This is a genomic window from Hydrogenispora ethanolica, assembly GCF_004340685.1.
In the GTDB taxonomy this organism is placed as follows: domain Bacteria; phylum Bacillota; class UBA4882; order UBA8346; family UBA8346; genus Hydrogenispora; species Hydrogenispora ethanolica.
The window spans coordinates 1-57,671 of record NZ_SLUN01000016.1 but is presented as its reverse complement, the minus strand read 5'-3'; the positions used below and the strand labels follow the sequence as shown (position 1 = coordinate 57,671).

Here is a 57,671-nt window from a genome sequence, read left to right as displayed (position 1 = left end):
TCCCGACGCCCAATGCTTACGGACAATGGAGTTTAACTACGCTTTCTATCCGCATCCGGGGGATTGGCGGACCGGTAAGGTGCTCGAGGCCGCCGATCAGTTCAATCATGAGCTATGTATCGTCCGGACCGACCGGCACCCGGGAACTTGGCCCGCCAGGCTCGGCTGGCTGAATGTCGAATCTCCGGACGGCGCCGTGAAAGCGACCGCCCTGAAACGTTCGGAAGATGGCACGGCGCTGATCGTGCGGTTGCACAATCCGGCGGAGCAGCCGCTGGAGGCCACACTGACCAGCTTTTTGAAGATAAAGAAAGCTGCTTATGCCGGTCTCAATGAAAAAGAAGAGGCCGCGATTGCGGTTTTGGAAGGCCGGACCCTCCGTCTGAAGATCGATCCGAAACAGATTGTGACGCTGAAGTTGGAAATGGCGCCGGCCCCCTTGGCGGTGTTGAAGCGGGAAGCCCCGATCCAAGTGTTGCCGGCAGAAATCGGGGAAAAAACGGCTTTTGACGAATCCCCGGTCCCCGCGGTAACCGAGGCGGAAGTGGCCCGGGAGGAAGCGAGGGCGGCCGAGCTGGAAAGGGCCTTCGCGGCATTGCAAGCGCGGCCGGCCGCCCAAACGGGCAATCCGGGGGGAGACGGCGCCGCGGCGCGCTTGGATTGCGGTGAATGGCAGCTGGAAGTGGAGACTTACCGGCGGGCTTCCCTTGAGGCCAGATTGTCGGCGATTTTCTTGAAAGGGAAATATCTGGCGCTGCATCATTGCGGGGACCGATCGGACCGTCAGCATTCGGAGCAGATGGAACCGCTGATCCGGGAGATCGGGTTGAAGCTGAATAAAGCCCGGGTCAGCAAACGGCTGCTCGAATATATCGTGGACTACTATCGCCATCAGTTGCCGGACGGCCGTTCCACGTCCCAAACTTTGGGAATGGATGGCTGATCCGAATTGGGAGATCACCCTCGCAAAACCAAAGGGACTGCCGCCTCGGCAGTCCCTGCTTTTATGAGAAATGGAAATGCTATTTGGCAACAGCCGCTATTCCGGTTGTTCCCGTTCCCGGCAGTCGCGGCAGATGCCCCGGATGATGATCTGATATTCGAGAATCCTGTGGCCCGCCAAACTTTGTTGCGTGGGGAAAGCCTCCGGGATATCGATATCAAACAAACGGCCGCACTGAACGCACTGAAAATGGCCGTGCGGGATCAGGTTGGCTTCATAGCGCACCTGATCCTCGGCGGTGGCCAGCGCCGCCAGCAGGCCCTTCTCCTGCAGCAGTTTCAAGGTGTTATAGACTGTCGTCTTGGAGAAGGTCGGCAAACGCTCTTTCAGTTCGGCATAGATCATCTCGGCGGTGGGGTGGACCCGGTGTTCAAAGAGATACCGCATGATCTCCAGCCGCTGATAAGTCGGGCGGATATCCTTCTCGGACAGCAACCGGCTGATCTCGCGGTCCAGCATGTTTTCCATGGTTCATTCCCCGTTCTTTCCTCAGACATCAGTTTGCCGGGCCGCGCACCTTTTATACGATCGCTCAGTGCGCTATGCTTCAAAGGAAGCGGCGGGCGACATTCTTACCAGTTTTCGCCCAGCAATTCAAAGTGGGCTTGCGGATGGGCGCAAGCGGGGCAGGCTCCCGGCGCTTCCGTGCCTTCATGCAGGTAACCGCAGTTCCGACAGCGCCAAACCACCGGCTGATCCTTCTTGAAGACTTTGCCGTTCTGGACATTGGCCTGCAATTCCAGGAAACGCTTCTCGTGTTGTTTCTCAGCCACCGCGATCGCCTCGAAGATTTTGGCGATGACCTCAAAGCCTTCCTCGCGGGCGATTTTGGCGAAATCGGGATACATGGCGGTGTGTTCGTGATTCTCCCCGGCGGCGCTGGCTCCCAGGTTAGCGGCGGTATCGGCGATGACTCCGGCCGGGAAAGCAGCGGTGATCTCGACTTCGCCGCCTTCCAACAATTTGAACAACCGTTTGGCGTGTTCGCGTTCTTGATTGGCGGTCTCCTCAAAAATATCGGCGATCTGGACGAAACCTTCCTGGCGGGCTTTGCCGGCGTAGTAAGTATAGCGGTTTCTGGCTTGGGATTCACCGGCGAAAGCGGTCAAAATGTTTTTTTCCGTGCGACTACCTTTTAAATTCATGATGAATGCCTCCTGTTCTGAATTTGTAATAATTACATTTTTAATATTAATATAAATTGGAATGATTGTAAAGAGTCTTTTTAAGAATTTTTGGGAGAAGTAATTCGAGAGAACCATTGGGTAAGGAGAGGAGCATTATCGACTTGATGAAGAAAGGCTGCCCTGTGGGAGAATCCTCCTTGATAGGTGATTTTCCCGCTGAGTTGCAATGGTCGCCGACCGGCCTTTCCGCTGCAACATTTGATGATTGTTATCGCCGGTGTTATATGCGGGGCGTATAACGAGTTTTTCAACATCAACGATAATAGTCGTTTCGAGGCGGAAGTAGCCGTATTCCAGAAGCCATGTGATAAAGTCCTCAAATTCGGAAATCACTCTTTCAAAGGATTAAAAATCGACTTTATCCCTCGCTTCTCTGAGCTTTTGTGTTCACCCCGACCTTCGGACGGGGTTTATCACAACGCTTCTAGACGGCGGCCACCTGCTTTGCAGCTGGGTTTTAAAAAATTTTCTGTAATAAATAGCCCATAGTTGAAAAGACTAATGGTAATAAGAGGCAAATTTGGGATAAAAATTATCGATGAGGTTCAAGCGATGAAGGATCGGTTTATGAATGGCTATGTGGCCGGAGTGGTGGCGGATATCCCCATTGTCATCCTTGATATGCTGTCCGGGCTCTTTCACCTGGACAAGTTCGATTATATTCATTTTGTCACCATCTTTGCATTCAGCGAGCGCAATCCGAATATTTGGGAAACCCTTTTTGCACTGATGATTCAGCTCTTTTTCGCGGGAGTATTGGGCGTGGCCTTCAGTTATCTGCTGCCCCATATTTCGGAACGTTATTTTTATAGCAAAGGGCTGATTTGGGGTGTGTTAGTCTGGTTTATGATCTATGCCGTCGATATCATCTTTAAGATCGAGGACGGCCTGAAAATGGATTTTCGCACTGCGGTCACTCACTTCATTCTTTCCGTGATTTGGGGGTGGCTCATGGCTTGGATGCTGAAACGGCTGAGGAGGATGGAGCAACGGTAAAACGATAGGGGCGGGACTTCGGAGCGGCTCTCCGGAGGATGGTTCGGCGCAATGGACTATGGCGATGGTTGCCATAGTTTTTTGTTAATCCATATTGAGTTGAATCGGAAAAATTGCCGGCATTGAGCAGCCGGAAGACGAGGCCGGCCGAGCCGGGGAAAACGCCGGAAAGTAGCAGCGGGAGGCGGGAATCCTTTGAGAATCAACGCCCGGGCGGGAACCAACGAAGCTTCATTCCGTTACTTTTACATAATTGTGATCCAATAAAAGGTTATCAATCCATAAGGAGGTAACTCTTTTGGAAGCTTGTAAACGGTTCCGATGGATCGGCGTTTTCTTGGTTCTTTGGGGGCTGGAAGCGGCGGGTGCCGCCTGGCGGGGGCCGAGGCCGGACCGGTCCTCGTGACGCTGGATGTGCAAGGCAATACCCGGATTGCCTCCGAAACGATTCTGGGCGCGGTCTCCAACTCGCGGATCGGATTCCCGCTGGATTCCCGGGAGATTCAGCGGGATCTGCAGGCGATCATGGCCCTGGGGTATTTCCGGAATGTCCGGTTTCACACGGAAGAGATGCTGGACGGGGTCAAATTGGTCTTTGAGGTCACTGAAAACCCGCCCTTTCGGGAGGTCCGGCTGACTGGGTTGACCGAGGCCGAACCGGGGGAACTGCTGCCTTATTTTTCTCAAAAGCCGGGGGCGATCTTCAATGCGGCCGCCTTCCAAGAGGATCTGGCCAAAGCGCTGAAAGCCTGCAGGGAGAAAAAAGGCTTATTAATCGAGCCCAGGTCCGGGGGCGGTCCGGTGCTATCCGAAGACGGCGTGGTCCGGGTCGAACTGCGGGAGTTACGGTACGGCAAAGTAACGATCGCGGGGTTGGCGAAGACCAAGGAGGTCGTCATCCGCCGGGAGTTGTCGGCCCGGGAAGGCGCGCTGATCGATCTGAACCGCCTGAAGGAAGATATCTCCAACCTTTACCGGCTGCGCTTGTTCGAGGAAGTCGTTCCCGATCTGCGGCAGAGCGCCGTCCCCGACGCGCTGGACCTGGCGCTGGCGGTCAAAGAAGTGAGCGGCACGGCGGCTTTTACGCCGGGTATCTCGGTGAACGACTCCACCCACCAGCTCACCGGTCTGGTGAGCTTCTCGGAATCCAATCTGATGGGGCTGGGCCAGAGCATCGCTCTGGACGCCGATTTCAGCTCCGACGGCCGCAATGTGCAATTCAACTTCTATGAGCCCTGGCTTACGGATAAGCATGCCTCATTCGGGCTGGCGCTGTGGAATACCAGGGACAGCATGACCTCGACCATGCGGCGCTGGGGTCTCGGCGCCGACGATCGCTATGATCTGGACCGGCAACGCCTGGGAATCTCGCTCTCCTTCGGCCATCCGATTTCGCGTTATGTGAGCGGCCGGATCAAGTTCAATTTCGAAAGGAATGAGATCCATTCGTATTGGCCGGCGGGCAGCGATCATAGCCAACCTTCCCTGCCCTTGGCCGCGCTGGCTTCTCCCGGCGCCTACCGGGACCATTCCATCGAGTTCGGTTTGGCGAAAGACCGCTTAATCTATCAGGATCCGTACTTTGTGGGCGGCGGTTACCGGCTCTCCGCCGACTGGACGGTGGCCGGCCAGTATCTGGGCGGGGCCTATGATTATCAGAAAACCGTGCTCGAAGGAAAGTGGTTCCATCCGTTCCGCGAAAACCTGGTGTTGGCCACCCGGTTGCAAGGAGCTTACCTGGCGGGGGAATATCCGGATGATGAGGCGCTATACCTCGGCGGAATGTACAAGCTGCGCGGCTATGAGGATGACCGTTTCGAGAATGCCGCCACCCGCCAGTTGATCGGGGAGGGGTATCTGCTGGCCAATGCCGAACTGCGGTACCGTTTCCCGGCCGATAAACAGCTGAAGCTGGTGCTGTTCTATGATGTCGGGCAACTGTTGAATGGCGGCGATACCGTCCTGAAATCCGACTATGGGATCGGTTTTCGTTATAACGTGCCGATCCTGGGGCAAATCCGGCTGGATCAGGCCAGGAATTCCGATCACGATGTCTGCTGGGTCTTCAGTATGAACGAGCAGTTTTGAGGTATTCGGGCGCTGATGCTCATTCCACCTTTCGCCATATCCCGCCCCGGATGCTCGCGCTGAAGCCTTCCCGCTCCCAGCAAGGTCATCAAGCGGTCGTGGAAAAATTTAGCTGACGAAATTGAACGCCGACCGGGCGATAAATCACCCGGCTACAAGGTGAAAGGACCTTGAAAGGCCCTAAAAAATGGGATGAAATATTTTGCTGAAAATTAGCCTCGGAAGGGGCTGCGCGTATTGCCATCCCTGGCCGTTTGCCTTTAGCCGTCCTGGCTCGGACTTCCATCTTGTAGCCGGGGCGGTCCCGGAGGCCCGGGGAGCGCGACCACTCCGGCTTGGGACAGGGCCGTTCTTTCATCCGGCACCTACTGCGTCAATTCCCTCATCTCAATCCGTTTGCCCAAGCCGTTCGACCGGCCGGATCAGGCTTCCCCCGGCTGGGACGGACCCCGGGGAAGCTTCCCGGAATCTCGGGGAAGCTTCCCGAAGAGTCGTGGATGTTTCCCGAAGAATTCGTCCTCTTTCCCGGAGGTTCGGGGAAGCATCCCGAAGGTTTGGTCCTTTATCCCGGAACCTCCGGGATGGTTCCCGAAGGCTCCGGGATGCTAGGATGAACCTTCGGGAAGAAAGGATCACAGGATCCTATGAAAGGATCATGGGATCCCTTACAAGGATGAAAACCATCCCTAACACGGATCATGGCATCCCTTACAAGGATCGTAAGATCCTTTGAAAGGATCGAAGGATCCCTTACAAGGATGGCTTTCATCCTAACAAGGATGAAGAATATCCTAGTTGGACGGAAGACCATACCTGACATGAGAGGAGATCGACTGATATATTAGGGGGGCCGAGATGGGGAACGGAGGGTTCGGGAAAGAGGACGGAGGCGGCGGGCGGTGAGACGGAGGGGCAATTCTCGACGCTGACGGCCGGACAATTCGGTGATATTGTTTGTACGGAAATCATGTATACTGGCTGCTTGCCCGGGAGTGAACCGGGGCGACATAAAATATCGCAAAACACAAGTCCGGACAAAAAATGAATAGTAGGGTCTAAAAAGGGGAGTGAAACGAGTTGCAATTTCAAGTGCGGGAAAAAACCGATGCGGACGGGGAATGGCTTTTATTGTGTCTGAAAGAAAACTGGGGTTCTGAGAAAATCGTAACCAGGGGCCGGGTTCATCAGGCCCTTGAACTTCCGGGCTTTATTGCGGAACAGAACGGCAAACCCGCGGGTGTCGCCTTATATCATATTGGAGATAAAGCGTGTGAATTGGTTCTTTTACAAAGCTTGATCGAGCGGATCGGGATTGGCTCGGCTTTACTCGATGCTATCAAACGGCTCGCCGCCGACCGGGGCTGTCGCCGGGTGTGGTTGATAACGACCAATGATAATTTAGCGGCGATCCGCTTTTATCAATTGCGAAACTTTTCGTTGGTTGCGATCTATCGCCAGGCCATCGAAGATTCGCGGAAATTGAAACCGGAAATCCCGCTTCGGGGGAGCGACGGGATCCCGATACAAGATGAAAATGAACTGGAATTGATATTGTAATATTCATGAAAAGCCGCTGCCGCGTTTGGCTGTTGCCGCGGTGCGCCGGGTTCTTCCATGGGCCGCCGGCCGTCGTGCCGGAGACGAGAGTGCTTCCAAGGAAGATCCCGTTACGAAACGGGTTTTTTAGCCAAAATCAATATCAATTCCATACTTTCAATTCGAGATCTCGTGATACAATGATATCATTGATATCATTAGAAAAAACCGGTTCATAGCCATGTCTCCCAAGTGTTTGTACCGCCACCCGGCCGAAGGCCGGGTTTTTCAATCAAGGGAGGAATGGAGATGTAGCGGCTGGATGCATTCCAAACTTGGGAACAAGCATCCTTTTCATGGAAGAAATGACCGGAAAGGGCTTGAAGCCGCTGATTAACGTCGAATTTTCCGCTAGAAATTGCCGCCGTTCCATCCCCAATGGGTATTTTCCGAATATTTCACATAGATCCGGTTTTGCGGAATCTGCAGTTCCGAATTGAAAAGCCTGCAAATTTCCTTGGTTAACGCATTGTACTCCTGATCGGACGCCTTGCCGAAGATATCCACCTGCACCATGGCGGCGGGAGCGTCCGTGCCTTGAAACCACATTTTTTGATTGGGCTCAAAGCACAGCATCAGCCAGGTCTCGCTTTTGCCCTTCAAGCATTCGATGGCCCGCCCCAATTCCTTTTTGAGCTTTTGCTCCGTTTCCGGCGCGATGTTTTGATTGGTTTTGGCATGGATGAACGGCATGGAAGATTCCTCCTTTTATTTTAGTTGTCTTTATTATTATACCAAACCGCCGTGGGGGCGAATAGACCAGAAGTAGGTTGATGTCTTCTTATCAACTTGCTACATTAACTGGTTTCACAAATAATCTTGCGGGAGAGGAAGCTTTGGAGAAAGGTAGGGGATGGAGAACGATGATCCGTTAAATTTCGTTTTTTCCACGAGGCTGTTTTCCAAAAAATAACACAGGATAAAGAAGTTCTTTTACCAACCTTGAAGATTATCTGATAGGATGCGATTCAGAAGTAAAGAATCTTTAATTTTTCTTCTTGCTGCGAACGGTATCGATATAATGGCTGATCATTTCCATCAAGAATTGTTTTTCTTCCTTGCTTAACATGCCTTCAGCTTGTCTAAGCATTGTCATAATTTGTACCGGGAAACTATCCGACTCTCTTCCTAACAATTCATCTGCGGTAATATTAAAAAACTTCGCTATTTCCACGAGAATGCTGATATCCGGAAAAGCACGATCCGTTTCCCACTTCGCCAAAGCGTCACGGTTGACGGCGAGCTGATCCGCTAATTCTTTTTGAGTAAGATCTTTGTTTTTTCGCAATAGCTTTAAGCGTTCTCCGAATGTGCTCATTTTTCACACTCCAATATCCTTAGCATATATCAGCGAAAAATTAAACGCTATACTTGTGAAATTTAATCCCAAAATAGTTGTTTTATTATTTTGTTTATAATATAATGTGAATATAAATCACATAATTGATTCGTCTTCATCCGTTTTGGAGGTTTTTGCCATGTTGAGCAGCAAAAGCAAAGGAATACAAGCGTTTATTTTCAACCGTCTCTATCAGATCCATGAGGAGATTCTGTCCGAAGATCCGGAATACCGGGAATTGGGTCGACAACAGCGAGTACTACTGGATCGGGTCTTTGCACGCTTGCCTCCTGAAGAACGGCAGATGCTGGACGAATATGACGCCGGCCGGACGGCGCAAATGAACCGCCAGGACGAACTGGTTTATGGTCAGGGATTATTGGACGGAATACTGTTGGGCCTGTGGGTTGAGCGGGTGGGACGGGGCGAAGCAACGCTTGCCGCCGTGCTGGAAGAATAAATGGTTGATTCTTATAATGGTATCGATAGAAAAAATCAGCTCGATCCGCTGCCTTTCAAGCCTCTGCGAGATTCTTACACTGTGGAAAGTTGGGAAAGTGGAAGGGTACGGAAGCATTGTAAATTTAGTAAGAATTATCCGTTTTATAGGAGGAAAAACCGGAATGGCCTGGAAATAACATAAATATTATCCATGGAATGAAGGTGTAGCGTCATGCCCAAAGGTGATCGGCTACCCCGCCTATTGAAACTGATTCACACCATTCAAAACCATCCGGGACTGTCGTCCGAGGAGTTGGCCCGGGAATGCGGGATCGGCTCCCGGCAGATCTTCCGGGATTTGAGGGTGCTGGATTACGCGGGGGTGCCGCTGTATAACGATAACGGCTATCGTTTGGCCGAAAATTTTTTATTGCAGGATATTTCTTTTTCCTTGGATGAAGCGCTTTCTTTGCTCTACGGTTTGAAACTGGTGGAGCGGCAGAAGGCGCTTTTTCCTGTAAAACGGGTTAAAGAAAGAATAATGGCCCTCTTGCCGAGAGGACTGCGAGATGAAATTGAAAATCTCGATGGCCGGGTGGATGTGGTCGCGGGTTTTTCCGCGGACTATTCGATGAAAGGGGATTTGTTTCGCAATCTCAATCTGGCGATGCGGGAATCGAAGCGAATCGAATTGGAATATTACTGTTTTTCAAGGGATGATAGTAATGTGCGGACGATCGATCCGTATCATTTAATTTTTAAAGACGGATTTTGGTATTTGGTCGGTTTATGTCACTGGCGCAAGGAACAACGGCAGTTCCGGGTGGATCGCATCCGGAAGCTGCGGGTGTTGCCGGAGAAATTTGTTCCGCCACCGGAAATATTGGCTGCTTCGCCTTTAGGAGCGGCTTGGGGTATTGAACTTGGTGAGGTTTTTCAATTTACGATCCGTTTTTGGGGCGAATCGGCCCGTTTTGTGAGGGAGACTCAATTTCATCCTGAGCAACAATTGTGGGAGGAAGCAGGTGGAACATTGCGGTTTACGGCGAAGGGATGTAACCTTGCCCAGGTGGCCCGGTGGGTTTTAACCTTTGGCGGTGAAGCGGAAGTCTTGAAACCGCAAAGCTTGCGCCAGATGGTGGTCAGACAGTTGGCTGCGGGGTTGGAACGATATTCGCGAGAAGCAAACGGTTGTTCACTGACCAGCGTTGGTCAGGGGGGGATGGTAGAATGAAACTGAGAAAGGAATTGCAAGCCTTGTATGCGACCTATAGACCCCTTGCCCTACCATCCTTCGTTGTCAAAAAACAGATGATTTGCACGTTTGAAAGTGATTATACGGATACAAGATGGAGCTCAAAAGAATAGGATGAGTAACCTTTTTAATATGGATGGAACTATTCAGCCATACCATTTAAAGCCATCAACCCATGAAAACGATCGTTTTACCGTTGAAAGCTGCCCTAATGGCATCGATAACTGGAATTTAAGAATAAGGAGAACTTCGAATGTATATTTCCCGAATTGCAGAGGATGGAAGAGAACAGCCAACAAGGCAGCATTTACAAGAGTGTGCCGAGTACGCTTGTAATATCGGCAAGAAGTTTGCAGCATCAGAGATATGCCGAACGACTGCGTTGTTCCATGATATGGGGAAATTATCATCAGAATTTGTCGAGTATCTTAAGCGCAGCTACATGAATGAAAAGCTCGGTAATAAACCCAATGGAAAAGGTTCTATAATCCATTCAACCCAAGGTGCTAAGTTTTTATTTGAATCGCAATCAAGCGATAACGATTTGATTATGGCTCTGGCACGCGAAATCTCTGCTATCTGTATTGCAAATCATCATGGTGGTTTGATGGACGGCATATCTCCGTGTGGAAACACGCCATTCCGTGATAGACTCGTAAGAGAAAATGACGGTCTCCATTATGCTGAAGTAATTAAGGCAGCAGAAGAGGAACATATTTCTATAAGCAGCGTGTCAGATACTCTCAAGCAATGCGGGAATGAGCTGAGAAAATTTATCGAAACATGCAAGGCTAATAATCTTAATGTCGCATTTATGCTCCATCTTCTGACAAAGAGCGTTTTTTCGTGTTTGGTGGACTCTGACCGGTATAATGCCTATTGTTTCGAAATAAATAAAGTGTCGGAAATCAAGATACAGTTACCCCCGTGGGAAGAATATGCGCAACGGCTGGAGCAGAAAATATCAACTTTTTCGGCGACATCAGGCATTAACATAATCCGCCGTGAAATCTCCGAAAAGTGTCTTTGTGCAGCCAATCGACCCAAGGGCATTTATCGGTTGGATGTTCCAACCGGCGGTGGGAAGACTCTGTCAAGCCTTCGATTTGCGTTGAATCATGCAAGAATTCATGAAGCTGAACATGTAATCTATGTAATACCTTACCTTTCGGTTCTAGAGCAAACAGCAAAAGATATCAAAAAGGCATTGCAGTTCAAGCCTGCCGATAGTTTTATTTTGGAGCATCATTCAAACCTTATCATCAGTGACGATCCGGAGGAAGCGCAGGCATACCGCCTTCTAACTGATCGATGGGATAGCCCAATTATCATCACAACGATGGTACAGTTTTTGGAAAGTATCTATTCAAGCAAAAGCAGCGATTTGCGGAAATTTCACAATATGGGCAACGCTGTATTTATCTTTGATGAAGTCCAGTCGTTGCCGCTGAAGTGCACGTATCTTTTTAACGAAGCGGTCAATTATTTATATTACTGCGCAGGCTGTTCGATTTTGTTGTGTACGGCTACACAACCTCCGCTTAACGAGACCGAAAAACCTATTCTATCAAAGCCATCTTCTTTGATTGCGGATATGAGTGAGAGTTTTCGTAAACTAAAAAGGACATACATTAAAGATCACACGATTCCTGGAGGCTATTCGACGGACGTGCTTCAGCAGTTTGTACTGGATAGATTCAGAGAAGAGGGAAATTGTCTTGTCATCCTGAATACAAAGAAAGACGCTGCCATAATTTACAAATCGCTCGAAAGCTATGCACAAACAAATCCACAGGAACAGATTGAGTTGATTCACCTGAGTACTACAATGTGTCCGGCGCATCGTCTAAATATAATAAACAAAATAAAAGATAAAAAACAGAAAAATATCCTTTGTATCAGTACGCAATTGATCGAGGCGGGCGTCGATATTTCGTTCAGTTGCGTCATTCGCGCAATCGCCGGTATGGACAGCATAGCACAGGCTGCGGGACGTTGTAATCGTAACGGAGAAAATCCAAGCGGGAAAAACGTTTATATAATCAACCTTTCTAAAGAAGATTTATCTATGCTTCCGGATATAAAATGCGGAGCGGATATCACTTACCGAATACTTGCGGAAAACCCATCAGACCTGCTGTCGCCCGCTGTCATCGAACGTTATTATAAAGAATACTTTGAAAAGCAAAAATCTCAGATGTGTTATCCCGTAAAAGAACTGGGAAATCTATACGACTTGCTGTCGAACAATAAAAAGGGAATCGGTGCATATCAAAACAGAGGCGGAACCAATCCGCCGGCATTGTGGCAGGCTTTTCAAACAGCAGGAGAGCAGTTCTCTGTGATTGATCAGCGTACCACCGGCGTTCTTGTTCCATATGCAGATGGCGCTAAACTTGCCGAAAAGTATAAACGCGCAGATATAAAGGGGAAAAATGCTCTGCTTCGTCAAATTGGGCGATATTCTGTCTCTTTATACCCCTATCAAATAAAAAGGTTGGACGAATTGGGAGCCTTGACTTTGATAGACGATGAAATTTTGACACTGAATTCACTTTATTACAGTAATAAACTTGGTGTTATCTTTGATATAAGCGCTGAAATTTTGATTGTTGAGGAGGGATCGTAATGCGATATCGCAACACAGTTGAATTTGTTGTCTTTGGAAAATATGCGCTGTTTTCCGACCCGATTACAAGAGTTGGCGGCGAGAAGTTTTCCTATCAGGTTCCGACCTATCAGGCATTGAAAGGAATTCTTGAGAGCGTTTACTGGAAGCCGACGTTGATTTGGTATGTTGATGAAATTCGTGTTATAAACAAAATTCAGACGCAGTCCAAAGGCATACGTCCAATCAAGTATTCATCAGAGGGAAACGATCTTGCGTATTATACATATTTAAAGGATGTTTGCTATCAAGTGCGCGCTCACTTCGATTGGAATATGAACAGACCTGAGTTTGCCGATGACCGCAATGAAAATAAGCACCATAATATAGCCAAGCGTATGATTGAGCGCGGTGGACGTAGAGACATTTTCCTGGGTACGAGAGAGTGTCAGGGATATGTTAAGCCATGCGTTTTTGGCGAAGGCGCCAGCTTTTACGATAATTACGGCGAGATCGACTTTGGGCTGATGGTGCATGGATTCGATTATCCTGATGAGACGGGAAAAGACGAAATGTTTGTGCGCTTGTGGAGAAATGCTGTGATGAAAGACGGCAGAATCGTTTTTCCGCTTCCCTTTGAAGACTCGCCGGAAATCGTGAGAAGATTCATTAAGCCCATGAAAAAGAAAGAGTTTATTATCGGAGAAAACTTTCTCGGACTTGACGAACCAGGAATTGATGAGCTTTTATCGAGGGAGGTGAGAATACATGAGTTGGATGCAGAATCTCTGTGATACATACGATGCCTGCGCCGATGCTGTTGGAATATGTGGCGAAAATCAAACAACAATGTTGCTACCTCTCGGGCATTTGCTTACTGAACTCGATGTGATCGTGCATCTTAAAAAAGATGGAACATTCCAAAGAGCCGAAAATATAAAGTCCTCAGCAAAAAATAAAACTCTGATTTGCGTTCCCTGTACAGATGAGTCTGAAGCAAGATCCGGAACCAAAGCAATTGACTTCCCTCATCCGCTTTTTGACCAAATAAAATACTTGTTCACCCAAAAATACGTAGATAACCTGGAAAAATGGATGGTATATCTGAAAAATAATTCGAAATACTCGTATGCTTATCAAGCAATTGCCGCTGTGTATCACTACGTAGTGAAAGGTACGATATCAGACGATTTACTATCTTTTCAGATGACCGTCAAAGATGACATGTTCGTAGGTTTTTGCGTGAACTTTGATAATTCATTTGAAGACAGACTATGGATGATGCCGGAGTTATGGAAGGCGTGGATCGACTTCTATCTGAGCGAAGATATCGCAAAGAGACAATCGAAAGACGTCTGTTATATTACCGGTGATAAATCCGCCTTTACGGAAAAACATCCCAAAAGTATCAACCGTTCTTCGGGAAATGCAAAGTTGATTACAGGAAACGACGGCACCAATTTTACATTTCGAGGACGGTTCAAACAACCGTCACAAGCCGTTACCGTTAGTTTTGAGGCTTCACAAAAGGCACATCAAGCACTGCGGTGGCTGATATCAAAACCGAGCTGCTATCGATGCGATTCGCAAGCAATCGTTGCATGGGCAATTGATAGTATACCGGATGTGCCGGGCTTTTATGATGATAGCTATGATGTTTACAACGCGGTGGCACAGACCGACGAAGAAAGACTGACGCTTGCCGAAAATGCTATTTATGTCGATTATGCGAACGCATTGAAAAAAGCATTGTCCGGCTACAGTACATCCAGCAAGCTCAAAACACACATACGTCGCATTTCTATAATGTCTACTGACGCTGCCACAACAGGTAGGCTATCGGTAACTTACTATCGTGAGCTGTCTGAAAACGAATATGAAGAACGTATTGAAAATTGGCACAACACCTGCAAATGGTATCAGCCGTTCGGAAAAGATGCGGACGGAACATACAAGACAGGCTATTTCATTGGAGCGCCCGCAGTAGACCGTATCGCGTTGGCGGTTTTGGGCAAGCGCAGAAAGCAAAAAGACGAATCTTATGATAAGCTTGTCAAAAATCTTCGTGAACAACTGGTACACTGTATATTTGACGGGGAAAGAATACCCGCTTCAATGGTAAATGCCGCATTAAACCGGGCATCAAATCCTCTTGCGTTTGAGAACACGGGCGCGAAGAGCAATAGTGACCGCTGGCGGGATTGGGAATATGTACTTGGCGCGGCTTGCGCACTGATTAAGCGATATTATTACGATTATAAAAAGGAGGAAATTGCTGTGGAACTTGAAACAGAAAGGCGCGACCGGGATTATCTATACGGAAGATTGCTGGCGGTCGCGGATAAAATTGAATCTTCTGCGAGATATAAGCAAGGAAAAGCAAAGGAAGACGAACGCGCTACAAACGCAGTACGCTATATGACGGTATTTTCACAGCACCCGTTTCGTACATGGAATATGTTGTTTACGCAGCAGCTCAATCCATACATACAGCAGCTCAACGGAGCCGGTTGGTATTTGAACCTAATTGGGGACATTAAGCAATTGTTTGAACCAGGGGCATTTGAAAGAGACGCATCGCTTGACGGAAAATATTTGCTAGGCTTCTTTGCCCAAAGACAAGAGCTTCGTAAAAACCAAAAAAACAATAATAACAATGGAGGGGAAGACAATGAGCTTAACAAAGAAAATTGATTTTGCAGTCGTTTTTACCGTAAAAAAAGCCAATCCGAACGGTGACCCGCTCAATGGCAATCGCCCGCGCATCGATTATGAGGGATTGGGAGAAGTATCAGACGTCTGCCTGAAACGTAAATTGCGCAATCGCCTGCAGGACATGGGCGAGGATATTTTTGTCCAGTCGGACGCCAATCGTAAAGAGGGAGATACCTTTAGGAGTCTCAAAGATCGCTTTGATGCAAATAAGGAAATTCAAACAATAGTTGTGAATGCAGCCGAAGAAAAGAAAAAAACAAAGAAAAAACCAAGCATTTCTGATCAGGTAGCTAAAATAGCATGTAAGACTTGGTATGATGTTCGTGCATTTGGACAAGTATTTGCATTTGATAATGGAGAAGACAGCGATTCCGTTTCCATTGGCGTACGTGGTCCTGTATCAATCCAGAGTGCTGTTAGCATAGCTCCGGTTGATATCTATTCGCAGCAAATTACAAAGGGCGTCAATCTGGAAACTGATGAAAAAGACCCGGATAAAAAAGGCCGCGATACTATGGGGATGAAGCACCGCGTGGAATATGGCGTCTATGTCACATATGGAAGCATTAACTGCCAGCTTGCCGAAAAAACCGGTTTCAGCGACGAAGATGCGGATAAGTTGCTTGCCGCATTGAGAACGTTGTTTGTAAACGACGAGTCGTCTGCGCGTCCATCCGGCAGTATGAAAGTGGAAAGTGTAATTTGGTGGAAACACAATTGCAAAAATGGACAGTATGCATCAGCGGATGTCCATGATAGTATCGAAATTCAGGTGGATGAAGACAGCAAGAAGCCTGTCGTGGTAATCAAAACATTGTTGGATGGTTTGAAGCCCGGCATTTATATTGGAGAAAACAAATAACCACCTAAAGCGTGAAAATTGTTCGAAAGGCTATAAAATGAGCATATCTTACCCCGACTCCGATCTCCTCATGCTCTCCGGCATCCAGCACTTCGCCTTCTGCCGCCGGCAGTGGGCCTTGATCCACATTGAGCAGCAGTGGCAGGAGAATGTGTTGACCTTCAGCGGCCGGGAGATGCATGAACGGGCGGACGACCCCTTTTTCACCGAAGCGCGGGGAGCGGTGCTGGTCACCCGTTCCCTGCCGTTGGTCTCCCGGACTTTAGGTCTGTATGGCGTAGCGGATGTGGTGGAGTTTCACCGCGATGAAACCGGAATTGTCCTAAAAGATCGCCCGGGCCGCTGGCGGTCGTATCCGGTGGAGTATAAGTACGGCCAGCCTAAAATCGACGACCGCGATATCGTCCAGCTCTGCGCGCAAGGGATTTGCCTGGCGGAGATGTTTGGAACGCCGGTTGCAACGGGCGATCTGTTTTACGGCCGGACGCGCCGCCGCCAACCGGTGGAGTTCGACGATTCCCTGAGAAATCGAGTACGGGAATTGACAGCCGGGATGCATGAGCTGTTCGAAAAAGGCGTTACTCCGTCTGCCGAATACAGCGCGGCCTGCAAAAGCTGTTCTTTGGTCGAGATCTGCCTGCCCAAGACCGGCTCCCGGCGTTCGGTCCGGCGTTATCTGGACGAGGCATTACGTTGACGCTGATTCAGGATGCCGATCAGGTTCTTGGTTGCTGATGCTAATTTTGAATGCGGATTCAAGTTCTTGGTTCCTGGTTTTCGCGACTAACAACCAACAACGTCGAACGGTAAACGACGAATTAAATGATGGAGGTTTGGATAACGTTTTGCGAAAACTGCTGAATGTGTTGTATGTTACATCCCCCGAAGCCTACCTCGGCAAGGAAGGCGAAACGGTTTTGATTTTGCTGAATGACGAGGTTAAGCTCAGGATCCCCATTCACAACCTGGAAGGGATCGTCTGTTTCGGGTATACGGGCGCCAGCCCGGCCTTGATGCATCTCTGCGCCGAACGGGGCGTGGCCCTGTCGTTTCTCGCGGAGAGCGGCAAGTTTTTGGCACGGGTCAGCGGGCGGGTGAATGGCAACGTCTTGTTGCGGCGCAGACAGTACCGTCAGGCCGATAGTCCGGAGGAAGCTTTGCAACTGGCCAAAGGGTTTATTTTGGGAAAGATCTTCAACTGCCGCTGCGTTTTGCAGCGGTTCCTGCGTGATCACGAGCAACGGGGCGATCCGCCGATGGTGCAGGAAGGGGTTAAAGCCTTAACCATTCAGCTGCAAAAGACGGCCAATAGTCGCCACTTGGATATGCTACGTGGCGTGGAGGGCGAAGGCGCGCGGGTCTACTATGGGGTATTTGATCACTTAATATTGGAAGTTAAAGACATTTTTACTTTTACCGGCCGCAGCCGGCGACCGCCGCTCGATGCGGTCAATGCCCTGTTATCTTTCTTATATACTTTGCTGGCCCATGATTGCACGGCGGCATTGGAAACCGTCGGACTCGATCCGCAGGTAGGGTTCTTGCATCGCGAGCGCCCTGGCCGGCCCAGCCTCGCCTTGGATCTGATGGAAGAGTTGCGGCCCTATTTGGTGGATCGCTTCGTAGTATCGCTCATCAACACCCGGCAGATCGGCGCTACCGGGTTTGTGACCAAGGAATCCGGCGGAGTGCTGATGACCGATGAGGTCCGCAAAAATGTAATTACCGCCTGGCAAAAGCGAAAACAGGAAGAGGTCATGCATCCTTTTTTGGGAGAAAAAATCCCCGTGGGCCTCATCCCGTATGCTCAAGCCTTGCTGCTGGCCCGCCATTTACGGGGCGACCTGGAAGCGTATCCGCCATTTCTAATGAAATAGGGGTGAAGCGGGATGATGGTTTTAGTAACCTATGATGTGAATACGGAGAAGGAAGCGGGTAAGAAACGCTTGCGCAAAGTAGCCAAATTATGTAAAGATTACGGACAAAGGGTGCAAAACTCCGTTTTCGAATGTCTGGTGGACCCGGTTCAATTCGCCAAACTTCGCAAAAGACTGGAAGAGATCATCGATGCTGAAAATGATAGCTTGCGGTATTATTTTTTGGGAGACAATTGGAAATCACGAGTCGAACATGTAGGAGCCAAAGGAACCTACGATCCCGAAGGCGTATTAATGGTGTAGCGCGAACCCCAAGCGAACGTGATTTTCCTAGGAGATTCGCGGAGCTTGATACGACTGGGTTTAGAGCATTTTTTACGGATTTTGGGGCAAAAACCGGATGATTCGAACCCCGGTTCGCGGAATCAAGGATGAAAAGTCAAGCGGGATAAGCTTTTTTAGGCAGTACTGTCGCTCCTTGCACGGGAGCGTGGATTGAAACCAAAGCAAGCATAACGGCAAAATACTTGAGTGCGTCGCTCCTTGCACGGGAGCGTGGATTGAAACATAATATATTGAATATCAATTTTGGTTCCATCTGGGTCGCTCCTTGCACGGGAGCGTGGATTGAAACAATCTTGCTGCTAATGCAATTTCTGCTGCTGTTCCGTCGCTCCTTGCACGGGAGCGTGGATTGAAACGTTGCAAAACGGTCGGTTTGTCGAGGCTGGTGAGGTCGCTCCTTGCACGGGAGCGTGGATTGAAACATATCTCTTTTTTATTGTAAATTATTAACAACCTGTCGCTCCTTGCACGGGAGCGTGGATTGAAACGCCATTGCTCCGCTTTATTCAGCCAGTTTCGTATGTCGCTCCTTGCACGGGAGCGTGGATTGAAACATCGAGAATGCGCTGAAACATTTGCAAAAAATCAAGGTCGCTCCTTGCACGGGAGCGTGGATTGAAACTTGCATTAAAAAATACAACATACAAGGAAGTTTGTCGCTCCTTGCACGGGAGCGTGGATTGAAACTAATATTCTTTTTTTTATTTGCTGTTGACTATGACGTCGCTCCTTGCACGGGAGCGTGGATTGAAACATAGGAGGACACGATGGTAATTATTAATTATACAAGTCGCTCCTTGCACGGGAGCGTGGATTGAAACAAGCTTGACATGCCTGGTTGGGAAAAGGGCCTTGAGTCGCTCCTTGCACGGGAGCGTGGATTGAAACAGCTAGTTGAGGTGAAGAGATGACTTACCTGGAAGTCGCTCCTTGCACGGGAGCGTGGATTGAAACTTGGATCATCCAGATTTATAGCCGCATCCGTATGTCGCTCCTTGCACGGGAGCGTGGATTGAAACTTTTATCGTAAGGCAATTATATCCATCCTCGCTAGTCGCTCCTTGCACGGGAGCGTGGATTGAAACTTTTGTCCGCCTATCATCTGGATTGATAAGCAAATGTCGCTCCTTGCACGGGAGCGTGGATTGAAACTTGTTCTATTGTCTCAAAAGTACATCTATCACGTCGCTCCTTGCACGGGAGCGTGGATTGAAACTTATGTTGGAAACCATGTCGGAGTATACCTTGGGCGTCGCTCCTTGCACGGGAGCGTGGATTGAAACAAAATCACAATTATATAAATACATATAAGTTAATGGTCGCTCCTTGCACGGGAGCGTGGATTGAAACTTCATCTTGTCCCTCTTCAATTTCAATGATAGAAAGTCGCTCCTTGCACGGGAGCGTGGATTGAAACTTAATAATTAATTCTGTCGTCTCTCTAGTTGCTCGTCGCTCCTTGCACGGGAGCGTGGATTGAAACAATGTTATCATTTTAGGGTGTTAATAAAATAGAATGTCGCTCCTTGCACGGGAACATGGATTGAAACTAAGGAATTTAAAGCCGTTTTATAGTGAGGTATGTCGCTCCTTGCAGTTCAAGGAGTGAAGCAATGCTTGCCGCCATGCTGAAGGAATGAAATGGATACTAACGCATCGGCCCCGATAATTGTTTGGTTCCCGGATAGTATAAATATCACATATTTATGATAATTTATGGTAAAATTAGGATAATGGTATACGGATGAAAGGGGGAATCGTTTTGAGTAAAGGCAATTCCTACAATGGCGTGATCATTTTCATCCTTTGCTTTATTGCCGTTTCCGGTATTCTCGCCTGGATCACCCGATGATGTGACCGAAAAAATTCTTCCTCATTATTATAGAAAATGATTGGTTTCATTTGAAAGAGTCCGGCACCGGTTGCGCCGAACTCTTTTTATTTTACCCGCTTGTTTTCCAGGGTCGTACCTCAAACCGGAGGAACATTCCTCAGGCTAATGGTCGATATGACCTCCGGGATCAGGGGGGACGAAAGGCGTCGGGGGCTGAACCGGAGACTCCGGATAGTCGCGGTCCACCACCTGGAGTGGCCGCATCATGTCGTAATCCTCGTGCTCCAGGATGTGGCAGTGCCAGACGTACCGGCCGGTGTAGGGCTCGAAACGGACCAGGAAACGAGTGACCATGCCCGGATTGGCGCGGGCCATATCCTTCAAGCCCTGTTCATTGAGATCGGGCGGGACCGCCGGGCCGGTATATTTGAGCTGGCCGGTCTGATTGTAGATTGCGATATCGAAAGGCTGACGTTCCAGGATCTGAAACTCGATCAAGTGAAGGTGAATCGGATGCGCGCCCAGTCCGGGGTTGATAATGTTCCAGATCTCATACTCGCCCAGCCGCGGCTTTTCGGTCACCGGGTCGTGCCACATCTTGCCATCCAGCTCGAAAAGGAGCCGGCCGTATTGATCCCGGGTCACCACCAAGGGGAGATACCGTTGCACTTTAGCCCGTTTTGGCTGGGGATAGGGGAGCGGATAGAGATAGTCCGGTATTACGCTGTGATCCTTGCAGGATAAGGGCTTGGTCACCTTGAACATCATGACCTGGCCGGTGGTCTCGGGATCGACGGGAGCCCCGTTCGGGAAAGGATTGGCGGCGTCATTCAGCATCACGATCTCTTTTCCCTGATGTTTTGAGAAATCGATAATCAGGTCGACCCGTTCCGCCGGGGCCATAATCAACTGGTAGACATCGACGGGGTATTCCAGCAGGCCGCCGTCGGTGCCGATCTGGTGCATCGGCTGGCCGGAACTCAGGCTCAGCCGGTAAAACCGGTCATTGGAACCGTTCAGGACGCGGAAACGGTATTTGCGCGGTTCCACTTCCAGATAGGGCCAGACTTTGCCGTTCACCACGATGGTATCGCCCAGGAACCCCGGGGTGATCGAGGGATTGACCCCGGGAACCGGGCCGAGCGGCGGCGCCGGCTGGCTGGGATAAAAGAGCGACCCGTCGGGATTGAACGAACGGTCCTGGATCAGCAGCGGAATCTCATAGGGGCCTTCCGGCAAACCCAACACGCATTCGGACTTATCCCGGATCAGATAGAAGCCGGCCAGTCCGGCATAGACATTTAGTCTGGTGATGCCCAGGGCGTGGTCGTGATACCAGAGCGTGCACGCCCGCTGTTGATTGGGGTAAAAGTAGGTCCGGCGGGTGAAGAAAGGCCCCCGCTGGGCGAAGCCCCGGGTATACCAGGCCTCGGGATAACCGTCGCTGTCATCCTCCACCCGGGCGCCGTGCAGGTGCACCACGGTGCGGACTTCCGGCGCGTCCCCGACGCCGTGCAGCGTTTTATCCACCGGTAGAAAATGTTTCTCCGGGAGCTCGTTCAGCCATTTGATCCAGACCGGCTCGTTCTTTTGGACCTCGATGACCGGACCGGGATAGATTCCTTCATAACCCCAGACGGTCGCCTCTTTCAGCTCCGAATGAAACTGGTGCAGCACTTGCCGCATGCGGACATCGTAATGGGTTCCGTCTTCATCCTTGTATTTCGGCTTGAGGGTTGGAACCAGTGGAAGCGGGTCAATGAATTTTCGAAGCGCTGTCATTTAAACCCCTCCATTTTTGGATTGAATTATACCATTTGCAACAGTTGGGCAAGGATTTCATCATCGGAGTCAAAGTTACAAAAAGGAGCGGGATTATTCAATCCGCTATATCGTATGAAAGATTGGGATCCGTTGGAAATAAAACTGCTCAAAAAATGCTCATGGGCGGCTCCGTTCATTCCAAAGCATTGCTGGTACCTGGCGTCCGGCACCGGCACGTCGCCTTTTTACGGTAATTCGTAAACATTAAATTTATTGCCAAAAGCGCCGTATTTTGGCGGCAGCCGCCCCGTTCCCGCTGAACGGGCTTCGGAGATCCGGCGGTTTTTCTAACTTTTTGAGGATATATCGGATGAAATAAATTCCTTCATGTTTCCATCATGGAAGGCTTACGGGACATGACGCTTAATAGAAATTTAATTCACTTATCGATTTGGTATAAAATTATTAAACCTAAGCAGGTGTTTCAGTTAAAATCAGGCAAAAGTCTCAAATTACGTATATAAAGTTGGGCTATTTTGTGATAAGGTAAAGTCAACGGCAAACTTATCGCGATGGATTACAGCCCGCCATTTCGATATCAGTTGAAATCAATTTCAAATAAGCTTGATGTCTGACGAGCATACTCCGGCCTTCCCTTGATGAAGAGGGTAAAGGCTTTTTGGCTGTCCGGTCCCGCGGCTTGTGCTGCGCCGTTTGAGAGATTTGGAGATGCGGCTGAATCGTAAGGGGGAGTCCTTGTGAAAGCACCATCTGCATTGGCAGGCTTGATCCTCGTGACCGTGGCTGTGCTCGGGTTGGCGGCTGACGCCGCGGCGGAGCCCGCGGTCTTTGAGGAAGAAGAGGTCGTGGTCACCGCGAAAAGCGTCAAGACGCCGGTCCCGCAAACCTTGGGATTCACGGAGATCATTACCCAGCAGGATATTCAGGAAGCCGGCGCCACCCAGGACAGTCTGGCCGGAGCGCTCGCCGCCAACGGCCAGCCGGTGGACGAAAATGGCGCCAACGGCCCGGCGGCGCTGCAGTTGGACGGCGCTCCCGCCGGCCAGACCCAGGTGATGGTGAACGGAGTCGCCGCCCAGGGCGGTTTCTCCGGCCAAGCCGATCTGAGCGCGTTTCCCGCCATCGGGGTGGAACGGATCGAGATCGCCCATGGACCGCTGTCCGCTATGAACGGCGCTAACGCGCTGGGCGGAGTGGTCAATGTCGTCACCGATCTGACCGGCGCGACCCGGAATCGGGTGGCGCTGACCGAAGGGGCTTTTCAGACGGGCCGGTTCAATCTGGCAATGACCCGGGATGATTGGGGCATTGCCGCCGGCGTGTCTCACTCCGATGGCGACCGGAGCCGCTCCGGCGCGACCGGCCGTTATTTGCTGGGCCAATACGACTTCCTCCAGGAGGACGACCAGTACCTCCGCCTCTATCTCCAGGCTTTCAATAAAACAGCCGAGGATCCGGGCCCCGAATCGGCCCCCAAGGCCCGCGCCGAGCAGTCCGACGCCAATTACGCGCTGCAATTGAACGGCAAGCGCCCGTGGGCCGGCGGAGACTGGGAGTACAAGCTCTACAGCCAACGTTGGGAAACCGAGTATGACGACCCCGACGCCTTCCGCCACGATCGCTACCATTCCACCGTTTTCGGCGCTGACGCGGCCGGCGGTTACGCCTGGGGCGGCCATGAAGTCCAGAGCGGCGTCTCGCTGAAACGGACGCTCTTCGACATTGCCAACACGGTCTACGACGGCGAGCGTACTCAAGAGGACTGGGCGCTCTTTGCCCAGGACACTTATAGCCTGAACGATCGGCTTTGGCTGGTGGGCGGGTTGCGCCAGGAGTGGAGCAGCGACTTTGACTCACCGCTGCTGCCGCGGCTCGGATTGGTCCAAACGGTGAATCCCGACCTGACCGTCAAATACGGTTACGGCAAAGCCTTCCGCGCGCCCGCGCCCCGCGAACTCTATGGCGAGGGCTCCTGGGCGGTCGGCAATCCGGCGCTCCGGCCGGAGGACGGCGAACGTTTCGACCTCAGCGCCGAATACCGTCAGGGGGGTTCGGAGTGGCAGATCAATCTGTTCCGGACCCGGCTGAAGGATGGCATTTCGTGGGTCCCGGTCAATCCGGCGGATCTCTCGGCCGGCTATACCTGGCGGAATTTTGCCAAGGGCCGCGCCGACGGCGTCACCGTCGGCTGGAAGCGTACCTGGCGCCAGTGGATCACCGGCCGGGTCGACTATCACTGGCTGGACCGTCAGGACCAGGGAACGGACGGCGTTTACCGCAGCAATAATTTCTTCGGCCGGCATCAGCTGGTCCTGGATCTGACCTTGAGCCAGCCGCGCTATGACTACGGCTTTTCCTGGCGCTTCGTGGCCGACCGGACTTCGGACGGAGTCGAACTGCCGGACTACGACTTGATCGATCTGAATTTCCGGTACCGGTTCAATCCCCGCTTGACGCTGGGAGTAGGTTGCACCAATCTGACCGACCGGCGCTATGCGATTCAAAAAGATTACCCCATGCCGGGGCGGTCGATCCAGGTGACCATGGAATATTTCTTTTAAATAAAGCAGAGGCTCAGCAAATGTTTGGAAGATGTCTGACAGGTTCATTGGTTTTACATCTGGCCCTACTGGCGGGACTGATCTACTGGCTGCCCCGGGAATTGCCGGCGGTGATCGAACCCCATTATTTTGAGTTGAGCGCTGACCCCGGTCCGGCGGAAGTCACGGCGGGGCCGCCGCCCCGGCTCGGTTCCGGGGGTGCGCGAGGCAGAGGGGATGCCGCTCCGGGCGGCGGTCATGGACCGGCCGGTTCGCAACGCGGTCCGCAACCGGAAGGATCCCGCCCCGGCCGACCCAAGGCCGCGGCAGCCGCCGCGCCGGCGAAACCGGCTGGAACCTTCCGGCCGGTGACGAACGCTCCGCAGGCGGCAGCGGCAACCGTCCCGGAAAAACCCGCGGGCGAGACGGCGATGGCTCAGGCCGTTCCGGAGCAGCCGGTAGCGACCCCGCTCCCGTCCAAACCGAAGGCGCCCGCTCATCCGGCAGCCGAACCACCGGCCGCTTCGCCGGAGGCAAAGCCGAAGCCGGCTCCGAAAAACGCTGCGGCCTTGATGGAAGCGGCAGCACCCGCCGCTGCTCCTGCGGCCGCCATTCATGAACCGGCACAGCCTCTTTCGGTCCCGCAGGCTCCGGAAGCCGTCGGACCGGCGGTAGCCGCGGCACCGTCCTCGAGCGCTCCAACCAAATCCGGCCTTGCCGCGCCTCCGCAAGCTGTGGGGGGCGGAACGCCGGCAGCCCATATCGCTCCCGGAGCGCAGGGCGGAACAACCGCCAAAAACGGATCCGGTCCGTCCGGGGCTGCGGACGGTCATTCCCAGGGCGGGGCGGGGACAGCCGGCGGCTTGGGACGAGGCGCCGGGACGGGTAACGGTACCGGAAGCGGTTTAGGAGGTTCCGGTTCGGGCAGCGGCTCCGGTTCCGGAGGAGGCGGAGGTGCGTCCGGAAGTCCGGGAGGAGTGCCGGGTGGATCGGGGACGGGAACCGGCGCCGCCGGGACGCCGGACCGTCCCCCGGCGCAACGCAGCGGGCCGGTGACGCCGCTCTATCCCGAGGCAGCCCGGCGGCGGGGCTGGCATGGACTGGTGATCATCAAAGCCATGATCCTGCGGAATGGTTCCGTCGGCGAGACCGCGGTCGTCCAATCCACCGGCCATGATCTGCTGGACAAGGCCGCTATCCAGGCGGTCCGCCAGCGCAAGTATCACCCGGCGCTCAAAGACGGCCGGCCGGTTGACTGTTATGTGATGATAAAAATCCGATTCGAGCTGGAGGAGTAAGTATGCGACTCTTGGAACTGGGCGGTTTTTTCATGATCCCGCTCCTGATCTGTTCGGTCCTGACCCTGGCCATCATTGGCGAACGGATTTATGTGTATGCCACGACCCTGAAAGAACGGCTGATTGATTGGGAGGAGCCGGAGGAAGTGATCAAGGACCTCCGCCGTCACCTGATGACCCTGTATACCATCATCGTCATCGCGCCGATGCTGGGGCTGATCGGGACGGTGATCGGCCTGATGAAGAGCTTTCATCTGCTCGGGCAGCAAGTCGGGAATTACAACCCCAAATTATTGAGCAGCGGGATCAGCGAGGCCCTGATCACCACCGCCACCGGCCTCGTCATCGCGGTGGTGGCCACGATCTTCTATAATTATTTCCACTCCCGGCTGGAGGAGTATGTTGCCGATTACAATAACGATGTCAAAAAAGAGCAAGAGTACGGCCATGAGTAAGCCGAGGTCGATCGAGCTAAAGCCGTTGCCCCCGCCGCGGCTGGAGATTCTGAATTTTATCGACATTCTGATCACCCTGATCGCCTTTTTCATGATGACCTCGATCTTCGTGGAGAACAACCGCCAGTTCGGGGTGAATCTGCCGCAGGTCCGCCAAGGCGATCCGGCCAGCGCGGTTTCGTCGCGGTTGGTCCTGGAGATCGGCCGCAACGGGCGGATCTACTGGAACGGCCGCCCGGTCAACCGGGGCGGGCTCCGGACGCTGTTGGGGTCGCAGCCCGGGGCGACCGTGGTGGTGGTCAAAGCCGACCGCGACTGCCGCTACCAACTAGTGGTTGACCTATTGGACCTGGCCAGGTCGGCCGGTCTCAGCCGGATCGCGCTGGAGGCCCGGGCCGCCGAATAGAGTCCTTATCGCAAAAAAAGAGCCGGGCGCACAGCCCGGCTCTCGGTTTTTCGGCAATCGCGGCGCTCAGCCCAGGATGGCCTGGAGATCCGCTTCGGGAGTGGAGATCGGCTTGATGCCGAACTGTTCCACCAGGATATTCAGGACGTTGGATGAGATGAAAGCCGGCAGCGTCGGCCCGAGGTAGATGTTCTTGACCCCCAGGGCCAGCAGGGTCAGCAGGATGCAGACCGCTTTCTGCTCATACCAGGAGAGCACCAGGGTCAGCGGCAGATCGTTCACGCCGCACTGGAAGGCGTCGGCCAGGGCCAGCGCCACCTGGATCGCGGAATAGGCGTCGTTGCATTGGCCCATATCCATCAGCCGGGGCAGGCCGCCGATGGTGCCGAGGTCCAGGTCGTTGAAACGGTATTTGCCGCAGGCCAGGGTGAGAATGATCGTGTCTTGCGGGGCCTTTTGGACGAATTCGGTATAGTAGTTCCGGCCCGGACGCGCGCCGTCGCAACCGCCGACCAGGAAGAAATGCTTGATGGCTCCGGCCTTGACCGCGTCGATCACCTGGCCGGCCGCGCCGAGCACGGTCTGGCGGGCGAATCCGGTCAGCAGCCGCGAACCGCCGTTAATGCCGGTGAAGTGCCGGGTCTCGGTCCAGCCGCCCAGCTCCAAAGCTTTCTCAATCACCGGGCTGAAATCTTTCCGGCCATCCTCATCGGGAATGTGTTGCAGTTCCGGATAGCCAACCACCGCCGTGGTGAAGACCCGGTCGGCATAGGAGGCTTTCGGCGGCATCAGGCAGTTGGTGGTGAAAAGGAACGCCGCCGGAACGCCGTCGAACTCTTTTTGCTGGTTCTGCCAGGCGGTGCCGAAGTTGCCTTTGAGATGGGCGTATTTCCGCAGTTCCGGATAGGCGTGGGCCGGCAGCATCTCGCCGTGGGTGTAAATATTGACGCCCCGGCCTTCGGTCTGCTCCAACAGTTGTTTCAGATCATACAGGTCATGGCCGGAGATGACGATGAACGGTCCCGGCGCCACGTTCGTCGGAACCTCGGCGGGAGTCGGATGGCCATAGGCCGAAGTGTTGGCCTCATCCAGCAAAGCCATGCATTTGAGGTTGACCCGGCCGAATTCCAGCAGCAGTTCCAGCCATTCGCCGGCGGAATGATCGGCGCCGACGGCGTTCAATCCTTTATAGAACCAGGCGGTCACCTCGTCGTCTGTCTTGCCCAGCGTATAGGCGTGCCAGGCGTAGGCCGCCATGCCCCGCAGCCCCAACAGCAAGGTGGAACGGAGCGAAACGGTATCGGGATCGCCCTGCCAAAGCGCGGCCGCGTCAAAAGGCGCCGCCCCGCCGAAAGCAATGATTTCAGTCCTGATCTTTTGGATCCACTCGTTAATCCGCGCGCCGTCGAAGTTGACATTGGTGACGGTGGCGAATAAGCCCTGCAGCACCAGTTCATCGACTCGGGGGCTAGACTTTTTGCCTTGCGCGGCCCGGGCCAGTTCCACCAGGGCGGCGGTCAATTCATCCTGCTGCAACGCCACATCGGCCGACTTGCCGCAGACTCCCGCCTTGGTGCAGCCTTTGCCGCCGGCGGTCTGTTCACACTGGAAACAAAACATCGTACTCATTGGATTCCCTCCTGGATGATTTTTTCGAATTTACCTTGAAAAGGATTGCTGGTTTTTCGGGCAACGACCTCCTTTTGCATCGCAGGATGCGGACGGCCCTTGTTTCTCATAAATCCGATGCACCACGGATCATGTCGTTGCATTCACAAGAGTATTGTATTATAATCAGGCTGATAAAATCGGTAACTACGGTTACCAAAATGCGAGGGATCATGTTGCAAAAATGGCTACTTTCATTGCGGAGTTGCGCTATCTTTCGCGATATTTCCGATTCGGAACTCCAAACGATGCTGGAATGTTTGAAACCGTTAGTCAGCCGCTACGCCGCGGCTGAGACCGTCGCGCTGGCGGGCGCGCCTTTCACCGGCCTGGGGATCGTGCTTTCGGGCGAGGTGGCGGTGACGAAAGAGAATGCCGCCGGCAACCGGGTGATCATCGCCATCTTCGGCCCCGGCGAGCTATTTGGGGAGATCATCGCTTTCGCGGGGGATGGTCGCTGGCCGGTGACCGTGGTGGCTCAGAGCGACTCGGAAGTGATGTTTCTGCCGCCGGAGCGGATCGTGGGCAGTTGCCCCCGGCAATGCCAGAGCCATCACACGCTGATCATGAATATGTTGCGGGTCTTCGCCGGCCGGGCGTTGATCCTCAATCAAAAGCTGGAATACCTCACCATGAAGAGCGTCCGCCAAAAAGTGTCCGCTTACCTGTGGGAGTTGCACCATAAGACGGGCCAGACCACATTCATGCTGCCGCTGGGCCGGGACGATCTGGCCGATTTCCTGAATCTGACCCGGCCCTCGCTCTCCCGGGAGCTGAGCCGGATGCGGGATGACGGCGTCATCGATTTTCACCGGGCGTCGGTCAAGATCAAGGATCTGCGGCGGCTGCAGACGGAGGCGACGGGCGGTGGCCCCGTCATCAAGGAGGAGCGAGCGCAATGATTCGTTTTGGCGTCATCGGCAGCAGCTGGATTACGACGGAGTTTATCCGGGCGGCCGCGTTGAGCGGCGAGTTGGCCTGCAACGCAGTGTATTCCCGGACCGCCGAACGGGCCGCCGCCTTCGCCGCCCAGCACGGAGTGGCCCATACCTTTACCGATCTGGAGGAAATGGCGCGGAGCAATACCATCGACGCGGTCTATATCGCCAGTCCCAATGCCAGCCATGCCGGGCAGGCCATCCTGATGATGGACCACGGCAAACACGTCTTGTGCGAAAAACCGCTCGCCGCCAACGGAGACGAGGTCCGGGCCATGATCGCGGCGGCCCGCCGCAACCGGGTCGTGCTGATGGAGGCGCTCAAAACCACGCTGCTGCCGAACTTTGCCGCGATCCGCGACAACTTGCCGAAGATCGGCCGGATCCGGCGGTTCCTGGCCATCAAGTGCCAGTATTCCTCCAGCTATGACCGCTACCAGCGGGGCGAGGCCACCAATACCTTCAATCCGCTGCTGGCCAATGGCTCCTTGATGGATATCGGCGTGTACTGCATCTATCCCATCATCGCCCTCTTCGGCAAGCCGGACCGGATCCGGGCCAATGCGGTGATGCTGGATTCGGGGATCGACGGCGAGGGTAGCCTTTGCCTGCAGTACCGGGACTTCGAAGCGCTGGCCGTTCATTCGAAGATCAGCGATAGCGCGCTGCCCAGCGAGATCCAGGGCGAAGCGGGCAGCATCGTCATAGACCAGATATCGGTCCCCCAAAAGGTAACCCTCCGCTACCGCGACGGCTCGGTCGTCGATCTCTCCCGGCCGCAAGCCGTCGAATCCATGCTCTACGAGGCCGGGGAGTTCAGCGCCTTGATCCAAAGCGGCCGGCTGGAATCGGCGGTCAACACCCATGAGCTGGCCGGCGCGGTCATGGCAGTGATGGACGAAGCGCGGCGCCAATTCGGACTGCGTTTTCCGACGGACCGGATAGAATAGCCGATAGTGTTTTCTCGCATCAGGTTCATGCGTCACCCGCAAGGGTGGCGCATTTTTGACTCCGGGGTCTCGATAAAGGTTATGCGGCAGTCCGAAGAATCATTTTAGTAACAGAAAAAGTACTTTCAGTCACTGAATGACCATCTTCAGTCACTGAATGACCATCTTCAGTCACTGAATGACCATCTTCAGTAACTGGATGAGCATTTTCAGTAACTGAATGACCATCTTCAGTAACTGAATGACCATCTTCAGTAACTGAATGACCATCTTCAGTAACTGAATGACCATCTTCAGTAACTGGATGAGCATTTTCAGTAACCGGATGAAGATTTTCGGTAACAGAATGAGCATCTTCAGTAACTGAATGTCTTATTTTAGTAACTGAATAAGGATTTTTCGTAACTGAATGAACATCTTCAGGAACTCGATAAGCATTTTCGCTAACCGCAGCGGCCGGCGCTTCAAAACCGGGCAAATCCATAGCGGCAATTCTCAAACCTACAGCAATTATTGCTGCAACTGGAGCTTTAACCAAAGATGTAAATTAGATGTTGCGAAAGGGAAAATTAACTGTTACAATTTGAGTAACCGGTTTAGTAAACCGGTTACGTAAACGGAGCGAGGTTCTCTACCATGGGGTCCACCATCAAAGATATTGCCAGGTTGGCCAATGTTTCCAAGGCCACCGTCTCCCGGGTCATCAACAACAAGTCCGAAGGGGTGGGCGAGGAGACCAAACAGAAGATCCTCCGGATCATCGAGGAGCTGAATTACCGGCCCAGCTTGCTAGCGCGCGGCCTGGTCACCAAGCGTACCCACTCGCTGGGGTTAATCATCCCGGATATCACCAACCCCTTCTTTCCCCAACTGGCCCGGGGAGCGGAGGATACCGCCGCCAAACACGGTTATAGCCTATTTCTTTGCAACTCTGATAATAGTCCTGAGAAAGAACAGCGATATATCGAGGCCTTTATTGAAAAACGCATCGACGGGGTGATGCTGGCTTCAAGCATCTCCAAGTCTGCGATTCAAAGCCAGATTCAGTTGCTTAAGAGCGTGGACATCCCCTTTACTCTGCTCGACCGGTACCTTGAGGGCAGCGAACCGGAGACCGGCGTCTTCCTGGACAACCAGGCCGGCGCCTATCAAGCGACCGACTATCTCCTGAAAAACGGCCATCGCCGGATCGTCTTCGTCGCCGGACCGCTGGGGGTAATGACCTCCTGGTACCGGTTTCAAGGTTTCCAGATGGCCCACTATGACAACGGGGTCGAGATCGACTACAGCTTGGTGATGGAAGGCGATTATCAACTGAGCAGCGGCAAGGAACTAGTCGAACGCCTGATTGAGGCGGAGTTGGAATTCACGGCCATCTTCGCGGGCAATGACATGATGGCGATTGGCGCGCTCAAAGCGTTGCAAAGCCGCGGCATCAAAATCCCCGAAACGGTGGAGGTGATCGGCTTTGACAATATTGAACTCTCGTCATTGGTCGAACCGGCGCTTACCACTGTGGCCCAGCCTACTTACGAAATGGGCGTCAAAGGGGCTCAGATGTTAATCAGGGTCATTGAGGGTGAGGGGATCCCGGAGCGCAATGTCTATTTAAAACCGGAGCTGTTATTCCGGGCAACAACCCGCCACCCCGTCGGTTGACGCAAACCTTAAGGCGGGGGTTGGGTTGTGATGGTCTGCTCTGAAAGGAGGCTTGAGTTCAATCCGGAGTCGGCGGCTAGCGTTTGGCGATTTTGCCAAGGCGCGGCCGTTCCATAGAACAGAGCGTTTCAAATTGCCATAATTCTCTTCATTACAAAATAGATGTGATTTAACTTGGATGTATCTTGCAACATGTTTTGAAGTGAAGCTGTTAACCCGCAATTTGAAATTCTCACCAAACCAATACTTAGGAGGAAGCAGTGATGAAAAAAGTTTTCGGTCTGTTTTTAGTGTTGCTCCTGACCGTGAGTGTCTGTGGCGCAGGCTATCAGGTCAATGCCGCGTCGAAGAACCTCTCGGTCGCGCTGTTGCTCAACGGCAACCTCGGCGACAAGTCGTTTTTTGACTCCGCCAATGCCGGCTTGCAACGGATCAAAAATGAACTCGGCGTCAAAACCAAGCTGGTGGAGATGGGATCGGATCAGACCAAATGGGAACCGACCCTGGCTGACATCTCCGATGAAAATTGGGACATCATCATCGTCGGTACCTGGCAGATGTCGGAGATCCTGGCGAAGATCGCTCCGCAGCACCCGAAGAAGAAATATATCCTCTTCGATTCCTCGGTCGATTACAGCAAAGGCAAATTTGCCAATATCTATTCGATTGAATACAAGCAGAATGAAGGATCCTTCCTCGCCGGGGTCCTAGCCGCCAAGGCGACCAAGTCCACCATGGCCCAGGCCAATAAGGAGAAGGTCATCGGTTTTGTCGGCGGCATGGATATCCCGGTCATCAATGACTTCCTGGTCGGTTACATTCAGGGAGCCAAATACGAAGAACCTGCGATCAAAGTGGCCACTTCCTACATTGGCGACTTCTTTAACAGCGCCAAGGGAAAAGAGATGGCCTTGGCACTATACAACCAGAAAGCCGACGTCATCTTCTCGGTGGCTTCGCAAGCGGGTTTAGGCGCTTTGGACGCTGCCAAGGGCGAGAATAAATACGTGATCGGGGTCGACTCCGACCAATCGATGTTATTTAAAGATTCGGATCCGGCCAAGGCCAACCTGATCTTGACCTCGGTCTTAAAACGGGTTGACAATTCACTGGTCCGTGCGCTCAAGCTGGTGAAAGCCAACCAACTGAAGTGGGGCCGCGCCGAAGCCTTGGGGGTTAAGGAAGGCGCCATCGGCATCGCCAAAAACGAGTTCTATAAGAAGAATATCCCGGATAAATTCCAAAAAGACCTGGAGAACTTGGAAAAACAGATCGTTAGCGGCAAGATCAAAGTGGAATCGGCTTTAGGAATGAGCACTGCCAAATTGAATGAGATCCGCAATTCGGTGAAACTCTAATCCTTCTTATTTCGGTTTCCGCAGGGAATTCCAGTAACGCGAATGATTTGTGAAAGATTTCAATGGTAGCGTAAAGCTTTACTTGTTTGACAAGCTCACCCCGGCTGACTTCTTGAACGGGGCGACAGCCAGGGTGAGCTCCATTACAAGCCATCAGTTCATCACAGATGCTGAACTTTAGCTTAACAGCTGAATTTTAGCTCAATAAATGAGGTGCTGAAGTGGTAGAAGAGATTTTAAGGATGGACCATATCACCAAGGTATATCCCAATGGCATCATGGCCAACCAAGCGGTGGATTTTGCCGTCCGGGCCGGCGAAATTCATGGCCTGGTCGGGGAGAATGGCGCCGGGAAGAGCACCCTGATGAAGGTGTTGTTTGGTTTGGAGACCCCGGAGGAGGGCGCGATCTTCTTACGAGGCGAACGGCTGAAGCTGAACTCGATCGCTGCGGCGATCCAGTATGGCATCGGCATGGTGCATCAACATTTCATGCTGGTCCCCTCGCTGACCGTGGCCGAAAATATGGTGCTGGGGATCGAACCCCGCAAGAATGGCCTGCTCGATTTCGAGAAAGCGATCGAGATGACCGAGGCGGTGGCCAAGAAATATAATCTGCCGGTCGAACCGCGGGCGATCGTAGCCGACCTGACGGTGGGGATGAAACAAAAGATCGAGATCCTAAAGGCCTTGCTCCGTGGGGCCAAGCTCCTGATCCTGGATGAGCCGACCGCCGTGCTGACGCCCCAGGAGACCAAGGAGCTTTTCAAAGAGTTAATTGCCTTGAAAGAGAACGGCCACACCATCATCTTTATCTCGCATAAACTCAAGGAAATTAAGGAGATCTGCGATCGGATCACCATCATGCGGGGCGGCCGGAACGTCGGGGTCCATGAAGTCAAGGATGTCACGGAGGAAGATATCTCCCGTTTGATGGTGGGACGGGATGTCATGCTAAAGGTTGAAAAATCGCCGTGCCAGCCCGGCAAGCCGGTGCTACAGGTCAATCAGCTAAGTTACACCGATGAACAGGGTAAAGCGGCTTTAAAAAATATCAGTTTTGCAGTCCGCAGCGGCGAGATTTTAGGCATCGCCGGGGTAGAGGGGAACGGCCAGCGGGAACTGGTGGAGCTGATCACTGGTTTACGAAGCTATCAACAGGGCCGGATCAGCATTGCCGGTCAGGAGATTGGCAAGCGCAACATCGCCCAGATCCGGGCGATCGGCACCGCCCATATTCCGGAAGACCGGATGACCTATGGAGTGGCCGGCGAGGGCAGTATTGCCGAAAACCTGGTGGCCAACAGGATCAAAGACCGCGATCTCAACCGGGGTTGGCTGCTCGATATGAAACGGATTGAAGAATTATGCCGCCAGCTCATCCGGGATTATCGGGTAGCCTGCAGTTCGCCGCAGCAGAGCGTCAAGATGCTCTCTGGCGGGAACATGCAAAAGGTGGTCGTGGCCAGGGAAGTTTCGGCTGCGCCAGAGCTTCTGGTGGCCGATCAACCGGCGCGCGGTATCGATGTCGGGGCCACCGAGTTCATCTATAAAAAACTGGTCGAGCTTCGCGAAAATGGCGCAGCGATTCTTCTGGTATCGGCCGATCTCAATGAAGTGATGGAACTCAGTGACAGTCTGGTGGTCATGTATGGCGGGGAGATCGTCGCCTACTTCGAGGCGAGCGCCACAGTCACCGAGGAGGAACTCGGCCTCTATATGCTGGGGGTAAAGAAACAGTCCGGCGCCGAGTTGGGGAGGGTCGTTCATGAATAACGCGCAACGCGAAGTCTTTTTTGAAGTGGTCAGAACGTTGGTGGCTGTCTTTATCGCTCTGGCTCTGTTTTTGTTGATCATCGTCCTCATCAGTAAAGAACCGCTGGATGCTCTGGGTTATTTTCTGCTTGGGCCGCTGTCTTCCTTGCGGCGTTTTGGCAACGTGATTGAGATGATGATTCCGTTCATCTTTACCGGTCTCTCGGTCTGCGTAATGTTCCAAGCCAAACAGTTTAACATGATCTCCGAAGGTGGCTTCTTCATCGGCGGTCTGGCCGCCGCGTTGGTCGCGGTCAAACTGGCCCTGCCCCTCGGCATTCATCCGCTGGTAGCCATCCTTTTCGGTGGTCTAATCGGCGGCCTTGCCGGGTATATCCCCGGAGTGTTGAAGACCAAATGGAACGCCAACGAGCTGGTTTCCTCGCTGATGTTAAACTACGTCCTGCTTTATTTGGGTTTGTTTATGCTGAACAACTTGATCCGTGACCCTAATGCCGGCAATATGGCCTCATTCATGTTGAGTCCGGTCGCTAAATTCCCGGTAATCATCCCGGATACCCGGGTTCACCTGGGGCTGGGGTTGGCCATTCTGATGGTGGTGTTGGTCTATTATTTCCTCTACCGGACTCATTGGGGCTATGCGCTCCGGATGACCGGGCTGAACCAAAAGTTCGCCGCTTATACAGGGATCAATACCATGGCCGTCATCGCCTATGCACAGGTCATCGGCGGCGCAATCGCCGGAATGGGTGGCGCCACCGAGATCCTCGGCATGTACGACCGTTTTCAGTGGCAGTCGCTGCCGGGGTATGGTTTCGACGGAATCATCGTGGCGATCCTGGCGCGTCAAAACCCTTTGTTGGTGCCGGTGGCCGCCTTATTCCTGGCTTATCTGCGGATTGGCGCGGACATCATGTCGCGGATGAGTGATGTCCCCAGTGAAGTGGTCTCGGTGATTCAGGCCATCATGATCATGTTGATTGCGGCCTACAGCTTCCTGGCTGGCTGGCGACACCGGGTGATTTTAAAGCAATCCAAAGCGAATATGGCAGTGCCAGTGGGGAGGGGAAACTAAAATGGCTTACCTTTTCGACACGATCCTTACCGTCAGTTTCGGCTATGCCGTTTTGAGAGTCACCACCCCGATTCTGTTTGCCGCTTTGGCGGCGCTCATCTCCGACCGGGCCGGCGCGATCAATATCAGCCTGGAAGGGACCATGTTGACTGCGGCGTTAATGGGCGTGGTCGTCAGTGCCGTCACCGGCAGCGCCTTGTTGGGATTGGCTGCGGCGGCCCTGGCGGGGATCTTAATTTCGTTGCTCCTGGCTTATTTCTCCTTGAACCTGCGCTCGGACATTGTATTGACCGGCATCGCCTTAAACCTGTTGGCCAGCGGCGGGACAGTCTTCATCCTTTATTTGATCACCCATGACAAAGGGGTGTCGGTCTCGCTGAAAAGCCAGGTCATGCCCAAAATTGCCTTGCCCTTGATCCAGCAGATCCCGGTGATCGGACCCATCTTCTCCGGCCATAATGTACTGACCTATGTTGCATTGCTGGCGGTTATCGTGGTCTATTACTTCCTCTACCGGACGCCGCTGGGGCTGCGCATCCGGGCGGTCGGCGAGAACCCGAAAGCGGTCGACTCGGTGGGAATCAATGTCCGGCGCATCCAGTACCTTGCCTTAATGCTTAGCGGCTTGCTGGCTGGGCTCGGCGGGGCTTACATGTCGATGGGGTATGTCTCTTGGTTTTCGCGGGACATGACTTCCGGTCGCGGCTTTATTGCTTTGGCCGCCGAAGCGATGGGCCGGGCGACGCCGCTCGGGACGCTGCTTGCTTCGCTCTTTTTCGGCTTCGCCGACGCTCTATCCAACTCGCTGCAGGCGCTCAGAATTCCGGCCGAGTTCGTCCAGGCGTTGCCGTATATTGCGACGATATTGGGATTAACGTTATATTCGATGCAACGGACCGCGAAACAGCATAAAACAGGGAGGGAAAAATAGATGCGGAAACCGGTGATTCTTGATTGCGATCCCGGTCATGATGACGCGATTGCATTGTTACTGGCTTTCGCCAGCGACAAGTTGGATGTCAAGGCGGTAACGGTGTTGGCCGGCAATCAAACGGTCGAGAAGACGTTGCATAATGCTCTAAAGGTGCTGAGCTTTGCCGGGATCACGGTGGAAGTGGCCAAGGGGGCGGCCAAGCCGTTGATGCGCCAGTTGCAGATCGCGCCCGAAGTTCACGGGGACAGCGGTCTGGACGGACCGGTTTTTCCTCCGCCGACCTTACACCCTTCTCCGGACAGCGCCGTGGATCTGATCGCCCGGGTGCTGCGGAACAGCGACCAAAAAGTAACGCTGATTCCCACCGGCGCATTGACCAATATCGCCTTAACCTTGCTAGCCCACCCGGAACTCAAGGAGAAGATTGAGCGGATCTCCCTGATGGGCGGGGCCTGCTTCACTGGAAACTGGACTCCAGCCGCCGAGTTTAACATCCTGGTCGATCCGGAAGCGGCTCGGCTTGTCTTTGATTCGGGAATCCCGATCACCATGTGCGGGCTGGATGTGACGCACCGCGCCTTGATCTACCGGGATGAGATCGAACGGATTCGCCGGATCGGCAAGAAGGTACCGACCATGGTCGCCGAGTTATTGGACTATTTCTTCATCTTCCACCGCAAGATGGGATTTTCTGGCTGTCCGCTCCATGACCCCTGCGCGGTCGGTTACGTGATCGACCCGTCGCTCATTACCACCAAAGCATGCCACGTTGATATTGAGACCAAAGGGGAGCATACGTTGGGAACCACGGTGGTGGATTATTACGACGTCTGGAAAAAGCCGAAAAACGCCGAGGTTGCTTTGGGTATCGACCGGGAGCGCTTTATTGAGCTTTTGATCCAGTCCGTTCAGTATTACGATTAAAAAATCAGCCATATTTCCATACCAACCTGTAGATTCGCAATTCTCGCAAAGTCAGGAGCCGAAAATGATGAAAATACCGGTAATCATCGATTGTGATCCCGGGGTGGATGACGCGCTTGCGATTTTATTGGCGTTAGCCTCAGACAAACTTGAGGTGAGAGCAATCACCACGGTCGCGGGCAATCAAACGATCGCCAAAACCACCGCCAATGCCCTGCGAATCGTCGACTTTCTCGGGGCCGGGACGAAAGTGGCGGCCGGCGCCGCCAAACCTTTGCAACGGGAATTAAAGACCGCCGAATGGGTTCATGGAGCCAGCGGGCTTGGCAAAGCCGACTTGCCGCCGGCCCGCCGCTTGGCCGCAGACCCGCTGAACGCGGTAGATCTCATTTGGGAGAGCGTCAGGCAAAGTCAGGAAAAGATTCAGCTGATCGCTTTGGGTCCCTTGACCAATCTGGCGATCCTGCTTTCGGCCCATCCGGGGGTCCGCGAGAAGCTGGCAGGGATCACCTTGATGGGCGGCTCGTGTTTCCTCGGCAACACCACTCCGGCCGCGGAGTTCAATATCCATTGTGATCCTGAGGCCGCCAAGATCGTTTTCGAGTCCGGGCTGCCGATCACCATGATCGGTCTGGACGCCACCAGGCAGGCGGTCGTCTACGAATCGGAAATCGCCGAGATCGTAGCCATCCCTAGCCGGGTTGGCAAGTTCGTCGGGGATCTCTTCCGTTCGACCCTGGAGGTCTGCCGGTTCTTCGGCGCGGAAGGCGCGGTAATGCACGACCTGTTGGCCGTGGCCCAGGTGATCAATCCCCAATTGGTGAAGACTCAAGCCTATCGGGTCGAAATTGAGACCAGCGGGGAGTTCACTACGGGAAAGACTGTAGTCGACCGCTATCATGTTTGGAATCGCGAACCCAACGCCCGGGTCGGTTTGGAAGTGAACCGGCCGGCATTTTTAGAAATGATCAAAGAGATGATGGTTCAGTATGGAATATGACCGAATCTTACAAGATGCTTCGATCATTGATGAGGATGGGCTGATCACCGCGAAAGCCAGCCTTTGTCTGAAAGATGGTCGGATCGCCAAGTTAGCCCCGGAATTAGGCGACGCCGATCACGCGCCGGAGATTATCGATTGCCGCGGCCTGTGGGTGACGCCGGGCTTTGTTAATCTGCACGTTCATTCGCCGATGAATCTCTTTAAGGGATTGGCGGAGGATGTTCAGATTCATGACTGGTTCAACCGGGAGATCTTCCCCTATGAGAGCCGGCTGACCGGCGACGACGTCTATTGGGGAGCATTGCTGGCGATTGCCGAGATGACGGAGTATGGCGTCACTGCTTTTGCGGACCACTATTTCGGGGCGGACCAGATCTGCCGGGCGGTCCTGGATGGCGGGATCCGTGCCGAGATCGCTCCGACCCTCTTTGGAATGGCTCCCGACTTTAGGCAGCAACTGGAAGAGTCTACGGCACTGATCGAGCGGCGCCAGTACAGCCACCCCCGGTTAAGTTTGCGGATGGGGCCTCACGCCCCTTACACCTGTCCGCCGGAGACCTTACGCCAGATCGTCGATCGGGCCAAAGAGCTACAAGTGGGCCTGCATATTCACGTTTCGGAGACCGCCCAACAAGTCGAGGAATGCCGCCTGCTCTATCGGAAGACTCCCTTCGCCTATCTCCATGATGCCGGCGGTTTTGAGTTGCCGGTCCTGATCGGACACGGATTATGGTTGCAGGATGAGGATCTGGCTTATCTGAATGACCAAACCTATCTGGCGGTCTGTCCTAAAACCTATCTCAAACTGGCGATGGGCAGCGGGGCGATCTGGCGCCATTCGCAAAGGCTGCCTTTGGCGATTGGCACTGATGGCGCGGCCAGTTCCAACAGTTTGAACCCGCTGGAACAGGCCCGCCTTTTTGGACTGGTCGGAAAGTTTATCGCGGGTGATGCGGAAAAGTACCCGCTGGAGCAGATTTGGCAGATCTTAATGCGGGGACATCAGGCGTTGCCGTTTCATAGCGGCAGGCTTGAGCCCGGATACCGAGCCGATCTGTTGATCTGGGATTTGCGAGCCAGTCTGACCGCGCCGTTATATAACCCGTTGGCCGCCATCATCTATAGCGCCGAATCCCGACAGATTGTCCACGCTTTGGTTGGCGGCGAGTTTGTAAAAAAGCACGGCAAAGTGTTACTCGATACCGGACCTATACTCGAAGCGGTCCAAAAAATTCAAGCACGGTTATTGCGAGACGGCAAAGGTCGGGCTGAAGTGAGATATTAGATGCGAAGTGATAAAGTCTATTGCACGACATTCGTCTACCAAATTTGACTTTGCTCACTCACTTTAGGCAATCGCTGTTCTGTCCCGGCCGTTGGCCGGGTTAATCACAACTCTTTTAGGAGGCGATTTTTTTGAAAGCGTGGTTGCTAGAACGGGAGATCATTGAGAACGCGCAGCCCGTAGTATTAGCGGAAGAGGAACAGACTTGGGATCAGGCTGAAAAGCTTGAGGCTGATGAGGATAATAAGTTAAAAACGCTTTGGTCCAGCCGGGTGCCGGGATCGGGCGCTCCGGAACGGGTGATCGTCGGGGCGGTCCAGTCGATGGAGAACATGGGCTTTGATATCAGCAAAACCGAAGTTCTGGTTGAACAGGGCTTACAGGCTTTAGACCGGAATGATCTGGCGGAGCTGAACCGGGTCACCGCCCGTCTCTTTTACGAGCTGAACCATCTGCCCAAGGATTCTCAATCGGAATATTGGAAGTACCAGCAGTTTGCAAGCTGGGAAGATTATTTGAAGCGGGTCAGTTTTCCGGTTTACCCAAGCTTCGATCTGGGCACGCCGGAGTTTGAAGCGCAGATCCTGTCCGGTTGGACCGCCCAGATCTGCGGCGGCGCTTTCGGAACGGCGCTCGAAGGATATACCACCGACAATTTGCGGCGGGCCTTTGGCGAGATCCGGGATTACGTCAGAAAACCGAATACCTTCAATGACGACATCACATATGAGCTGGCATTCTTAAAAGCTTTCGCCGCCAAAGGTTATCAGGTTACTTCGGAAGATATTGCGGAAGAATGGGTGGCTTTGATCCCGTTTGGCTGGTCCGCCGAGGATGTGGCGCTCCGAAACTTGAAATCAGGGATTTATCCGCCAGAGAGTGGCAGTTTCAATAATCCTTTCCGTGAATGGATCGGCGCTCAGATGCGCGGGGCCATCTGCGGCATGGTCGCTCCGGGCAATCCAGGCCAGGCGGCCCACCTGGCCTGGCTGGACGGGGTGATCTCCCATAGCAACAATGGGGTCCTCGGCGAAGTGTTTAACGCGATCATGGTCTCCATGGCTTTTATCGAAAAGGATGTGCGAGCCATTCTTAAGCTTGCGGTCGGGCTGATTCCGGAGGACAGTGAGTATTACGCGGTGGTCTCCGATACCTTGCATCGCTGTATGACGGCAGAGAGCTGGGAAGAGCCCTGGCGGCAATGTGAGCTGAAGTATCGGAAATATAATTGGATCCACGCTTATCCCAATGCTGCTGCGGAAGTCGTTGCATTATGGTTTGGCAACGGCGATTTTGACGAAACCATGCATCTGAGCGCCATGACCGGTCAAGATGTCGACTGCAATGCCGCCCAGATTGCGACGGTCATCGGGATCATTAACGGGTCAAGCGGCATCGCCCGTCGCTGGACCGATCCGATCGGCGACGATCTGGTCACCTATATGCGGGAGTTTAAAAACATCAAAATCAGCAAGCTTGCCAGTTGGACCGTAGCGAGTGCCCGGAGGGCCCGGATTCAATCAGGTCAATCCCTCTAAGTTGGGAATCGCGTTTAATTAGGAGTGTTTTGGCAATGAAGAAAATATGTGTGATCGGTAGTATCAACACCGATCTGGTAGCGTTGGTCGAACGTTTTCCTAAGCCCGGCGAGACGTTGACTGGTAAAGAGTTCCATACTTTTCCCGGGGGCAAGGGAGCCAATCAGGCGGTCGCCGCCGGACGGCTGCAGGCGGCGGTGGCTATGTTCGGCAAAATCGGCGCTGACCTCTATGGGCAACAAACATTGGCTAACCTGGCGGCGAACGGCGTCGACCACCGGGGTGTCGCGGTCGTGCCTGGCGTCTCTTCCGGAATTGCCGTGATCGAGGTGGACGGGTCGGGCGAGAATCATATTGTGATCATCCCGGGGGCCAATGCCGCGATGGACCGCCGGGTGATTGACGAACGATTCGCTTGGCTGCTGGAGTACGATATCTTTCTTTTTCAGCTGGAGATACCCTTGGATACGGTGTGTTACACCATGGCCAAATTGAAAGAGTGCGGCAAGACCATTATCCTGGACCCGGCCCCCGCCCAAATCCTGCCGGATGCGGTATATCCGTGCGTGGACTTTCTGACCCCCAATGAGACCGAAATGGCGATCCTGGCGCAACAGGAGATCGATTCCGAGGATGATTTGAATGCCGCAGCTCAGCGGTTGCTCGCCAAAGGCGTCGGCACAGTCCTGTTGAAAGCCGGGAAAGACGGCGCTTACATCATCGACCGGTCGGGCAGGTGGCATATGCCGGGCTTTGCGGTCCAGGCGGTGGATACTACCGGCGCCGGTGATTCCTTCAACGCCGGCTTTGCCGTTTCCCTGGCGCATGGAGGCGACCTGCGCGATCATGTCCGTTTCGCCAATGCCGTAGGGGCGCTGGCTACCACTTCCCAAGGGGCCCAAAGCGCCATGCCCGGATTGGAAGAGGTTCGTTCACTGCTTGAGCGGGGGTAAAACGTTCGACTAAAAAAACCTGTCTTCGTAATCAAAAAAGACCCATCAGGAGGGTCTTTTTTGTATTTTTGGTAAATAATTGCCGGACGGGTCTGGGAGAATTTTATGATTTATGGTTTAGTTTTATTAGAAAAAACGCTAAAGTTTTCCAGGAAGATGACGATATTTAAGGAGAGACCGTTTTAGGGAGATTATAACTTCTTCAAAGATGAGCCTGTCGCCACTTCAAAGGAATGATCGGATGCTCAGTGCTGAATATATCGCCGAATCCAAAGAACAATGCCTGAAATTGGGGTTGGATCCCCAGGCGGCGCTGCGCTTGGAAACCGGCGATCCGGCCGCATTTAAACGCAAATTTGCTGAATACCGGCAGGTGTTGTCGGTTATCGATGCCTTTGCCGCCAAATTTTTAAGACTCGGGCCGGGAATGCCGGTTCTGGTCCTAACCACCGACGAGCGGGGAATGATCCTCAAGCTGGACGGCGACGTGACCATGAAGGAGCACATCCGGCAGCTCGGGATCGCGGCGGGTTCCCGCATCGGCGAGGAATGGAACGGCACCAATTCGGTCAGTCTCGCTTTGCGGCACCGGCAACCCTGTACGGTCATCGGGGCCGAACACTACAATCGCACTTTGCAGAATGTGGCCTGCTATTCCGCCCCGTTTCGCTGTCATGCCGCCGGGGCGGTGTGCGGCACGCTCTCGTTGTTGACCTTCACCGAGCATGCCAACGGGTTGTTCGCTTCTCTGCTCCATACCGTGGTCGACGCGATCGAGCGCGAACTGACGCTGCAGGATCACAATCGCCAGTTGAACATCTTAAACAAGATTTTGGCCGATTCCGCCAAAACCGGGATCGTCATCGCCGATTGCTCCGGCAATGTCACGGAGTTCAACCATTACGCGGAAGTCCTTACCGGCCTGAAAAAAAGCGAACTATTGGGCAAGCCCTTGGAGGTGCTGGACCCTTTCGGAAAATACATCGCGGAAATCCTCGAAAACCATGTCGCCCGGGAAGATGTCGAAGTTGTCATCGAGCTGCCGCAGCACCAAAAGAAGCTGGCGCTGCTCTTCGACGGCATGCCGATCGACGATGCGGATCATGGATTGATCGGTGCTTACGGCCAGTTTCGGGATATTAGCGAACGCTACCGGACCGAGGAACGGATCCAGTATCTGGCCAACCATGACGACTTGACCGGACTGCCCAACCGGCGTTATTTCCATGATTTCCTGGAACGGGAGATCCAGAATGCGCAGGCGGGCCATTCCCAGATCGCACTGTTACTGCTCGACCTGGATCGTTTCAAGCGGATCAATGACACTTTGGGACATTTCATCGGCGATCGGCTGTTGATGAAGGTTGCCGCGCGGCTGGAGCAATGCATCGGCGACCAGGATAAGGTTTTCCGGATGGGCGGCGATGAGTTCATCGTGGTTTTGACCAAGCTGGCGCATCCCAAAGCAGCCTGCGCGGTTGCCGCCGCGCTCGGCGAATCGCTGAAAGCCCCGTTTCAGGTCGAGCAGTATGAGTTCGATCTCACGGCCAGCATCGGCATTGCTTATTATCCTTTCAATGGCCGGACCGTCAAGGATCTCTTGATTCATGCCGATACTGCCATGTTTCAAGTGAAAGAACAGGGCCGGAATAGTTTTTTAACTTTTAATCCCGGAATGAATCGCCGCTACGAAGAACAGTTGGCTCTGGAGAAGTATCTGCGCAAAGCCATCGTCAAAAACGAATTGCTCCTTCATTATCAGCCGCAGATCGAATTGGAGAGCGGCGCCATTGTCGGACTGGAGGCGTTAATCCGCTGGAACCACCCGGTATTGGGCCAATTGGCGCCGAATGAGTTTATTCCGCTAGCCGAAGAGACCGGGTTGATCGTTTCCATCGGCGAGTGGGTGCTACGGGAGGCCTGTCAGCAATTCCGGCGCTGGCTCGATCTAGGGCTGCTCCAGGAAGCCCGGGTGGCCGTCAATCTTTCATCGCGGCAATTTGTCAAGTGCGGGCTGGTGAACATGGTGCGGAAGGCTTTGCAGGAAACCGGCCTGGATTCGCGCTTTTTGGAACTGGAGATTACTGAATCGGTGACGATGGATATGGCTCGCGCCAGCAATATCTTGGGCGGTTTGGCCAATTTGGGCGTCAAGATAGCCATTGACGATTTCGGCACCGGATACAGCTCCTTGAGTTATCTGAAACGGTTTACATTGCATTGCCTGAAGATCGATCGCTCCTTCATCCAGGACCTGCGGACCGACCCCGGTGCAATGGGCATTGTCAACGCGATCCTGGCGATGGCCCGTAGTCTGGGTCTGAAAGTGATTGCCGAAGGCGTGGAAACCGAGGAGCAGGTTCAGCTGCTGCATGAGATGAACTGCCCCATCGTGCAGGGCCATTATTTCTACCAGCCGGCCACCGCTCCGGCGATCGAGGAGTTGCTCGCGGAGCGGTTGAACTCCGTATCGAAGACACGTAGAAAAAGGAGGAACTGAAGGAATGGATAACCGATACCAACGGGGCATAGCGATTATGACGGAAATGGCGGGTGATCAAGGCCGCAAGGCGATGGAGGGGGTGAGCGCCTTTGCGCCGGATTTTGCCCGACTGATCGCCGAATTTGGCTTCGGAGAGGTTTATGACCGGCCGCATCTGGATCTGAAACAGCGCGAGCTGATCACCTTATCCTCCCTGATCACCCAGGGCGCGGAGAACCAGCTGCCATTTCATTTTCATTCCGCTTTAAACATCGGGTACACGCTGGCGGAGCTGATCGAGGTCACCATTCATTGCGCGGTGTATACCGGTTTCCCCCGGGCGCTCACTGCCCTGCAGGTGCTGCAACGGGTCTATGCCGACCGGGAAGCGGGGAAGTTGGAGGTCTGAGGCAAGGTTCCGGCCCCGAAATATCCCCGCCGTCAAAGGGAAAGAGCCAGTTCCTGTTCGGGAACTGGCTCTTTCCCTCGGTTGTGACGAATGGACGACCCGATAAAACTCGACTCTTACAAACCGGGGACCGGCACCGGAACGAAACTGGTAGTGGTCCCGCCGTTCCCCAATTGACCGTAATTATTTTTGCCCCATGACCAGAAGACGCCGGAGGCGTTGCAAATCAGACTATGGCTGGTCTTGGTGGCGATGGCGGTCACGCCGGAGAGGGAGGACACCTGAACCGGAGTGTCGCTCCTTCCGGAGATGTCGTTCCGGCCCAATTGCCCCGTGCTGTTTGAACCCCAAGTCCAGACGGTCCCGTCGCTGGACAGGGCGATAGAGTGATAGAGTCCTCCCGATATTTGAATCACATTGGATATTCCTGCAATTTCAGTGGGGATTTTCCGAGACGACGTTCCGTTGCCAAGTTGGCCGGAGGAACCGTTGCCCCATCCCCAGACCTTTCCATCGCTTGTCGCGGCCAAACTATGCATCTCCCCGGCTCCGATGGCGATGACATGGGTCAAGTTTGCGACGGCAACCGGAGAAAGGGATGAAGAGTTTGAATTATTGCCCAACTGTCCGTTGGAGTTTGCTCCCCAAGCATTAATCGTACCGTTGCTGTTTAAAGCCAGGGCAAAATTCATACCTGCCGCTATCGCGACGATATTGCTTATTCCCGGAACCATCCCGGGAGTAGTGGAGCTTTGAGTGGTGCCGACCCCCAGTTGACCGGCGCTGTTGTCGCCCCATGTCCAAACGGTGCCGTCTTGTTTTAAGGCCATGCTGAAATCGGCCCCGGCGGCGATTGCCTTGACGTTGGTGAGCACGATCTGGGGAGCATTGGGGTGGTTAGCGGAAGAGGTCGTTCCGTTGCCGACTTGGCCGGTGTTGTTATAGCCCCAGGCATACAGCGTCCCATCATTTTTCAACGCCAGACTATGATATTTCCCGGTAGCGATTTGGGTTATTCCCGAAAGATCGGGGATCTGAGTCGGAGCGGCTTTATCCGTGTAAGAGCCGATTCCCAATTGGCCGTAGTTATTGCGTCCCCAAGCATATACCTGGCCGTTTTTCAGCACCAGGCTGTACTCGTCCCCGGTTGCCACTGCGGAGAAACCGGGCTGCGGCGTCGGGGTTGGGGTAGGCGATGGAGTGGCGTCGGCTGCTATGACTTTGAAATGAATGGTCTCCGAGCTGAAAATATGGCCTTTGGTTACCAGCAAATCGAGCCGGTGACCCCCGAGTCTCAGATCGCCGCCGACTGAAATGGAAGGGGTATTCTGATTGGCGATTTGATTACCATCCAGGAACCATTGGTAACCGTCGACCGCTTCGGAAGTGGTGGCCTGGATATTCATGGTCGTGCCCTGGCGGATCTCAGCGAGCTGGCCGCTGAAGGTAATGGTGATCGGACTCTGCAGATCCGGGTTGACGATGATGATGAGGCCGCCTTCATTGGGATCGATCTGCGGTCCCGTCAACGGATAAGTTCCTGTGGAGGTCTGGCCGGCGATGATCCGGACCGCCTCCATGGCGCCCCACGCTTGATGATCCCGGCTTTTCAACTGCACCCAAAGCTGGTAATAACCTGCTTCGAGCTGAGTGTTCTCGTAACTTGCGGTGGTTCCCGACAGGGAAAAGGTAAGGGGAATTTGGGTTCCTGTAACGGAGGTCAGGGTCCCGGTCACGGCGGGTTGGGAGATGATTCCGTCCGGCCACGAGAGATCGAGGCGGAGCACGCCTTTGCCATTTAACAGCCTGACATCGATGGTCAACGGGGAGGTTGTCCCGGAAACCACCGCGGTTGTGGCGTAGCCGGAGGCGATGAGCGTCCCGGCGGCGTTCTTGGCGTCGACGGTGATGGTCCAATTCCCCGGAACCAGGGAGCCGATCGTCGTGGTGTTCTCAGTGATTTCGGTGTCGGGGATTTTGGCGTCACCGGGACCAACGCCGGAGATATGGAAAGTTTTGATCACCATATCCAGTGGCGGTTGAATGGTCCGGTTTTGAAACATGGCATTATTGATGGTCAGTCGGAGTGCGCCGGTCTGAGACGGATTGGAGCGGCTTTTGCCGCCGCAGCCGGAAAGCAGGAGCAATAAACCGAGCAGAAAAAGCAGGATTTTTTTCAAAAGTTTCACCTCCAGTAAAGTCGGGAATTAATTCCATTTTTCTTGAATTAATACCAATATTAAACAAATATCTTTAAAACCCTGCTTTTCCGGATACAAATTTTTCCATTAAATTAAAACTGGTAGAGGCGCTTGATTATCCATGGGCAGATGAAAGAGACTTTAGCCCGAAAAAAAAGACGCCCAAGTGGAATCATCCATTTCAGGCGTCAAGGATTGAAGGAGACGGAAGGGCCTAATATTCTTGAGGCTTCTTGGTTCGGGATCTTAGAACATAATAACCTGACCGCGGCGGGTGATAGCAACGGTGGGTATATCGAGAGTTTTGGCCTTTACGGCAAAATCTTGAGTGGCTGGGTAGTCGTGGCCGAAATGCATCGGAAGCAGCAAACGCGGCTGGAGCTTCGTTGCAAAATATATGGCGCCGTCGGCGTAATACTCTTCCAATCTGCGGTCGACCGGGAAAAAGGCGATGTCGATATCCCTGCCTTCCAGTTTGGCAATCTCGGCTTTGAAAGCTTTTTCGGCAGTGGCCTGCTCCTGAGGGGTCTCTTCTTTCCAATGCCACCAGTTGAGATCTCCGGCGTGGAAGAGATTGAGGCCGTCGGCCTGAAGCCAAAAGGAAACGCCCACATCTGTCGAGCCAAAGGCCCGCACGGTAATTCCGGGGGCTGAAAATTCCTGAGCGGCGGACAAAGAATGGAATTTGGGTGAAGCGGGCTTTTTTCGGATATCACGGCTGAAAATATAGTTGATTTCGGGATTGGCGGCGCTCCATTCCAGAATGGCCGGGTCAAAATGATCGCTGTGCCGGTGCGAGGCAAAGACATAGACATTGGAACGGTCGCGCAGCCATTCGCCGGTGATAAAGCCGTTTTCCAGCGTCGCGGGCAGGTCGGCCGCGGGCTGGTAATAGTCGAAGATGAATAAAAAATGGGCGGTTTCCACCGCGTATCCGCTGTGGAACAGATAGGTGATCTTCGCTTGCGGACTCATATCGGTTCACCTCAAATGCCTCAAATTCTTTGCTTCTATTATGACACGAAATGCTTCAATTGGATACCATTTTCACCAGCGGCCGGGAGAATGAACCCGTTCGGGACGGTACCGATCGCCCGCGGCCTTGACTTCAGCGGGATATCCCAGGGAAACCATGGCGAAAGGTACGATTGACTGAGGAAGATTTACGATGCTCGCGATCCGTTGCGAGGCTTCGTCGCCGTTGGGATTAATGCCCAGCCATACTCCTCCCAGACCGGAGGCTGTCGCCGCGAGGAGAATGTTTTCGGTAGCGGCGGCGCAGTCGTGTTGCCAGAAAAAGTCCAATTGGGCCAGCTTGGGTTCGACGCAAATCAATATGGCCAGGGGCGCTTCGGCCAGCATCTGCAGGCCGGAGTGGATCGTCGACAGCTCATTTAAGATATTCCGCTCGGTAATCACGACAAAATGCCACGGTTGCTGATTGCAGGCCGAGGGGGCGCTCATCGCCGCCGTCAAGAGTTCCCGAATGGTTTCGGGGGTTATTGCTTGGCTGGTATATTTCCGGATGCTTTTGCGATTGAGAATGCTCTCCAAAGTAGGATTCATGTCTTTGCTCCTTTCATTTTCCTTAGAGATAAGATAACTTTTTGGGGGAAGAATCTCAAGTAGGCACTTTTCTGTAAGATAGTTCCTGAAAAGGTACAGAAAAGCTTGAACCAAACATTTGTTCGTGTTAAAATAAACCCATGCTTTGGAGACAGCGCTGATTCTTTCCTTTGCGGGGAGTTAATATTCAAGCGCTTGGGCAAGAAAGGTAACCAGGGCAATGAACAAGCTGCAGTGGACGAAGGAAGAAGCGCGCCGGTTTATCCTGGCCCACCAGGGGCTTTGGCCGCCGGCCCGGTTGGCTGGCAAGAATGGGATTCTGGAGTACATTCGGCGGGTGGGATGTATCCAATTTGACCCTTTGGATATGGTAGGACGCAATCCGGAGCTGGTGCTCCAGGCCCGGTTAGCCGATTTCCGACCGGAGATGTTGGGGGAGCTGCTCTACCAGGAGCGGAAACTCTTGGACGGTTGGGATAAGATGATGTCGATTTATTCCGTGACGGACTGGCCGTTCTTTCGAAGACAGCGGGAGGCGGACCGGGAAAAATGTCTGAAGCGTTGCCCGGAGCTGGTTGAGGTATTGCCCTTGGTCCGCCGGGCGATTACGGAGCGGGGTCCGTTATCCTCTTTGGATCTGGATTACAATGAGAGCGTGGATTGGCCTTGGGCGCCGACCCGTTTGTCCCGGGCCGCTTTGGAAAGCATGTATTTTTGGGGTGAATTAATCATTCACCATAAGGTTCATACCCGGAAGGTATATGATTTTGCTTCCCGCCATCTGCCGGGGGAATTATTGGCCGCCGCGGACCCCAACCGTACGAGCGAACAGTACCGGGACTGGCATCTGTTGCGGCGGATCGGCGGCATTGGCCTGGTCTGGAATAAGTCGGGCGATGCCTGGCTCGGCATTCCGGGTACCCAGGCGGCGGAGCGGAACGCCGCCATCAGCCGGTTGCTCCGCAAAAAACAACTATTGGAAGTAGCGGTGGCTGGAATCGCAACCCCATGTTTTATCCGGACCGAGGATTGGCAGCGGCTGGAAGGAACCTTTCGTCTCGACTCGCCGGGGCAAGGGGCGATTTTGGCCCCTCTGGATAACCTGCTCTGGGAGCGCCGCTTGCTGAAGGAGCTATTTGAATTCGATTACCGGTGGGAGGTCTATAAACCCGTTGCAGAACGCCTATACGGCTATTATGTCTTGCCCGTGCTGCACGGCGAACGCTTTGTGGCCCGTTGCGAACCGGTGCGGGATAAGTCCGAGCGACTGCTGGTGATGAAGAATTGGTGGTGGGAACCTGAAGTGACCGACCTGGAGCAGGTGAAGAAGGATCTGGCTGAATGCTTCAAGCGGTTCATGCAATATCTTGACGTCGTAGCGGTCCGGATCGATGAAGAATTGTCCGAGCGGGAAGGACTGGAATGGTTGGCCGGACTGAAATTAAGCCAAAACCAGTGAGCCTTTGAGGATTAACGCTCCGAGAGCCTGGTCGGTGAGACAGCATAATTGATAACCGACCGGAGCATGCTCCGCTTCTTGACAGGCGCGCTGTAAATCGGCGTAACTCTGCCGGCCGTTTTTAATCTCGGTGATGCACTGAAGCACGCTGGCATGAGCCGCCGGGCCGTAGACGAATTCATACTCGGGCCGGCCCGCGTTCGCTGGCAGTAAGTTTTTGAGTATAAAATTCTGCCAGGAAGCGTCCGGAAAGGGAAAAAACAGGCCCTTCAATTGTTGGAGCCGTTGCGTGTCGACCCGGAAGGTAACCAGCAGAGGCGGCTGGAGACTGTCGGCCGCGCTATGCCGTGCTCTTTGGCAGGCGGTCTCCCGTTGCCCATCGGCATAAAAGCCGCAACCGAATTCCCGGGACTGGCGGACTTTTTTAAGATTCATCCGTTGGAAGCCGCGCTGGAACTCGGTGGTGGTTCCGTAATAAACCCAGCGTGGCAAGGCGTTGGTCTTGGGCATGACTGATTATCTCCAGACATGGATGATTACGATCATCTTATGGCGGGAGGGTTCCAAGATGTTCCTAGAAGAACATATGATGATGGACCGGGGATGATTCCTTGTCGCGTTGAAGCAGTTGAAAGGCTGGTTTGGGGAATAATCGGGTTACCAAGGTTTTGAAGTTGTAAAGGCCAGGGTTCTCTGATATAATATTATTGCTTAAAAAATCGATGGCCCCGTAGCTCAGAGGATAGAGCAGCGGTTTCCTAAACCGTGTGTCGGATGTTCGACTCATCTCGGGGCCGCCAACCTTTTTATCGATTACCAAGGCTCAAAAAACACCTCCATCAAAGAATCTGTCAAAGAAAACCGGCAAAGCCGCGTCGCTACTGAGCTTGGTTTATTTTTCTTTTGGTAAAACCAGTTAATCGGCTCCGAGCCCGTTGTTTAAGCTCCTCGGCTACGTGAGTGTATGTATCTGTTGTAATTTCAGATGAATCATGTCCTAATAATTCTTGAATCGTTTTTATTTCTTCGCCGTTTTCTAAAAGCATCGTCGCAAAACTATGCCGCTGTTTGTGAAAAGTAATTCCCGTATAGCCATGTTTTTCCGTTAATTTATGAAAGTGCTTTGATAGATATTCAGGCCGAGCTAAATGACCATCCTCCCATAAAAAGATAAAATCCTCTGAGTCAATCTTGTTTTTACCTCGCGCCAAGTACCATTCCTTTTGCTGGGTTCTCCACTGTTTTAAAACATCAATAACATCGTCGGGGGCTGGAACTATTCTTTCGCTTGCGGTAGTTTTCGTTGTACCCCAATTCAGTCTTTGCTTTGGGCCGTCTTCGGCATGAGTTTTGACAGTGGTAACGGATTCATCGATTTTTATTTGGGAGCGTCTAAAGTCAATATCGTTCCACCTGAGAGCTGCAATTTCTCCGAGGCGCGCCCCGGTCCCAAAAGCGGTCACGTAAACCGGATACCATTGATCGTCTCGAATTTTTTCCAGAAAATCGGCAACTTGTTCCGTCACTAAAAACTTCACGTTTGGTCGGTGATAAGAGACTCTATCGACGTATAAATCGGGGCTCTCGGGTATTTTTTTCATGGCGACCGCTTTATTTAGCGATGCTCGCACCACCATTTGAATTTTTTGAATTGTTCGAGCTGATAGGGGCTTTTCACTCGGTAGTCGATTACCTTTTTCATCCTTTTTAAAACCTAATTTTTTCTCTTTTCGTTTTTGATTATAAAACGATTGGAGCAATTCAGGGGTAATCCGCCGTAATTGGTACTGACCGAGTTTCGGTTTAATGTGAAAGCGAATAATATATTCATAATCGTCATAGGTTGTGGGCTTAAGAGGCTCACCTTTTTTCGAATTGGGACGCTTTATTTCGTTTAACCAGAAATCAAGCCACCCGCCGAAAGTATCTTTCGAAGGCGGATTATAATGACCTTTTTGTACTAATTCCGCTCTGATTAATTTGATTCGGTTTTTTGCTTCCTCTACATCCGTGGTGTCAAGATCAACCCATTTTTGGACATATCGACCCTTTGCATCCTTTTCACCGGTATTATAAATGAAATAACATTTACCGGTACTTGGCCGTTGATAAAAAGTACCGTCACCAGCCAATTTAATCGACCTCCTTTTCTGCTCTGATTAATTTGATTCGGTTTTTTGCTTCCTCTACATCCGTGGTGCCAAGGTCAATCCATTTTTGAATATGCTTACCTCTTTCGTTCTTTTTTCCCGTGTTGTAGATAAAATAAAATTTACTGTTCGCCTTTCTCCGGTATAAAGCACCATCACCAGCCAATTTAACCAACCTCCTTTTCCGCGGATTGCTCTGCCTGCGTTTTATTTATTACCTCAAGACTGTTTATCAAGTTTAAAACAGTCTGTTTGGACATCTGTGGCAGACTACGATACCGGAATACCAATTCTCGTTCCTCCTTCGTTGTCACCAAATCGCGATCCATACTCATGATTACGTCTGCGGCATACTCAGCCTCGTCCAAATATCCGGCGGCCTGGAAAAGCATCTTAGGGCTGATGATAAAATCATACGGATTGTAGGCAGCAATTTTCTTTACCGTCGCCAAAGAGGGCTGTTTTAAATTTAAGCCTTTGCAAATATCAAATAACTCATTGACATCGATTTCAGTTTCTTCCGCAAACGCCTCAAACGGCTTGCCATTACGGACGATGTTTACAAGGCCCCCGAAAAGCGCGGCGTCATAGCCTTTTAGCAGATAATCAACTGACACACCAAAATAGTCGGCGACTTTTTGGACCTTGCTCACTGTCGGAACGTAATCATCCCAACGCCGGATAGCGCCATTACCGAAACCTAGTTTACGCTCCGTCTCCGCAAAAGTAGTATCTTTTTTCTCGCATAACCGTTGAATCCTATCGGTTAATTCCAAGCTAAACACACCCTTTCTAAAAATATTAGCTTTTTTGCTAAAACGATATTGACAATTAGCATATACGAGCGTATACTTTAAAATGTCAAAAGGAAAACCGCCCCCCGGCAGCACCGGGAAGTAAAATTGAGGAGGATGATAATCGTCGAGAGTTTTTTTGCACCCTTATAATAGCACATATGCTAGTTTTTGTAAAGGAAAATCGCAAAAATTTTAACTTTAGGAGGTGATAAATCTTGTTAACGGCTGGGCAGCAAAAAACGGTCGAAGATAATATGCCCTTAGTCTGGTACGTTCTCAAAAAATATTTTCCCAAACATTGCACAAACGAGGACGTTTTCCAAATTGGTTGCCTCGGGTTATGCCGGGCCGCGGCAAAGTTTGATCCGGAACGAGGCGTAGCGTTTTCAACTTATGCCGCTGTTTGTATTATAAGCGAAATTCGGCATTATTTCCGGGAGTCCCATCGGCATGTTTGGCGATTTGAGACAGAGAGTACCGATGACCTGGAATCCGGGTATTATCAGTTACCTGCTGTTTTGGATACTGAAAATGAAGCCCTCGCGAATTGCAATCTGGAAAAGGTGTTACACAATCTCCCGTTTAACGTGAGAAAAACCGCGATTTGCCGTATGGCGGGCTTAACGCAATGCGAAACCGCCGCAAAACTCGGCGTATCTCAAGCCCAAATCTCGCGGCTACTCAAAAGAGTTAAAACCAAATTGAAGGAAGAAAGCGAGGTGAATCTTAGTGCCACAAATGAAAGAGGTGCTAACGCTGTCCGACACTCAAAAGTATTTAAAACTCGGGCGGGCTAAAACGAAACATTTGCTGGAGTCGAAACAAATACCGGCCCAAAAAATCGGCACTCGATGGCGGGTCCACCGGGACGCGGTGATTGCTTGGCTGAAAAAAGAAAAGGAGAGTGAAAAAAATGGATAGTCAAAGCGTTTTGAAACATTTTACTGAATCGGTAGAAGAGGACGGTTACAAGGTACTGTTCGGCACCGAAGAATGCTCCAAATACCGCGAAACCCACGAAAACTGCGAAGGCTGCCCGTCTTTTGACGGATGTCAACGGTTAGCTGCGATGCTTACCCTCTTTGCGAAGAGTCTCAAATAAACAAGGAAGGAGAAAAGAAATGAGCCATGCCATTCATCTTAAATGCCGCATCGGTAAAGTGAAAAACGTAGTGCATGACCTAAATGCGGCCATTGGGGCAATTGAAAGGGTGACAGGAGGGTATGTACAAAAATTGGTCATTAACCAGTGAACAACGTAAACGCGTAGAAGACAACATCCGGTTAGTTTGGCACGTAATGCATCGGTATTACCCCGGCCTGGTTTCCGACGAAGACGCATTCCAAGAAGGCTGTATAGGGTTATGCAACGCAGCGGCAAGATTTAAACTGGAAAACGGAGTCGCGTTCTCAACTTTTGCCGTTCCTTGCATTCGGACCCGTGTGTCAAAATACTTGAAACGGAAATACCGAGACCAATGCGAATCGCTCGATGTGGAAAGCCCCGCGGATGATTCGATAGCCGATCCGGTCACTTTTATCGAGATGCTGCCGAGTAACACTGATATCGAAAATCAAGTGCTTTCCGGTATCACGATAAAAGCCGGGATGGCGAAATTGGATAAAACGCAAAAGAAAATTATGTCATGTAAGCTGGGAGGGATGAAGGTACCTGAGATATGCAAAAAGATCGGTCGAAGCCGGTCAGGGGTATTCCACCGCCTGAAGCAAGCAAAAGATACCATCGACGAAAAAGAAGGTTAATAACGTGCCAAAATCATGCGATACTTGCCCATTTAGGAACGATTGTACGCTTCCACAAGTTTTACGTTATGGATGCTCACTCAAAGTAAAAGAAATCGTTGAAAAGGAGATTCGAGAAAATGGAAATCACAATTAAAGTCAATACCTCCCAGGATATCGCGGCCTTGGAAAAATTGGTTCAAGCGTTAAAGGCATCAACCGAAACAGCAGTAACGGCTGCCCAGGAACCCGTTAATCCTACTCCTGTTTTTATGAATCCCGTTCCTGGGGCTGTAACGAATCCCGGTCCCGCGGTTAATACCGGTTCTGCACCGTGGACGAATCAGCCGTTTACAGCGCCGGTAGAAACCTTACCAACCACCACGCCTGGATATACAATTGAAGACTTGGCAAAAGCTGCGTCGTTACTTGCCGGGGCCGGGAAACGGGACCAGATCTTGGCGCTGATGAACTCATTTGGCGTTGGGATGCTAACCGAGCTCCCGAAAGAACACTTTGGTGCGTTCGCCGTGAAATTGCGTGAATTAGGAGCTAAGATTTAATGATCTATGTCGCCCAACTAAAAGAAGCCTTACGATCTAACTGCTTCGACCGCAATGGTGAGTTTGTTGGCTTGTATAAAACCTTCTCAATTCCTTTAAACGCCTATATCGGGAACCAACTGCTGATTGAGTTAACGGAATTAGAGAACCAGCTAAAGCAAATTAAAAGGAAACGGGTGAAAACGCATGGCTAAAAAGTCGAAACCAGCGCACGCGGTATTATCTGCCAGCGGTAGCCATAAATGGCTAAATTGCCCGCCGTCTGCCCGGTTAGAAGAATTAGAACCCGAGGAAACTAGTAAGTACGCCGAAGAAGGCAGTTTGGCACATCAAATCGGTGAGCTGAAGTTAAAAAAATATCTCACTGAGCCGATGGGGCTTAAGACATTCAACAATCGCCTGGGTAAAATAAAAACGGACCCCCTTTTCCAAGAAGAAATGCTACGACATACTGACACCTATGTCGATTACATTCAAAAGGTCGTACATAGCTTTTCCTCGCCACCATACGTTGCGATTGAGAAAAAAATCGATTTTAGCGCGTATGTGCCCGATGGATTTGGAACTGGCGATTTTGTCGCAGTAGGCGGCGACACACTTTGCATCAGCGATCTTAAGTATGGAAAGGGCGTGCCGGTATCGGCTGAACGCAATCCACAAATGATGCTGTATGCGCTTGGAGTTTTATTAGAATTTTCGCTATTTTATGACATTAAAAAAGTCAAATTAGCGATTATTCAGCCCCGGCTTGATTCCATCTCTGAATTTGAAATGAGCGTTGAAGAATTGCTGGCCTGGGGCGAAAGCATTAAACCAATTGCACAAATGGCTTATAAAGGCGAAGGAGAATTTTGCCCCGGAGAGCATTGCAGATTTTGTCGAGCCAAAGCGATTTGCCGAGCTAGGACAAACACTTACACCGCGCTCGAAGACTTCGGCAAAGCCCTCCCCCCGACGCTATCCAACGAGGAAGTGGGCGCGATCCTTAACCGGGCAAAGGACCTCGCCAATTGGGTGTCCAGTCTTGAAGAGTACGCCTTATCCGAGTGCTTGGCTGGCCGGGAGATACCGGGCTGGAAAATAGTCGAGGGTCGGACGTCCCGTGAATACACAAATCAAGATGACGCATTTAGATATCTTATCAACAGCGGCGTCCAAGAGGTCATGCTGTACGAACGCAAGCCTTTGACTGTTCCAGCAATAGAAAAAATGCTAGGTAGGAGTGAGTACGTTCGATTATTGGAGAATTCCGGGTATGTGGCGTGGAAACCCGGCAAGCCGACACTCGCCCCGGAAAGCGACAAAAGAGCTGCTTATAATCCTCGGTCAAGCGCGGCAGAGGACTTTGGAGGGGAGATTGCATGAAAGGAGGTGATGACGATTAACCAGCAAATCGAAAACGCTTTTACTTATCACCCACCGAAACCCGGGCAGCCGGAAAAATACGCCCTGATAAGAGACACGGCTAAGAAGTTAGCCGATGATTATAAAGTTAGATCCGCATAGGTAATCGGGTCATGAGAAACGCAAGCTCTGAGCAATTTATCAAAGATCCGTTCTTCACAAAACCTACGGTTAAAACGATAGCAAAACTCAGCAAAGTAGCGCTGT

General features: G+C 52.4%; 53 protein-coding genes, 1 tRNA gene and 1 CRISPR repeat array (1 of these 55 running past the window's edge). Of the genes, 40 read left to right on the top strand and 14 right to left on the bottom strand.

Translation table 11 applies throughout. The features are described 5' to 3' along the window. Positions 1 to 943, top strand: partial view of an alpha-mannosidase gene (locus EDC14_RS13780; protein WP_132014887.1) — the 3' end only. The gene continues 2,204 nt to the left of window position 1, outside the view; 943 of the gene's 3,147 nt are visible here — the last part of the coding sequence; the start codon falls outside the window, past its left edge; it ends in the stop codon at positions 941 to 943. A 96-nt stretch (positions 944 to 1,039) separates the two neighbouring features. Here the strand turns inward: EDC14_RS13780 and EDC14_RS13775 are convergent, their stop codons facing one another. Continuing rightward, positions 1,040 to 1,471, bottom strand: a complete 432-nt coding sequence (locus EDC14_RS13775; protein WP_132014886.1) for a Fur family transcriptional regulator — start codon at positions 1,469 to 1,471, stop codon at positions 1,040 to 1,042. A gap of 104 nt (positions 1,472 to 1,575) precedes the next feature. Next, the gene (gene rbr / locus EDC14_RS13770) at positions 1,576 to 2,151 is read right to left on the bottom strand and encodes a rubrerythrin (RefSeq protein ID WP_165908020.1); all 576 of its coding nucleotides are present in this window, start codon (positions 2,149 to 2,151) and stop codon (positions 1,576 to 1,578) included. 591 nt (positions 2,152 to 2,742) lie between these two features. Between rbr and EDC14_RS13765 the strand changes: the two genes are divergently transcribed. The 3 genes from EDC14_RS13765 to EDC14_RS13755 all read left to right on the top strand — a co-directional run bounded on the left by EDC14_RS13765 (position 2,743) and on the right by EDC14_RS13755 (position 6,831). Continuing rightward, complete coding sequence (locus EDC14_RS13765) at positions 2,743 to 3,186, top strand: hypothetical protein (protein WP_132014884.1); 444 nt, start codon at positions 2,743 to 2,745, stop codon at positions 3,184 to 3,186. A gap of 321 nt (positions 3,187 to 3,507) precedes the next feature. Beyond that, on the top strand, positions 3,508 to 5,274 hold the full coding sequence (locus EDC14_RS13760) for a BamA/OMP85 family outer membrane protein (RefSeq protein ID WP_132014883.1): 1,767 nt from the start codon (positions 3,508 to 3,510) through the stop codon (positions 5,272 to 5,274). Between the two features lie 1,077 nt (positions 5,275 to 6,351). Next, a complete protein-coding gene (locus EDC14_RS13755; RefSeq protein ID WP_243662927.1) occupies positions 6,352 to 6,831 on the top strand; it encodes a GNAT family N-acetyltransferase in 480 nt (159 codons plus the stop codon). Positions 6,832 to 7,221: 390 nt separating this feature from the next. On the opposite strand, the gene EDC14_RS13750 is transcribed toward EDC14_RS13755, so the two are convergent. Both EDC14_RS13750 and EDC14_RS13745 read right to left on the bottom strand, forming a co-directional pair. Next, the gene (locus EDC14_RS13750; RefSeq protein ID WP_132014882.1) at positions 7,222 to 7,563 is read right to left on the bottom strand and encodes a phenylpyruvate tautomerase MIF-related protein; all 342 of its coding nucleotides are present in this window, start codon (positions 7,561 to 7,563) and stop codon (positions 7,222 to 7,224) included. Positions 7,564 to 7,855: 292 nt separating this feature from the next. After that, positions 7,856 to 8,188, bottom strand: a complete 333-nt coding sequence (locus EDC14_RS13745; RefSeq protein ID WP_132014881.1) for a helix-turn-helix domain-containing protein — start codon at positions 8,186 to 8,188, stop codon at positions 7,856 to 7,858. Between the two features lie 160 nt (positions 8,189 to 8,348). On the opposite strand from EDC14_RS13745, the gene EDC14_RS13740 reads away from it, so the two are divergent. The 9 genes from EDC14_RS13740 to cas2 all read left to right on the top strand — a co-directional run bounded on the left by EDC14_RS13740 (position 8,349) and on the right by cas2 (position 18,270). Further along, complete coding sequence (locus tag EDC14_RS13740; RefSeq protein ID WP_132014880.1) at positions 8,349 to 8,669, top strand: hypothetical protein; 321 nt, start codon at positions 8,349 to 8,351, stop codon at positions 8,667 to 8,669. Positions 8,670 to 8,882: 213 nt separating this feature from the next. Next, complete coding sequence (locus EDC14_RS13735) at positions 8,883 to 9,884, top strand: helix-turn-helix transcriptional regulator (RefSeq protein ID WP_132014879.1); 1,002 nt, start codon at positions 8,883 to 8,885, stop codon at positions 9,882 to 9,884. Positions 9,885 to 10,158: 274 nt separating this feature from the next. Continuing rightward, positions 10,159 to 12,534, top strand: coding sequence for a CRISPR-associated helicase Cas3' (gene cas3 / locus EDC14_RS13730; protein ID WP_132014878.1), 2,376 nt, complete (start codon positions 10,159 to 10,161; stop codon positions 12,532 to 12,534). Next, positions 12,534 to 13,307 carry a type I-C CRISPR-associated protein Cas5c gene (cas5c, locus tag EDC14_RS13725; RefSeq protein ID WP_132014877.1) on the top strand — a complete coding sequence of 258 codons (774 nt, stop codon included), beginning with the start codon at positions 12,534 to 12,536 and terminating at the stop codon, positions 13,305 to 13,307. The genes cas3 and cas5c overlap by 1 nt, the downstream gene beginning before the upstream one ends. Beyond that, on the top strand, positions 13,282 to 15,207 hold the full coding sequence (gene cas8c, locus EDC14_RS13720) for a type I-C CRISPR-associated protein Cas8c/Csd1 (RefSeq protein WP_132014876.1): 1,926 nt from the start codon (positions 13,282 to 13,284) through the stop codon (positions 15,205 to 15,207). Before cas5c ends, cas8c begins: the two co-directional genes overlap by 26 nt. Further along, positions 15,185 to 16,090, top strand: coding sequence for a type I-C CRISPR-associated protein Cas7/Csd2 (gene cas7c / locus EDC14_RS13715; RefSeq protein ID WP_132014875.1), 906 nt, complete (start codon positions 15,185 to 15,187; stop codon positions 16,088 to 16,090). Before cas8c ends, cas7c begins: the two co-directional genes overlap by 23 nt. A gap of 37 nt (positions 16,091 to 16,127) precedes the next feature. Next, positions 16,128 to 16,787 (top strand): CRISPR-associated protein Cas4, encoded by a 660-nt coding sequence (cas4, locus tag EDC14_RS13710; protein WP_132014874.1) that lies wholly within the window; start codon positions 16,128 to 16,130, stop codon positions 16,785 to 16,787. Between the two features lie 148 nt (positions 16,788 to 16,935). Continuing rightward, positions 16,936 to 17,967, top strand: coding sequence for a type I-C CRISPR-associated endonuclease Cas1c (gene cas1c, locus EDC14_RS13705; RefSeq protein WP_132014873.1), 1,032 nt, complete (start codon positions 16,936 to 16,938; stop codon positions 17,965 to 17,967). Positions 17,968 to 17,979: 12 nt separating this feature from the next. Next, the gene (gene cas2, locus EDC14_RS13700) at positions 17,980 to 18,270 is read left to right on the top strand and encodes a CRISPR-associated endonuclease Cas2 (RefSeq protein WP_132014872.1); all 291 of its coding nucleotides are present in this window, start codon (positions 17,980 to 17,982) and stop codon (positions 18,268 to 18,270) included. Between the two features lie 167 nt (positions 18,271 to 18,437). Further along, positions 18,438 to 19,862: direct repeats of the CRISPR family, unit length 32 nt; unit sequence GTCGCTCCTTGCACGGGAGCGTGGATTGAAAC. 446 nt (positions 19,863 to 20,308) lie between these two features. Here the strand turns inward: cas2 and EDC14_RS13695 are convergent. After that, entirely contained in the window at positions 20,309 to 21,928 is a 1,620-nt protein-coding gene (locus tag EDC14_RS13695) for a multicopper oxidase family protein (protein WP_132014871.1), read from the bottom strand. 740 nt (positions 21,929 to 22,668) lie between these two features. Here EDC14_RS13695 and EDC14_RS13690 point away from each other — a divergent pair. Genes EDC14_RS13690 through EDC14_RS13675 form a run of 4 tightly spaced genes read left to right on the top strand, consistent with a single transcriptional unit; the run spans position 22,669 to position 26,630 of the window. Next, complete coding sequence (locus EDC14_RS13690) at positions 22,669 to 24,492, top strand: TonB-dependent receptor plug domain-containing protein (protein ID WP_132014870.1); 1,824 nt, start codon at positions 22,669 to 22,671, stop codon at positions 24,490 to 24,492. A gap of 20 nt (positions 24,493 to 24,512) precedes the next feature. Then, on the top strand, positions 24,513 to 25,769 hold the full coding sequence (locus EDC14_RS13685) for an energy transducer TonB (RefSeq protein WP_132014869.1): 1,257 nt from the start codon (positions 24,513 to 24,515) through the stop codon (positions 25,767 to 25,769). 2 nt (positions 25,770 to 25,771) lie between these two features. Further along, a complete protein-coding gene (locus tag EDC14_RS13680; RefSeq protein ID WP_132014868.1) occupies positions 25,772 to 26,224 on the top strand; it encodes a MotA/TolQ/ExbB proton channel family protein in 453 nt (150 codons plus the stop codon). Beyond that, positions 26,217 to 26,630: an ExbD/TolR family protein gene (locus EDC14_RS13675; protein WP_165908010.1), complete on the top strand. Its 414-nt coding sequence runs from the start codon at positions 26,217 to 26,219 to the stop codon at positions 26,628 to 26,630. Before EDC14_RS13680 ends, EDC14_RS13675 begins: the two co-directional genes overlap by 8 nt. 66 nt (positions 26,631 to 26,696) lie before the next feature. Here the strand turns inward: EDC14_RS13675 and hcp are convergent, their stop codons facing one another. Continuing rightward, positions 26,697 to 28,259 carry a hydroxylamine reductase gene (hcp, locus tag EDC14_RS13670; protein ID WP_132014866.1) on the bottom strand — a complete coding sequence of 521 codons (1,563 nt, stop codon included), beginning with the start codon at positions 28,257 to 28,259 and terminating at the stop codon, positions 26,697 to 26,699. Between the two features lie 212 nt (positions 28,260 to 28,471). On the opposite strand from hcp, the gene EDC14_RS13665 reads away from it, so the two are divergent. Both EDC14_RS13665 and EDC14_RS13660 read left to right on the top strand, forming a co-directional pair. Next, positions 28,472 to 29,200: a Crp/Fnr family transcriptional regulator gene (locus EDC14_RS13665; RefSeq protein WP_132014865.1), complete on the top strand. Its 729-nt coding sequence runs from the start codon at positions 28,472 to 28,474 to the stop codon at positions 29,198 to 29,200. Next, complete coding sequence (locus EDC14_RS13660; RefSeq protein ID WP_132014864.1) at positions 29,197 to 30,186, top strand: Gfo/Idh/MocA family protein; 990 nt, start codon at positions 29,197 to 29,199, stop codon at positions 30,184 to 30,186. Before EDC14_RS13665 ends, EDC14_RS13660 begins: the two co-directional genes overlap by 4 nt. Before the next feature lie 79 nt (positions 30,187 to 30,265). Here EDC14_RS13660 and EDC14_RS13655 read toward each other — a convergent pair whose 3' ends face one another. Then, a complete protein-coding gene (locus tag EDC14_RS13655) occupies positions 30,266 to 30,724 on the bottom strand; it encodes a hypothetical protein (RefSeq protein ID WP_132014863.1) in 459 nt (152 codons plus the stop codon). Between the two features lie 98 nt (positions 30,725 to 30,822). Here EDC14_RS13655 and EDC14_RS13650 point away from each other — a divergent pair, with 98 nt between their 5' ends. The 12 genes from EDC14_RS13650 (at position 30,823) to EDC14_RS13595 (ending at position 45,581) form a co-directional block, all read left to right on the top strand. Beyond that, on the top strand, positions 30,823 to 31,845 hold the full coding sequence (locus EDC14_RS13650) for a LacI family DNA-binding transcriptional regulator (RefSeq protein ID WP_132014862.1): 1,023 nt from the start codon (positions 30,823 to 30,825) through the stop codon (positions 31,843 to 31,845). A 263-nt stretch (positions 31,846 to 32,108) separates the two neighbouring features. Next, on the top strand, positions 32,109 to 33,203 hold the full coding sequence (locus EDC14_RS13645) for a BMP family ABC transporter substrate-binding protein (protein ID WP_132014861.1): 1,095 nt from the start codon (positions 32,109 to 32,111) through the stop codon (positions 33,201 to 33,203). Positions 33,204 to 33,424: 221 nt separating this feature from the next. Beyond that, complete coding sequence (locus EDC14_RS13640; protein ID WP_132014860.1) at positions 33,425 to 34,978, top strand: ABC transporter ATP-binding protein; 1,554 nt, start codon at positions 33,425 to 33,427, stop codon at positions 34,976 to 34,978. Beyond that, on the top strand, positions 34,971 to 36,053 hold the full coding sequence (locus EDC14_RS13635; RefSeq protein WP_132014859.1) for an ABC transporter permease: 1,083 nt from the start codon (positions 34,971 to 34,973) through the stop codon (positions 36,051 to 36,053). Before EDC14_RS13640 ends, EDC14_RS13635 begins: the two co-directional genes overlap by 8 nt. 1 nt (position 36,054) lies before the next feature. Beyond that, positions 36,055 to 36,984, top strand: a complete 930-nt coding sequence (locus EDC14_RS13630) for an ABC transporter permease (protein WP_132014858.1) — start codon at positions 36,055 to 36,057, stop codon at positions 36,982 to 36,984. After that, entirely contained in the window at positions 36,985 to 37,911 is a 927-nt protein-coding gene (gene rihA, locus EDC14_RS13625; RefSeq protein ID WP_132014857.1) for a pyrimidine-specific ribonucleoside hydrolase RihA, read from the top strand. It begins immediately after the preceding gene. Positions 37,912 to 37,978: 67 nt separating this feature from the next. Next, positions 37,979 to 38,911: a nucleoside hydrolase gene (locus EDC14_RS13620; RefSeq protein WP_132014856.1), complete on the top strand. Its 933-nt coding sequence runs from the start codon at positions 37,979 to 37,981 to the stop codon at positions 38,909 to 38,911. Next, positions 38,901 to 40,199, top strand: coding sequence for an amidohydrolase family protein (locus tag EDC14_RS13615; protein WP_132014855.1), 1,299 nt, complete (start codon positions 38,901 to 38,903; stop codon positions 40,197 to 40,199). The genes EDC14_RS13620 and EDC14_RS13615 overlap by 11 nt, the downstream gene beginning before the upstream one ends. Before the next feature lie 131 nt (positions 40,200 to 40,330). Then, positions 40,331 to 41,737, top strand: a complete 1,407-nt coding sequence (locus EDC14_RS13610) for an ADP-ribosylglycohydrolase family protein (RefSeq protein WP_132014854.1) — start codon at positions 40,331 to 40,333, stop codon at positions 41,735 to 41,737. A 35-nt stretch (positions 41,738 to 41,772) separates the two neighbouring features. Further along, positions 41,773 to 42,690: a ribokinase gene (gene rbsK / locus EDC14_RS13605; protein WP_132014853.1), complete on the top strand. Its 918-nt coding sequence runs from the start codon at positions 41,773 to 41,775 to the stop codon at positions 42,688 to 42,690. Positions 42,691 to 42,931: 241 nt separating this feature from the next. Beyond that, on the top strand, positions 42,932 to 45,190 hold the full coding sequence (locus EDC14_RS13600; RefSeq protein ID WP_165908009.1) for an EAL domain-containing protein: 2,259 nt from the start codon (positions 42,932 to 42,934) through the stop codon (positions 45,188 to 45,190). A gap of 4 nt (positions 45,191 to 45,194) precedes the next feature. Continuing rightward, the gene (locus EDC14_RS13595; RefSeq protein WP_132014851.1) at positions 45,195 to 45,581 is read left to right on the top strand and encodes a carboxymuconolactone decarboxylase family protein; all 387 of its coding nucleotides are present in this window, start codon (positions 45,195 to 45,197) and stop codon (positions 45,579 to 45,581) included. 116 nt (positions 45,582 to 45,697) lie between these two features. On the opposite strand, the gene EDC14_RS13590 is transcribed toward EDC14_RS13595, so the two are convergent. The 3 genes from EDC14_RS13590 to EDC14_RS13580 form a co-directional block, all read right to left on the bottom strand. Next, entirely contained in the window at positions 45,698 to 47,761 is a 2,064-nt protein-coding gene (locus EDC14_RS13590; protein WP_132014850.1) for an RCC1 domain-containing protein, read from the bottom strand. Positions 47,762 to 48,028: 267 nt separating this feature from the next. After that, the gene (locus EDC14_RS13585; protein WP_132014849.1) at positions 48,029 to 48,757 is read right to left on the bottom strand and encodes an MBL fold metallo-hydrolase; all 729 of its coding nucleotides are present in this window, start codon (positions 48,755 to 48,757) and stop codon (positions 48,029 to 48,031) included. Positions 48,758 to 48,829: 72 nt separating this feature from the next. After that, on the bottom strand, positions 48,830 to 49,348 hold the full coding sequence (locus EDC14_RS13580; protein ID WP_132014848.1) for a nitroreductase family protein: 519 nt from the start codon (positions 49,346 to 49,348) through the stop codon (positions 48,830 to 48,832). A gap of 220 nt (positions 49,349 to 49,568) precedes the next feature. Here EDC14_RS13580 and EDC14_RS13575 point away from each other — a divergent pair, with 220 nt between their 5' ends. Beyond that, on the top strand, positions 49,569 to 50,807 hold the full coding sequence (locus EDC14_RS13575) for a winged helix-turn-helix domain-containing protein (protein ID WP_132014847.1): 1,239 nt from the start codon (positions 49,569 to 49,571) through the stop codon (positions 50,805 to 50,807). On the opposite strand, the gene EDC14_RS13570 is transcribed toward EDC14_RS13575, so the two are convergent. Further along, a complete protein-coding gene (locus EDC14_RS13570; RefSeq protein WP_132014846.1) occupies positions 50,790 to 51,317 on the bottom strand; it encodes a DUF3990 domain-containing protein in 528 nt (175 codons plus the stop codon). The genes EDC14_RS13575 and EDC14_RS13570 overlap by 18 nt on opposite strands. 214 nt (positions 51,318 to 51,531) lie before the next feature. On the opposite strand from EDC14_RS13570, the gene EDC14_RS13565 reads away from it, so the two are divergent. Further along, a tRNA-Arg gene (locus EDC14_RS13565) sits at positions 51,532 to 51,607 on the top strand. Positions 51,608 to 51,685: 78 nt separating this feature from the next. Here the strand turns inward: EDC14_RS13565 and EDC14_RS13560 are convergent. Genes EDC14_RS13560 through EDC14_RS13550 form a run of 3 tightly spaced genes read right to left on the bottom strand, consistent with a single transcriptional unit; the run spans position 51,686 to position 53,733 of the window. Further along, positions 51,686 to 52,939, bottom strand: coding sequence for a tyrosine-type recombinase/integrase (locus EDC14_RS13560; protein ID WP_132014845.1), 1,254 nt, complete (start codon positions 52,937 to 52,939; stop codon positions 51,686 to 51,688). Between the two features lies 1 nt (position 52,940). Then, positions 52,941 to 53,123: a hypothetical protein gene (locus EDC14_RS13555; protein ID WP_132014844.1), complete on the bottom strand. Its 183-nt coding sequence runs from the start codon at positions 53,121 to 53,123 to the stop codon at positions 52,941 to 52,943. A gap of 1 nt (position 53,124) precedes the next feature. After that, positions 53,125 to 53,733, bottom strand: coding sequence for a helix-turn-helix domain-containing protein (locus tag EDC14_RS13550; RefSeq protein WP_132014843.1), 609 nt, complete (start codon positions 53,731 to 53,733; stop codon positions 53,125 to 53,127). 236 nt (positions 53,734 to 53,969) lie between these two features. Here EDC14_RS13550 and EDC14_RS13545 point away from each other — a divergent pair, with 236 nt between their 5' ends. The 7 genes from EDC14_RS13545 to EDC14_RS13515 all read left to right on the top strand — a co-directional run bounded on the left by EDC14_RS13545 (position 53,970) and on the right by EDC14_RS13515 (position 57,425). Next, on the top strand, positions 53,970 to 54,551 hold the full coding sequence (locus EDC14_RS13545) for a sigma-70 family RNA polymerase sigma factor (RefSeq protein WP_132014842.1): 582 nt from the start codon (positions 53,970 to 53,972) through the stop codon (positions 54,549 to 54,551). Continuing rightward, positions 54,493 to 54,675, top strand: coding sequence for a helix-turn-helix domain-containing protein (locus EDC14_RS27785; protein ID WP_132014841.1), 183 nt, complete (start codon positions 54,493 to 54,495; stop codon positions 54,673 to 54,675). Before EDC14_RS13545 ends, EDC14_RS27785 begins: the two co-directional genes overlap by 59 nt. Next, complete coding sequence (locus tag EDC14_RS13535) at positions 54,668 to 54,856, top strand: hypothetical protein (RefSeq protein WP_132014840.1); 189 nt, start codon at positions 54,668 to 54,670, stop codon at positions 54,854 to 54,856. Before EDC14_RS27785 ends, EDC14_RS13535 begins: the two co-directional genes overlap by 8 nt. A 122-nt stretch (positions 54,857 to 54,978) precedes the next feature. Beyond that, the gene (locus EDC14_RS13530) at positions 54,979 to 55,518 is read left to right on the top strand and encodes a sigma-70 family RNA polymerase sigma factor (RefSeq protein ID WP_132014839.1); all 540 of its coding nucleotides are present in this window, start codon (positions 54,979 to 54,981) and stop codon (positions 55,516 to 55,518) included. Between the two features lie 119 nt (positions 55,519 to 55,637). After that, complete coding sequence (locus EDC14_RS13525) at positions 55,638 to 56,060, top strand: hypothetical protein (RefSeq protein WP_132014838.1); 423 nt, start codon at positions 55,638 to 55,640, stop codon at positions 56,058 to 56,060. Beyond that, positions 56,060 to 56,254 (top strand): hypothetical protein, encoded by a 195-nt coding sequence (locus EDC14_RS13520; RefSeq protein ID WP_132014837.1) that lies wholly within the window; start codon positions 56,060 to 56,062, stop codon positions 56,252 to 56,254. The genes EDC14_RS13525 and EDC14_RS13520 overlap by 1 nt, the downstream gene beginning before the upstream one ends. Then, entirely contained in the window at positions 56,247 to 57,425 is a 1,179-nt protein-coding gene (locus EDC14_RS13515; protein ID WP_132014836.1) for a DUF2800 domain-containing protein, read from the top strand. Before EDC14_RS13520 ends, EDC14_RS13515 begins: the two co-directional genes overlap by 8 nt. Positions 57,426 to 57,671 lie beyond the last annotated feature (246 nt).

Coding starts and splice junctions, on each gene's coding strand:
- EDC14_RS13775 (WP_132014886.1), bottom strand. CDS start 1,471: ATGGAAAACATGCTGGACCGCGAGATCAGCCGGTTGCTGTCCGAGAAG.
- EDC14_RS13765 (WP_132014884.1), top strand. CDS start 2,743: ATGAAGGATCGGTTTATGAATGGCTATGTGGCCGGAGTGGTGGCGGAT.
- EDC14_RS13760 (WP_132014883.1), top strand. CDS start 3,508: ATGGATCGGCGTTTTCTTGGTTCTTTGGGGGCTGGAAGCGGCGGGTGC.
- EDC14_RS13750 (WP_132014882.1), bottom strand. CDS start 7,563: ATGCCGTTCATCCATGCCAAAACCAATCAAAACATCGCGCCGGAAACG.
- EDC14_RS13745 (WP_132014881.1), bottom strand. CDS start 8,188: ATGAGCACATTCGGAGAACGCTTAAAGCTATTGCGAAAAAACAAAGAT.
- EDC14_RS13740 (WP_132014880.1), top strand. CDS start 8,349: ATGTTGAGCAGCAAAAGCAAAGGAATACAAGCGTTTATTTTCAACCGT.
- EDC14_RS13735 (WP_132014879.1), top strand. CDS start 8,883: ATGCCCAAAGGTGATCGGCTACCCCGCCTATTGAAACTGATTCACACC.
- cas3 (WP_132014878.1), top strand. CDS start 10,159: ATGTATATTTCCCGAATTGCAGAGGATGGAAGAGAACAGCCAACAAGG.
- cas5c (WP_132014877.1), top strand. CDS start 12,534: ATGCGATATCGCAACACAGTTGAATTTGTTGTCTTTGGAAAATATGCG.
- cas8c (WP_132014876.1), top strand. CDS start 13,282: ATGAGTTGGATGCAGAATCTCTGTGATACATACGATGCCTGCGCCGAT.
- cas7c (WP_132014875.1), top strand. CDS start 15,185: ATGAGCTTAACAAAGAAAATTGATTTTGCAGTCGTTTTTACCGTAAAA.
- cas4 (WP_132014874.1), top strand. CDS start 16,128: ATGAGCATATCTTACCCCGACTCCGATCTCCTCATGCTCTCCGGCATC.
- cas2 (WP_132014872.1), top strand. CDS start 17,980: ATGATGGTTTTAGTAACCTATGATGTGAATACGGAGAAGGAAGCGGGT.
- EDC14_RS13695 (WP_132014871.1), bottom strand. CDS start 21,928: ATGACAGCGCTTCGAAAATTCATTGACCCGCTTCCACTGGTTCCAACC.
- EDC14_RS13685 (WP_132014869.1), top strand. CDS start 24,513: ATGTTTGGAAGATGTCTGACAGGTTCATTGGTTTTACATCTGGCCCTA.
- EDC14_RS13680 (WP_132014868.1), top strand. CDS start 25,772: ATGCGACTCTTGGAACTGGGCGGTTTTTTCATGATCCCGCTCCTGATC.
- EDC14_RS13675 (WP_165908010.1), top strand. CDS start 26,217: ATGAGTAAGCCGAGGTCGATCGAGCTAAAGCCGTTGCCCCCGCCGCGG.
- hcp (WP_132014866.1), bottom strand. CDS start 28,259: ATGAGTACGATGTTTTGTTTCCAGTGTGAACAGACCGCCGGCGGCAAA.
- EDC14_RS13665 (WP_132014865.1), top strand. CDS start 28,472: ATGTTGCAAAAATGGCTACTTTCATTGCGGAGTTGCGCTATCTTTCGC.
- EDC14_RS13660 (WP_132014864.1), top strand. CDS start 29,197: ATGATTCGTTTTGGCGTCATCGGCAGCAGCTGGATTACGACGGAGTTT.
- EDC14_RS13650 (WP_132014862.1), top strand. CDS start 30,823: ATGGGGTCCACCATCAAAGATATTGCCAGGTTGGCCAATGTTTCCAAG.
- EDC14_RS13645 (WP_132014861.1), top strand. CDS start 32,109: ATGAAAAAAGTTTTCGGTCTGTTTTTAGTGTTGCTCCTGACCGTGAGT.
- EDC14_RS13635 (WP_132014859.1), top strand. CDS start 34,971: ATGAATAACGCGCAACGCGAAGTCTTTTTTGAAGTGGTCAGAACGTTG.
- EDC14_RS13630 (WP_132014858.1), top strand. CDS start 36,055: ATGGCTTACCTTTTCGACACGATCCTTACCGTCAGTTTCGGCTATGCC.
- rihA (WP_132014857.1), top strand. CDS start 36,985: ATGCGGAAACCGGTGATTCTTGATTGCGATCCCGGTCATGATGACGCG.
- EDC14_RS13620 (WP_132014856.1), top strand. CDS start 37,979: ATGAAAATACCGGTAATCATCGATTGTGATCCCGGGGTGGATGACGCG.
- EDC14_RS13615 (WP_132014855.1), top strand. CDS start 38,901: ATGGAATATGACCGAATCTTACAAGATGCTTCGATCATTGATGAGGAT.
- rbsK (WP_132014853.1), top strand. CDS start 41,773: ATGAAGAAAATATGTGTGATCGGTAGTATCAACACCGATCTGGTAGCG.
- EDC14_RS13600 (WP_165908009.1), top strand. CDS start 42,932: ATGCTCAGTGCTGAATATATCGCCGAATCCAAAGAACAATGCCTGAAA.
- EDC14_RS13595 (WP_132014851.1), top strand. CDS start 45,195: ATGGATAACCGATACCAACGGGGCATAGCGATTATGACGGAAATGGCG.
- EDC14_RS13585 (WP_132014849.1), bottom strand. CDS start 48,757: ATGAGTCCGCAAGCGAAGATCACCTATCTGTTCCACAGCGGATACGCG.
- EDC14_RS13580 (WP_132014848.1), bottom strand. CDS start 49,348: ATGAATCCTACTTTGGAGAGCATTCTCAATCGCAAAAGCATCCGGAAA.
- EDC14_RS13575 (WP_132014847.1), top strand. CDS start 49,569: ATGAACAAGCTGCAGTGGACGAAGGAAGAAGCGCGCCGGTTTATCCTG.
- EDC14_RS13570 (WP_132014846.1), bottom strand. CDS start 51,317: ATGCCCAAGACCAACGCCTTGCCACGCTGGGTTTATTACGGAACCACC.
- EDC14_RS27785 (WP_132014841.1), top strand. CDS start 54,493: ATGAAAGAGGTGCTAACGCTGTCCGACACTCAAAAGTATTTAAAACTC.
- EDC14_RS13535 (WP_132014840.1), top strand. CDS start 54,668: ATGGATAGTCAAAGCGTTTTGAAACATTTTACTGAATCGGTAGAAGAG.
- EDC14_RS13530 (WP_132014839.1), top strand. CDS start 54,979: ATGTACAAAAATTGGTCATTAACCAGTGAACAACGTAAACGCGTAGAA.
- EDC14_RS13525 (WP_132014838.1), top strand. CDS start 55,638: ATGGAAATCACAATTAAAGTCAATACCTCCCAGGATATCGCGGCCTTG.
- EDC14_RS13520 (WP_132014837.1), top strand. CDS start 56,060: ATGATCTATGTCGCCCAACTAAAAGAAGCCTTACGATCTAACTGCTTC.
- EDC14_RS13515 (WP_132014836.1), top strand. CDS start 56,247: ATGGCTAAAAAGTCGAAACCAGCGCACGCGGTATTATCTGCCAGCGGT.